The organism is Priestia sp. FSL W8-0524, assembly GCF_038005965.1.
Classification (GTDB): Bacteria; Bacillota; Bacilli; order Bacillales; family Bacillaceae_H; genus Priestia; species Priestia zanthoxyli.
Genome location: NZ_JBBOUG010000001.1, coordinates 1,614,799 through 1,672,469 on the forward strand (window position 1 = coordinate 1,614,799; position 57,671 = coordinate 1,672,469).

58 protein-coding genes (2 of these 58 only partly in view) are annotated in these 57,671 nt (G+C 38.2%); 44 read left to right on the top strand and 14 right to left on the bottom strand.

Going from position 1 to position 57,671, the window contains the following annotated elements; genetic code table 11:
• Together NST66_RS08050 and NST66_RS08055 are read right to left on the bottom strand one after the other, a co-directional pair.
• A protein-coding gene (locus tag NST66_RS08050; protein ID WP_025751972.1) for an AI-2E family transporter crosses the window boundary here: on the bottom strand, nt 1-600 show its 5' portion. Its footprint begins 492 nt before the window's first position; only the first 600 of its 1,092 coding nucleotides appear in the window; it begins with the start codon at nt 598-600; the stop codon falls past the left edge of the window.
• 110 nt (nt 601-710) lie between these two features.
• The gene (locus NST66_RS08055) at nt 711-905 is read right to left on the bottom strand and encodes a twin-arginine translocase TatA/TatE family subunit (protein WP_033578725.1); all 195 of its coding nucleotides are present in this window, start codon (nt 903-905) and stop codon (nt 711-713) included.
• A gap of 513 nt (nt 906-1,418) precedes the next feature.
• Here NST66_RS08055 and uxaC point away from each other — a divergent pair.
• The 17 genes from uxaC (at nt 1,419) to NST66_RS08140 (ending at nt 23,005) form a co-directional block, all read left to right on the top strand.
• Complete coding sequence (uxaC, locus tag NST66_RS08060; RefSeq protein ID WP_340843255.1) at nt 1,419-2,840, top strand: glucuronate isomerase; 1,422 nt, start codon at nt 1,419-1,421, stop codon at nt 2,838-2,840.
• Nucleotides 2,841-2,887: 47 nt separating this feature from the next.
• Nucleotides 2,888-4,270, top strand: coding sequence for a glycoside-pentoside-hexuronide (GPH):cation symporter (locus NST66_RS08065; RefSeq protein WP_028413697.1), 1,383 nt, complete (start codon nt 2,888-2,890; stop codon nt 4,268-4,270).
• A gap of 102 nt (nt 4,271-4,372) precedes the next feature.
• A complete protein-coding gene (locus tag NST66_RS08070) occupies nt 4,373-5,386 on the top strand; it encodes a LacI family DNA-binding transcriptional regulator (RefSeq protein WP_028413696.1) in 1,014 nt (337 codons plus the stop codon).
• Between the two features lie 117 nt (nt 5,387-5,503).
• A complete protein-coding gene (locus NST66_RS08075; protein ID WP_340843256.1) occupies nt 5,504-6,967 on the top strand; it encodes a tagaturonate reductase in 1,464 nt (487 codons plus the stop codon).
• 12 nt (nt 6,968-6,979) lie between these two features.
• Entirely contained in the window at nt 6,980-8,470 is a 1,491-nt protein-coding gene (locus NST66_RS08080; protein ID WP_034264545.1) for a UxaA family hydrolase, read from the top strand.
• 42 nt (nt 8,471-8,512) lie between these two features.
• Nucleotides 8,513-9,910 carry a glycoside hydrolase family 28 protein gene (locus NST66_RS08085; protein ID WP_328153053.1) on the top strand — a complete coding sequence of 466 codons (1,398 nt, stop codon included), beginning with the start codon at nt 8,513-8,515 and terminating at the stop codon, nt 9,908-9,910.
• A gap of 612 nt (nt 9,911-10,522) precedes the next feature.
• Entirely contained in the window at nt 10,523-12,472 is a 1,950-nt protein-coding gene (locus NST66_RS08090) for a beta-galactosidase (RefSeq protein ID WP_182028680.1), read from the top strand.
• A gap of 95 nt (nt 12,473-12,567) precedes the next feature.
• On the top strand, nt 12,568-13,932 hold the full coding sequence (locus tag NST66_RS08095; RefSeq protein ID WP_098112760.1) for a glycoside-pentoside-hexuronide (GPH):cation symporter: 1,365 nt from the start codon (nt 12,568-12,570) through the stop codon (nt 13,930-13,932).
• Nucleotides 13,933-14,049: 117 nt separating this feature from the next.
• Nucleotides 14,050-14,295, top strand: a complete 246-nt coding sequence (locus tag NST66_RS08100) for a DUF2164 domain-containing protein (RefSeq protein WP_098626754.1) — start codon at nt 14,050-14,052, stop codon at nt 14,293-14,295.
• 243 nt (nt 14,296-14,538) lie between these two features.
• Nucleotides 14,539-16,035, top strand: coding sequence for a CoA transferase (locus NST66_RS08105; protein ID WP_340843257.1), 1,497 nt, complete (start codon nt 14,539-14,541; stop codon nt 16,033-16,035).
• 344 nt (nt 16,036-16,379) lie between these two features.
• Nucleotides 16,380-16,577, top strand: a complete 198-nt coding sequence (locus NST66_RS08110) for an IDEAL domain-containing protein (RefSeq protein WP_013082792.1) — start codon at nt 16,380-16,382, stop codon at nt 16,575-16,577.
• A 226-nt stretch (nt 16,578-16,803) separates the two neighbouring features.
• Nucleotides 16,804-17,223, top strand: a complete 420-nt coding sequence (locus NST66_RS08115) for a universal stress protein (RefSeq protein ID WP_028413689.1) — start codon at nt 16,804-16,806, stop codon at nt 17,221-17,223.
• 547 nt (nt 17,224-17,770) lie between these two features.
• Nucleotides 17,771-19,147, top strand: coding sequence for a sensor histidine kinase (locus NST66_RS08120; RefSeq protein WP_251440561.1), 1,377 nt, complete (start codon nt 17,771-17,773; stop codon nt 19,145-19,147).
• 1 nt (nt 19,148) lies between these two features.
• Nucleotides 19,149-19,829 carry a response regulator transcription factor gene (locus tag NST66_RS08125; RefSeq protein WP_047751141.1) on the top strand — a complete coding sequence of 227 codons (681 nt, stop codon included), beginning with the start codon at nt 19,149-19,151 and terminating at the stop codon, nt 19,827-19,829.
• 119 nt (nt 19,830-19,948) lie between these two features.
• Nucleotides 19,949-20,281: a metal-sensitive transcriptional regulator gene (locus tag NST66_RS08130; protein WP_013056612.1), complete on the top strand. Its 333-nt coding sequence runs from the start codon at nt 19,949-19,951 to the stop codon at nt 20,279-20,281.
• Between the two features lie 14 nt (nt 20,282-20,295).
• Nucleotides 20,296-20,502, top strand: a complete 207-nt coding sequence (copZ, locus tag NST66_RS08135) for a copper chaperone CopZ (RefSeq protein WP_033578734.1) — start codon at nt 20,296-20,298, stop codon at nt 20,500-20,502.
• An 85-nt stretch (nt 20,503-20,587) separates the two neighbouring features.
• Entirely contained in the window at nt 20,588-23,005 is a 2,418-nt protein-coding gene (locus tag NST66_RS08140) for a heavy metal translocating P-type ATPase (protein WP_308221064.1), read from the top strand.
• A 138-nt stretch (nt 23,006-23,143) separates the two neighbouring features.
• Here NST66_RS08140 and NST66_RS08145 read toward each other — a convergent pair whose 3' ends face one another.
• Entirely contained in the window at nt 23,144-23,572 is a 429-nt protein-coding gene (locus NST66_RS08145) for a hypothetical protein (RefSeq protein ID WP_028413685.1), read from the bottom strand.
• A gap of 225 nt (nt 23,573-23,797) precedes the next feature.
• On the opposite strand from NST66_RS08145, the gene NST66_RS08150 reads away from it, so the two are divergent.
• From NST66_RS08150 to NST66_RS08160, 3 genes are all read left to right on the top strand, one after another.
• Nucleotides 23,798-24,355, top strand: a complete 558-nt coding sequence (locus tag NST66_RS08150) for a YdhK family protein (protein ID WP_033578737.1) — start codon at nt 23,798-23,800, stop codon at nt 24,353-24,355.
• A gap of 212 nt (nt 24,356-24,567) precedes the next feature.
• The gene (locus NST66_RS08155) at nt 24,568-25,875 is read left to right on the top strand and encodes an MFS transporter (protein ID WP_034264501.1); all 1,308 of its coding nucleotides are present in this window, start codon (nt 24,568-24,570) and stop codon (nt 25,873-25,875) included.
• A 596-nt stretch (nt 25,876-26,471) separates the two neighbouring features.
• Nucleotides 26,472-26,792: a 2Fe-2S iron-sulfur cluster-binding protein gene (locus tag NST66_RS08160; protein ID WP_048021341.1), complete on the top strand. Its 321-nt coding sequence runs from the start codon at nt 26,472-26,474 to the stop codon at nt 26,790-26,792.
• A gap of 224 nt (nt 26,793-27,016) precedes the next feature.
• Here NST66_RS08160 and NST66_RS08165 read toward each other — a convergent pair whose 3' ends face one another.
• A complete protein-coding gene (locus NST66_RS08165; RefSeq protein WP_340843258.1) occupies nt 27,017-27,583 on the bottom strand; it encodes a peptidoglycan-binding domain-containing protein in 567 nt (188 codons plus the stop codon).
• A 551-nt stretch (nt 27,584-28,134) separates the two neighbouring features.
• Between NST66_RS08165 and NST66_RS08170 the strand changes: the two genes are divergently transcribed.
• Together NST66_RS08170 and NST66_RS08175 are read left to right on the top strand one after the other, a co-directional pair.
• A complete protein-coding gene (locus NST66_RS08170; protein ID WP_033579521.1) occupies nt 28,135-29,127 on the top strand; it encodes a YibE/F family protein in 993 nt (330 codons plus the stop codon).
• A complete protein-coding gene (locus NST66_RS08175; protein ID WP_028413678.1) occupies nt 29,124-29,906 on the top strand; it encodes a YibE/F family protein in 783 nt (260 codons plus the stop codon). Before NST66_RS08170 ends, NST66_RS08175 begins: the two co-directional genes overlap by 4 nt.
• A 168-nt stretch (nt 29,907-30,074) precedes the next feature.
• Here NST66_RS08175 and NST66_RS08180 read toward each other — a convergent pair whose 3' ends face one another.
• Nucleotides 30,075-30,776 (bottom strand): hypothetical protein, encoded by a 702-nt coding sequence (locus NST66_RS08180; protein ID WP_033578742.1) that lies wholly within the window; start codon nt 30,774-30,776, stop codon nt 30,075-30,077.
• Nucleotides 30,777-30,848: 72 nt separating this feature from the next.
• Nucleotides 30,849-31,508: a hypothetical protein gene (locus tag NST66_RS08185; protein ID WP_340843259.1), complete on the bottom strand. Its 660-nt coding sequence runs from the start codon at nt 31,506-31,508 to the stop codon at nt 30,849-30,851.
• A gap of 201 nt (nt 31,509-31,709) precedes the next feature.
• Here NST66_RS08185 and NST66_RS08190 point away from each other — a divergent pair, with 201 nt between their 5' ends.
• The 4 genes from NST66_RS08190 (at nt 31,710) to NST66_RS08205 (ending at nt 36,309) form a co-directional block, all read left to right on the top strand.
• Nucleotides 31,710-32,060 (top strand): ArsR/SmtB family transcription factor, encoded by a 351-nt coding sequence (locus NST66_RS08190; protein ID WP_340843260.1) that lies wholly within the window; start codon nt 31,710-31,712, stop codon nt 32,058-32,060.
• Nucleotides 32,061-32,075: 15 nt separating this feature from the next.
• The gene (locus NST66_RS08195; protein ID WP_033578744.1) at nt 32,076-33,374 is read left to right on the top strand and encodes an arsenical efflux pump membrane protein ArsB; all 1,299 of its coding nucleotides are present in this window, start codon (nt 32,076-32,078) and stop codon (nt 33,372-33,374) included.
• Between the two features lie 265 nt (nt 33,375-33,639).
• Nucleotides 33,640-35,793 carry a DNA topoisomerase III gene (locus NST66_RS08200; RefSeq protein ID WP_340843261.1) on the top strand — a complete coding sequence of 718 codons (2,154 nt, stop codon included), beginning with the start codon at nt 33,640-33,642 and terminating at the stop codon, nt 35,791-35,793.
• A gap of 117 nt (nt 35,794-35,910) precedes the next feature.
• The gene (locus tag NST66_RS08205; RefSeq protein ID WP_098626762.1) at nt 35,911-36,309 is read left to right on the top strand and encodes a PaaI family thioesterase; all 399 of its coding nucleotides are present in this window, start codon (nt 35,911-35,913) and stop codon (nt 36,307-36,309) included.
• 4 nt (nt 36,310-36,313) lie between these two features.
• On the opposite strand, the gene NST66_RS08210 is transcribed toward NST66_RS08205, so the two are convergent.
• On the bottom strand, nt 36,314-36,943 hold the full coding sequence (locus tag NST66_RS08210; protein ID WP_033578747.1) for an NUDIX hydrolase: 630 nt from the start codon (nt 36,941-36,943) through the stop codon (nt 36,314-36,316).
• A 136-nt stretch (nt 36,944-37,079) separates the two neighbouring features.
• Here NST66_RS08210 and NST66_RS08215 point away from each other — a divergent pair, with 136 nt between their 5' ends.
• Nucleotides 37,080-37,769 carry a DUF421 domain-containing protein gene (locus tag NST66_RS08215; protein WP_228123063.1) on the top strand — a complete coding sequence of 230 codons (690 nt, stop codon included), beginning with the start codon at nt 37,080-37,082 and terminating at the stop codon, nt 37,767-37,769.
• Nucleotides 37,770-37,888: 119 nt separating this feature from the next.
• Nucleotides 37,889-38,149, top strand: a complete 261-nt coding sequence (locus tag NST66_RS08220; protein WP_155008185.1) for a hypothetical protein — start codon at nt 37,889-37,891, stop codon at nt 38,147-38,149.
• On the opposite strand, the gene NST66_RS08225 is transcribed toward NST66_RS08220, so the two are convergent.
• The gene (locus NST66_RS08225; protein WP_155008184.1) at nt 38,092-39,609 is read right to left on the bottom strand and encodes an alpha/beta hydrolase; all 1,518 of its coding nucleotides are present in this window, start codon (nt 39,607-39,609) and stop codon (nt 38,092-38,094) included. The genes NST66_RS08220 and NST66_RS08225 overlap by 58 nt on opposite strands.
• 256 nt (nt 39,610-39,865) lie before the next feature.
• Here NST66_RS08225 and NST66_RS08230 point away from each other — a divergent pair, with 256 nt between their 5' ends.
• From NST66_RS08230 to NST66_RS08245, 4 genes are all read left to right on the top strand, one after another.
• A complete protein-coding gene (locus tag NST66_RS08230; RefSeq protein WP_028413669.1) occupies nt 39,866-40,777 on the top strand; it encodes an AEC family transporter in 912 nt (303 codons plus the stop codon).
• 125 nt (nt 40,778-40,902) lie between these two features.
• Complete coding sequence (zwf, locus tag NST66_RS08235; RefSeq protein ID WP_176344177.1) at nt 40,903-42,402, top strand: glucose-6-phosphate dehydrogenase; 1,500 nt, start codon at nt 40,903-40,905, stop codon at nt 42,400-42,402.
• Between the two features lie 149 nt (nt 42,403-42,551).
• Nucleotides 42,552-43,607, top strand: coding sequence for a tartrate dehydrogenase (locus tag NST66_RS08240; RefSeq protein ID WP_033578751.1), 1,056 nt, complete (start codon nt 42,552-42,554; stop codon nt 43,605-43,607).
• A 273-nt stretch (nt 43,608-43,880) separates the two neighbouring features.
• A complete protein-coding gene (locus tag NST66_RS08245) occupies nt 43,881-45,092 on the top strand; it encodes an MFS transporter (RefSeq protein WP_028413667.1) in 1,212 nt (403 codons plus the stop codon).
• Between the two features lie 118 nt (nt 45,093-45,210).
• Here NST66_RS08245 and NST66_RS08250 read toward each other — a convergent pair whose 3' ends face one another.
• Nucleotides 45,211-45,534: a winged helix-turn-helix transcriptional regulator gene (locus tag NST66_RS08250; protein ID WP_014460492.1), complete on the bottom strand. Its 324-nt coding sequence runs from the start codon at nt 45,532-45,534 to the stop codon at nt 45,211-45,213.
• Between the two features lie 356 nt (nt 45,535-45,890).
• Here NST66_RS08250 and NST66_RS08255 point away from each other — a divergent pair, with 356 nt between their 5' ends.
• The 3 genes from NST66_RS08255 (at nt 45,891) to NST66_RS08265 (ending at nt 48,853) form a co-directional block, all read left to right on the top strand.
• The gene (locus NST66_RS08255; RefSeq protein ID WP_028413666.1) at nt 45,891-46,640 is read left to right on the top strand and encodes a GTP cyclohydrolase II; all 750 of its coding nucleotides are present in this window, start codon (nt 45,891-45,893) and stop codon (nt 46,638-46,640) included.
• On the top strand, nt 46,637-47,728 hold the full coding sequence (gene ribD / locus NST66_RS08260) for a bifunctional diaminohydroxyphosphoribosylaminopyrimidine deaminase/5-amino-6-(5-phosphoribosylamino)uracil reductase RibD (RefSeq protein WP_033578754.1): 1,092 nt from the start codon (nt 46,637-46,639) through the stop codon (nt 47,726-47,728). Before NST66_RS08255 ends, ribD begins: the two co-directional genes overlap by 4 nt.
• A 249-nt stretch (nt 47,729-47,977) precedes the next feature.
• A complete protein-coding gene (locus NST66_RS08265; RefSeq protein WP_014460489.1) occupies nt 47,978-48,853 on the top strand; it encodes a helix-turn-helix domain-containing protein in 876 nt (291 codons plus the stop codon).
• A 303-nt stretch (nt 48,854-49,156) separates the two neighbouring features.
• Here NST66_RS08265 and NST66_RS08270 read toward each other — a convergent pair whose 3' ends face one another.
• Together NST66_RS08270 and NST66_RS08275 are read right to left on the bottom strand one after the other, a co-directional pair.
• Nucleotides 49,157-49,303, bottom strand: a complete 147-nt coding sequence (locus NST66_RS08270) for a hypothetical protein (protein ID WP_013056671.1) — start codon at nt 49,301-49,303, stop codon at nt 49,157-49,159.
• A 12-nt stretch (nt 49,304-49,315) separates the two neighbouring features.
• The gene (locus NST66_RS08275) at nt 49,316-49,540 is read right to left on the bottom strand and encodes a DUF3892 domain-containing protein (RefSeq protein ID WP_013056672.1); all 225 of its coding nucleotides are present in this window, start codon (nt 49,538-49,540) and stop codon (nt 49,316-49,318) included.
• A gap of 104 nt (nt 49,541-49,644) precedes the next feature.
• On the opposite strand from NST66_RS08275, the gene NST66_RS08280 reads away from it, so the two are divergent.
• From NST66_RS08280 to NST66_RS08295, 4 genes are all read left to right on the top strand, one after another.
• Entirely contained in the window at nt 49,645-50,325 is a 681-nt protein-coding gene (locus NST66_RS08280; protein ID WP_340843262.1) for a class I SAM-dependent methyltransferase, read from the top strand.
• Nucleotides 50,326-50,390: 65 nt separating this feature from the next.
• Complete coding sequence (locus tag NST66_RS08285) at nt 50,391-50,519, top strand: YuzL family protein (protein ID WP_013056674.1); 129 nt, start codon at nt 50,391-50,393, stop codon at nt 50,517-50,519.
• Nucleotides 50,520-50,885: 366 nt separating this feature from the next.
• Nucleotides 50,886-51,164 (top strand): CD3324 family protein, encoded by a 279-nt coding sequence (locus NST66_RS08290; RefSeq protein ID WP_285852074.1) that lies wholly within the window; start codon nt 50,886-50,888, stop codon nt 51,162-51,164.
• Between the two features lie 135 nt (nt 51,165-51,299).
• Nucleotides 51,300-51,944: a FusB/FusC family EF-G-binding protein gene (locus tag NST66_RS08295; RefSeq protein ID WP_028413662.1), complete on the top strand. Its 645-nt coding sequence runs from the start codon at nt 51,300-51,302 to the stop codon at nt 51,942-51,944.
• A 75-nt stretch (nt 51,945-52,019) separates the two neighbouring features.
• Here NST66_RS08295 and NST66_RS08300 read toward each other — a convergent pair whose 3' ends face one another.
• On the bottom strand, nt 52,020-52,862 hold the full coding sequence (locus NST66_RS08300) for a sulfurtransferase (RefSeq protein WP_340843263.1): 843 nt from the start codon (nt 52,860-52,862) through the stop codon (nt 52,020-52,022).
• Nucleotides 52,863-53,107: 245 nt separating this feature from the next.
• Here NST66_RS08300 and NST66_RS08305 point away from each other — a divergent pair, with 245 nt between their 5' ends.
• Together NST66_RS08305 and NST66_RS08310 are read left to right on the top strand one after the other, a co-directional pair.
• Nucleotides 53,108-53,857, top strand: a complete 750-nt coding sequence (locus NST66_RS08305; RefSeq protein ID WP_028413660.1) for a Cof-type HAD-IIB family hydrolase — start codon at nt 53,108-53,110, stop codon at nt 53,855-53,857.
• 135 nt (nt 53,858-53,992) lie between these two features.
• Entirely contained in the window at nt 53,993-54,688 is a 696-nt protein-coding gene (locus NST66_RS08310) for a peptidoglycan-binding protein (RefSeq protein ID WP_033578757.1), read from the top strand.
• A 123-nt stretch (nt 54,689-54,811) separates the two neighbouring features.
• On the opposite strand, the gene NST66_RS08315 is transcribed toward NST66_RS08310, so the two are convergent.
• Nucleotides 54,812-54,976: a hypothetical protein gene (locus NST66_RS08315; RefSeq protein ID WP_013056680.1), complete on the bottom strand. Its 165-nt coding sequence runs from the start codon at nt 54,974-54,976 to the stop codon at nt 54,812-54,814.
• 461 nt (nt 54,977-55,437) lie between these two features.
• A complete protein-coding gene (locus NST66_RS08320) occupies nt 55,438-56,169 on the bottom strand; it encodes a polysaccharide deacetylase family protein (RefSeq protein WP_033578758.1) in 732 nt (243 codons plus the stop codon).
• 160 nt (nt 56,170-56,329) lie between these two features.
• On the opposite strand from NST66_RS08320, the gene NST66_RS08325 reads away from it, so the two are divergent.
• From NST66_RS08325 to NST66_RS08335, 3 genes are all read left to right on the top strand, one after another.
• Nucleotides 56,330-56,740, top strand: a complete 411-nt coding sequence (locus tag NST66_RS08325; RefSeq protein ID WP_028408813.1) for a hypothetical protein — start codon at nt 56,330-56,332, stop codon at nt 56,738-56,740.
• 84 nt (nt 56,741-56,824) lie between these two features.
• Complete coding sequence (locus NST66_RS08330; protein ID WP_014460480.1) at nt 56,825-57,013, top strand: hypothetical protein; 189 nt, start codon at nt 56,825-56,827, stop codon at nt 57,011-57,013.
• Nucleotides 57,014-57,651: 638 nt separating this feature from the next.
• Nucleotides 57,652-57,671, top strand: the start of a protein-coding gene (locus NST66_RS08335; protein WP_223260161.1) for a hypothetical protein. It continues 181 nt past the right edge of the window; only the first 20 of its 201 coding nucleotides appear in the window; its start codon is at nt 57,652-57,654; its stop codon lies off the right edge, out of view.

The window sequence follows — 57,671 nt, forward strand, 5'->3', positions numbered from 1 at the left end:
AGAAGCAGGAACCATACGCAGCGTATTTTTACGAAGTTTATGGCTGTCTTTGAGCATATAAAAAAGAATGAAAGGAACGGTTACAACCGTAAGTGTAATATTTGTTACGACGCTTAAAACAGATGAAATACTGTTTGTGAGATTCGTAGGTAAAGTAGACGCGTAGTTTAAAAGTGACTCTTCAATATGATCGAGCGACACATATTTTTGTTCAACGAGCCAGTTAAACCATCTTGAGTTAGATAAATCATTTATGTACTCTCTCGTTTCTACAATGTAAGACGGAATATTCTTAGCCAAATCAGTTAATTGTTTAGATAAGGTAGGTCCCACACCGCCCACAATAGAAGCAATTACGCCGATAAAAACAACGTATAATAGTAAAATGGCCAGTGTTTTTGGCACTTTTTTTCTTGTGAGAAATGACACAATTGGTTCGAATAAAAAGAAAAGAAAACCAGCTACAAGAATAGGGAAAAACAAAGTGGAGATAAACACACCGATTGGTAGAAAAACAAACGAAATATGTTTACAAATGTAAATCAGTAAAGCAATCATTAATAGTTCTAATGTCCAAAAATGCAGTTTCGATTTAAACAAAAAGTTACCCTCTTTCTTTACTATTTTTTACTATCATACATCAAAAAAGAAACCCACTGCACGTTAAAAGTGGGCTTTTTTAGTCTGTATAACTTTCATTTAAATAAAAATTAGGCTTTTTCCTCTTTATCTTCAGTAGTATCCTCTGGAGTTTTTTTGTCGTCATCCTGTATAATTCCTTCTGCTGCATTTTTAAATTCTCGCAGGGAATGTCCAAATGCTCGTCCTATGTCCGGCAATTTACTTGGTCCAAATACAATTAAGGCAGTAATCCCGATTACGACCATGCTTGTGGCTCCTGGCATGATATCCTCTCCTTTAAAAGCAATGAATATATGAAAATTAAAAAGAGATAGTAAATAAAGTGCATGTTTATACTATTCACTTTTCTCTTTAAAATTCCTTTATTTTAAATGATACGAAAACAAGGTGGAGCGGCTATGTATAATTTAAATGCTAGTAGTGATATTTTGCATATGAAATTTATTATAGCATTAAAGACAGCCGTTCGCCTTATTACTCTTGTATAAGCCCTATGTGAAAAAACTTGCTTTAATTCTTATGGAAACATGTCATAAATCCTGTTTTTTAAAATGAAGAATCAGTATATGAAAACAAGAAAAGAAAAAAAACGAAAAAATATAAAGATAAATTGTTGTAAAATTTAGAAATAAGTAATAGAATTAAATAAAATGTTAACGTTAACATTTTTGTTGTTGAAGATTATATCTTATTAAAATAGTTATCTATAAATAAGATTATTTATCCTCATATAAAATTTTGTTAACGTTAACAAAAAAGTAAAGGAGTAGGTAGAAATGAAACAGTTTATGGATGACCATTTTTTATTAACAAATGAAACAGCAGCACACTTGTATAATACTTACGCAAAAGATATGCCGATTATTGATTATCATTGCCACTTAAACCCGCAGGAAGTTTATGAGAATAAACAGTTTAAAACGTTAACTAACGTTTGGCTAGATGGAGATCACTATAAATGGAGACTGATGAGAGCGAACGGAATTGAAGAAGAAAAGATAACAGGATCAGCGAGTGACTATGAAAAATTTCTCGCGTGGGCTAAAACAGTTCCGATGACGATTGGGAATCCACTATATCATTGGACGCATCTAGAGTTAAAGCGTTTTTTTAATATTGATGAGATATTAAATGAACAGACGGCACCGTTTATTTGGGAAAAAGCAAACGAGAAATTACGCAGCGGTAAGTTTGGTGCAAGAGATCTTATTACACGTTCTAACGTAAAAGTTATCTGTACAACGGATGACCCAACAGATTCATTAGAGTATCATATGAAACTAAGAGATGTCCAAGGTTTTGAGACCCAAGTACTTCCAAGTTTTCGTCCGGATAAAGGGCTTGAAATCAACCAAGAAGGGTTTAAGAGCTGGATTGCAAAGTTGCAAGATTGTTCAAACCGCTCCATTCACACCTATGATGATTTGTTAAAAGCTCTTGAAAGTCGAGCTCGTTTTTTCCATTCCATGGGAGGGCGTTTATCTGATCACGCACTAAATAAAATGGTATATACGAAGACTTCGAAAGAAGAAGTTTCGGAGATTTTCTTAAAAGCCTTAAAAGGTGAAGGCGTAAGTACTGAAGAAGAAAGTAAATACAAGTCATATACGTTAATCCTTTTAGGGAAGCTGTATAATGAGCTAGGTTGGGCAATGCAATTTCACCTTCATGCTCTTAGAAACAATAACACCAAAATGTTTCGTCAGTTAGGTCCAGATACAGGGTATGACTCGATGTATGACGGACAAGTGGCAGAGCCTCTCGTACAGCTTCTTGATCAAATGGACGTACAAAATAGTTTGCCAAAGACGATTTTATATTCGTTAAATCCAAAAGATAATTATGTATTAGCAAGTATAATTGGCAGCTTTCAAGGAGACGGTATTCCTGGCAAGCTGCAGCTTGGTACGGCTTGGTGGTTTAATGATCAACGAGAAGGTATGTTAGAACAAATGAAAGCGTTATCAAATGTTGGGTTGTTTAGTCGGTTTATCGGTATGTTGACAGATTCTCGAAGTTTTCTTTCATATACAAGGCATGAATATTTCAGAAGACTAGTATGCAGCTTAATTGGTACGTGGGTGGAAGAAGGGGAAGTACCTAATGACCAGCAGCTGCTTGAGCAAATTGTAAAAGGAATATGTTATGAAAATGCTAAAGACTACTTTAGCTTCCCAGCCTATACGCTGCAAAAATAAAGGCGCAAAATAGTTTAAAGAATTGCAAGGGGAGAAGGGGGATTACCATGAGTGTTGTGGCAACAGAAAGAAAGGTTGAAATAAAAGTAGAAAAGAAAAATCTTAGTGTGAAAGAAAAAATATCTTATGGTATGGGTGATTTTGGTAACGGTTTCATGTTTGATTTAGGGCAGCTTTACTTGTTGAAGTTCTTTACAGATGTGGCAGGCATCCCTGCCGCGGCTGCGGGAGGGATTTTTCTAGTAAGTAAGTTATTTGCAGCAGTTTGTGATCCCATTGTTGGTTCGTCCATTGATTACCGAAAAAACATCGGAGCTAAAGGGAAATTCCGGCCGTATTTACTATTCGGAAGTATGGTGTTAGCCATTTTAACCGTACTCACGTTTATTTCGCCAAATCTTTCACCGGCGGGTAAATTAATTTATGCGTACGCTTCTTATATGATTTGGGGAATTGGCTATTCATTTGTCAATATTCCATACGGATCGCTAGGCGCATCCATGACTCAAAATACTTCTGATCGCACGTCTCTTGCTGCTTTTCGTCAAACAGGATCATTAGGTGCACTGTTTGTAACCAGCATTGCTGTTGTACCGCTCATTCTGTTATTTCCAAATGAAAAAATCGGTTATCCCGTTGTTATGGGAATTATGTCGGTCATTGGAATCATCGCTTTTTATGTATGCTATCGCAATTGCAAAGAACGCATTGTCGTAAAAGAGAGTCCAAAAGAAAAACTATCAGTCAAGTCTATTTTTAAAACGTTTGTAAGTAACAAACCTCTTTTAATTTTAGTGTTTATGACGGTATTTACCATTTCAGCTTACAATATTAAATCAGCTATGCTTATTTACTTTGCACAGTATAATTTAGGAAATGTTAAATTGATGGCTTACATGAACTTTATTATTATTGGTTCATCCTTTCTAGGAGTCATTATGCTGCCAAAGCTTGTTAGCCGATTTGGAAAAAAGCAAGCTGCAATGATTGGCTTAGGAATCAGTATTGCAGCGGACACAGTAAATTTCTTTATGCCTTCTAACGTCGTAATTTTTACGATTTTAGCAAGTATTGCTTTTATAGGTATCAGCATTCCTAACGGGATTACATGGGCATTTGTATCAGATATTATTGATTATGGTGAATGGAAAACAGGCGAAAGAAAAGAAGGCACAACGTATTCATTGTTCAACTTTTCTCGAAAGCTTGCTCAGTCGCTATCCGGCTTCTTATCAGGTATTGGTTTAGGGTTAGTTGGGTATATCCCAAACGTGGCACAAAAGGCAGGTACATTAGTGGGAATTAAAAGTTTGCTGTTACTATATCCTGCTATTGCTTTATCCATTGCTGCAGTGATTATTGGTTTTATGTATAAGCTAACGGATAAGAAACACGCGGAGATTGTCCAAGATATTCATGCTAGGTCTTAGTCAAAACTGTCATAACATTCACCATTTGCTTATTATTCCTACTAACTTGTGATATCCTTATAATAAAAATCGATACTGATTCATTAAAGGAAGGTAAATGAAATGGGTGTTACAATTAAGGATATTGCAAAACTAGCAAACGTATCACATACAACGGTTTCACGTGCATTAAACAATAGTCCGCTTATTAAAGAAAAAACAAAAAAGAAAATTTTAGAGATTGCAAATACGCTTAACTATATTCCTGATTATCATGCGAAAAATTTAGTGCTTCAAAAATCTCATACAATTGGATTGTTTTTTACGAGCATGGCAAACGGTACGTCACCAAGTTTTTTAGTAGATAGTATTAGAGGGGTAAGTAAAGTAATTGATGTTCAGTATAATTTATTTGTAAGAGGCATTGACGATTATGATGATTATACGTACATCAACAATAAACGCTTTGATGCGATTATTTTAATGAGTCAAAGCGACCGTGATAACACTTTTATATATAACGTAGTAGAAAAAGGCATCCCGTTGATTGTGCTCAACCGTCAAGTTGACGATTCATCGATTATTAATATTTTGTCAAATGACAAAGAAGGAGCCTACAAAGCCGGCGAATATTTGATTGAATTAGGTCACAGGCATATTGCAATCATAGAAGGAATAGAAGGTTTTAAATCAACTCAACAGCGTAAGGAAGGATTTCTTAACTCGTTAATTGATCACAATGTTTCCATTCGCCAAGAGTATATGATTCAAGGAAATTACGATATGCAAAGCGGATATGAAGGAATGAAAGCACTGTTAAGGTTAAAGCAGCCGCCTACTGCTGTTTTTTGTTCAAATGATGATATGGCAATCGGTGCTATGAACGCCGCATTCGAGTCTGGGCTAAACGTACCGAGTGATATCTCAATTATTGGATTTGATGATATTGAATTAGCCAAATACACCACTCCTTCACTCACAACCGTTAAAAGACCAATCGAGAAAATCAGCATGACCGGAGCAGAAGCAGTTTTATCATTAATGGACAAAGATGACAAAAAGATGCTGCAAAATAAAGTTTTAATTAATACCGAATTAATGGTTCGCCAGTCTGTAAAGTCACGCTCATCTATGTAGCCGGTTATTTAGTATAACCGGCCCAAAAATGTTAACGTTAACATTTTTAAGAAATAAAACAATATAAAAAGCTATAAAAATAACAATGTTAATGTGTGCAAAGAAGGAGATGCTAACATGAAGTTAAACCGTCAGATGCAAGCTAACACACGTATATACCCAGAAAAAGTACTGCAGTTTGGAGAAGGCGTATTTCTAAGAGGGTTTGCTGATTGGCAAATTCATCAAATGAACAAACACACTGCATTTAAAGGCAGTATAGTAGCTGTCAATCCGAGAATTACGGGAAATGCAGGTAAATTGAATGAGCAAGACGGTTTGTTTACGGTTTCTCTTCAAGGAATTCAAGACGGTAAAGCAGTCAAAGAACATGAAGTAATTGAATCTATTAGCCGCGGTCTAAATCCATATGAAGATTATGAGGCGTATATGCAATTAGCGGAGAAAGAAGAGCTAAGATTTCTTATTTCTAATACAACAGAAGCAGGTATCGCATTTTTAGAAGAAGACCGCTTGGAACATGCACCGCAAACGAGTTTTCCTGGTAAAGTTACGGCATTTCTATATAAGCGGTTTCAAGCTTTTCAAGGAGATCCAACAAAGGGACTTATTATCCTTCCTTGTGAATTAGTGGAGCGAAACGGGGATTTGTTAAAGAAAATGGTATTGCGCTATGCCGACAAATGGAATTTAGAGAAAAAGTTTACCGAATGGATACACGAAGCAAATGCTTTTTGCTGCACGCTTGTTGACCGAATTGTGCCAGGTTATCCAAACGATGAAAATCTGCTCAATGAACTGAGTTATGAAGATGAGTTTTTTGTGATCGCAGAGCCATTTTACTTATGGGTTATTGAGGGACCTGAGTGGGTAAAAGAAGAGTTTCCCGCGGAAGAAGCTGGTTTACATGTGAAATTTGTGGACGACATTGCACCATATGCGCTGCAGAAAGTCAGAATTTTAAATGGGATTCATACTGCTATGATGCCTGTTGCGTATTTAGCGGAACTAAATACGGTCAGAGAAGCAGTCGAAGATGATGTAATCGGAACGTTTATTCGAAAGTGTCTGTATGAAGAAATTATTCCTAGTTTACCAGTTTCGGAAGAAGAGTCTTTGCCAGTTGCTAAATCTGCATTAGAACGCTTTCAAAATCCGTTTATCCACCACGCATTAATGAGCATCTCTTTGAACAGCATGACAAAGTTTAAAACGCGAAACATCCCAACTCTTAAAGAGTACGTTGAAAAGCAAGGAGCGCTGCCGGCTTTGCTTACATTTTCTCTCAGTGCCCTCATTTCTTTTTATAAAGGAAAAAGAGAAGGAGAAAAAATTGAACTATCAGATGACCCTGCAGTTCTAGAAATGTATGAATCTCTTTGGAATACGTTTGACGGTACTGAAAAAAGCATTTCTTACATTGTAAAAGAAGTACTGGGATGTAAAGAGCATTGGGGAGAGAATTTAAATACGATTCCTAGCTTAACAGAAGCCGTAACAAATGGAGTCTTAGCCATTGAAACTCTCGGAATGAAACAGGCAATAAAAGAAATTCTCTATGTAACCGCAACTAAACAGTAAGAGGTGAAGCATATGAAAGAAGTAATTCGTATTCATGAGGAAGATAATGTAGCAGTAGCTTTACGAGATTTTTTAGCACAAGAGAACCTTATGGTTGATGGAAAAGAAATTTCTCTAAAAGAAGAAGTGAAACGGGGCCATAAAATAGCTCTTACGCCAATTTCAGCGGGCGGCAACATTATAAAATATGGTTTTCCAATCGGGCATGCGACGCACTCTATTTCACCTGGTGAATGGGTACATACGCATAACACAAAAACAAATTTAAATAATGTTAACGAATATGAATTTCATCAAAAGTTAGCAGCTCCTAAAGAAAAAAAACAATCGCTAACGTTTAAAGGATATCGCCGCAAAAACGGAGACATTGGAATTAGAAATGAGCTTTGGATTATTCCAACGGTAGGGTGCGTAAATGGTATAGCCGAACAAATGATTAAACAGTTTCAAAAAGAAATAGGTGATATCTCGCCTTTTGAACATGTAACCGTTTTAAAACACAATTACGGATGTTCTCAGCTCGGTGATGATCACCTTAATACAAGAACCATGCTTACGAGAATGGTACAGCATCCAAATGCTGGAGGCGTATTAGTATTAGGGCTTGGATGTGAGAATAATAGCTTAACAGAATTTAAACAAGCGCTAGGTACAATTGATGAAAGCAGAGTGAAGTTTTTACAATCTCAAGACGTCGAGGATGAAATTGAGGCAGGAGTCACTTTGTTAAAAGAAATTTATGCTGCTGCTAAAGATGATAAAAGAGAAGACGTTGATATTTCCAGGCTGAAAGTAGGTCTTAAATGCGGTGGGTCAGATGGATTATCTGGTATTACAGCAAATCCGCTGCTCGGTAAATTCTCTGACTGGCTCATTGCTCAAGGAGGCACAACAGTTTTAACAGAAGTACCTGAAATGTTTGGTGCAGAAACCCTGCTAATGGAAAGAGCTGTTGATGAACAAACATTTGATAAAATTGTTCATCTGGTTAATGACTTTAAAACGTATTTTCTCAATCATAAACAGCCGGTGTATGAAAATCCTTCTCCCGGCAATAAAGCAGGCGGCATTACAACGTTAGAAGATAAATCACTTGGCTGTACTCAAAAAGCAGGCACGGCCCCAGTCGTAGACGTGTTAAATTACGGAGATCGCTTACAAACTAACGGTTTAAATTTACTAAGTGCTCCTGGAAATGATTTAGTTGCCTCAACTGCTTTAGCGGCTTCAGGGTGTCATATTGTACTGTTTACAACGGGACGAGGAACGCCGTTTGGAACGTTTGTGCCCACCATAAAAATTTCTACAAACACCGCTCTTTATAACAAGAAGCCGCACTGGATTGATTTTAATGGAGGGGTACTGGTTGAAGGTGACACAGAAGAAGCTACGTTAGAAAGCTTTATTGAGTACATGATCGGGGTTTCTAGCGGAGAGCTTGTAAATAACGAAAAAAATGATTTTAAAGAAATGGCCATTTTTAAAACAGGCGTTACTTTATAAATAAGTCGGTTACTAGATTGTTAAACGAAAGGGGAAAAGCTAGTGAAAAAATATGTGCTTTCTTTGTTTGTGATGACTCTGATGCTTATTTTACCGTTTTCTGCCCAAGGAGAAGCTCTTTCAGCAAGTGAAAAAATAACAGCAGTTAAAGAACAAATTCAGCCTCCTTCATTTCCGAACCGTACGTTTAATATTAAGCGGTACGGAGCAGCAGGAGATGGAAAGTCTGATTCAACGGCTGCTTTTAAAAAAGCAATCGAAGCGGCTAACAAAGCAGGAGGAGGGCGCGTTGTTGTTCCACCAGGAACTTATGTTACCGGTGCGATTTATTTAAAAAGCAACGTAAATCTTCATGTAATGAAAAAAGCTACCATTAAGTTTAGTCAAAATCCTGACAAATACTTACCTGCTGTCTTAACAAGATGGGAAGGCGTGGAGCTATATAATTATTCACCGCTTATCTATGCTTATAACGAAAAAAATATTGCGATTACAGGAGAAGGTACGTTAGATGGACAGGGTGATAACGAACATTGGTGGCCCTGGAAAGGAAAAAAGGAGTTTGGATGGAAAGAAGGCGAGCCCAATCAACAGCAAGATCGCGATTTGCTGTTTAAAATGGCAGAAGAGAAAGTTCCTGTTAAAGAGCGCGTATTTGGCAAAGGGCACTATTTGCGACCTAGTTTTATTCAGCCTTATCACAGCAAAAATATCATGATAAAAGGTGTAACCATTTTAAATTCGCCCATGTGGCAAATCAACCCTGTCTTAAGCGAGAACATTTTAATTGATGATGTAAAAATTATAGGTCATGGTCCTAATAATGATGGAGTAGACCCTGAATCGAGTAAAAATGTGCTTATTAAAGATTCTTATTTTGACAATGGAGATGACTGTATTGCGATTAAGTCGGGGCGTAATGCAGATGGAAGAAGAATCAACGTACCAAGTGAAAATATTATTATTGAAGGAAACGAAATGAAAGATGGCCACGGGGGCGTTGTGATCGGCAGCGAAATATCAGGAAGCGTCCGGAACGTATTTGCTCAGCACAATGTTATGGACAGTCCCAATCTAGACCGGGCGCTGCGTATTAAAACAAATTCAGTTCGCGGCGGAACGATTGAAGATATCGACTTTAGCAGCAATACGGTCAAAAGCGTTGGCAGTGAAGTGATTCAAATAGACATGTACTATGAAGAAGGAGACACAGGGAGTTTTACGCCCGTCGTTCGTAATATCAACATAGAAAATTTGCAAAGCAATGGAGGGAAATACGGCTTATGGATTCGAGCCTATGAACGTTCTCCCGTTACAAACCTAACAATTCGTCATTCTAATTTCCAGCATGTTGCAACCCCATTGTTAATGGAGAATGTAAAGAACCCTGTGTTTGAAGAGTTTTGTATAAATGGAAGCTGCATGAATACAAATCCGTAAAAGGGCGTGTTCATAATCAGCTGCAAGTAAGAGGTAGAACAAACGTATTTTAGCCCAAGAAGTATCCGCACAATGAATCGAGATTATCGATTCATTGTGCGGTCTTTTTTTTTTGTTGTGATGGTGAACGTAGGATCAATGTGTTAATAATGGTAAAAACCTGCTCTGGAATTTTTACTATTTTATAGATAAGTCAAATGACTCTTACTAATTGATAGATAACATGTATGAAAGAAATGACTTTTGAAGATTGTTTTCTAAGCAATTTATTACCTAAATGTGGATGTGGGAAGTGTGAGGGAAGATATATAAAAGAATTATAAAAACATTTGTCTTTGTAAGCGTTTTATTCTTTATTTTAATAAAGAGCAAAAAAAGGATGTTTTTCTCTAAATTTTTACCATTGAATATTTTGAATAAAGTTCATAAAATAAACTTGTAAGCGTTTTAAAAGATTAGAAAGTATGTATCTTAAAAGTTGAATAGAGAATTATTTATGAAGATAGGAAATGTGATTTTTTTGCTTTTGATCACCGTTTCCAAGAATACCTTAACAAGTAACAGGAAAACGTTCATTTAATGAAATAAAGAAATAGATAGGAGTAGAGAAAAATGTACATCGGCGTCGATTATTACCCTGAACATTGGCCAGAGAATATGATAGAAGAAGATATCCAAGGTATTAAAGAGTTAGGATCAAATATGGTGAGAATAGGGGAGTTCGCTTGGCATCTTATGGAGCCTAAAGAAGGGCAATATGACTTTTCTTTTTTTGATAGCGTTATCAATAAGCTTAAAAAACAGAATATTGACGTTATGTTTGGTACCCCTACTGCCACTTTTCCGGCTTGGCTTGCGAAGCAGCATCCTTCTATTTTATCAAAAGATGAAAATGGGGCGGTCAGAGCATTTGGAGGAAGACGTCAATATTGTTTTAATTCTCCTCTTTACCGGCAGTATAGCGCTCAGATTACAGAACAACTAGTAAAGCACTACTGCTCAGAAGAAGCAATCGTAGCATGGCAAGTTGACAATGAATTTGGCCATGAAGGCAGTGATATGTGTTACTGCGAACAATGTCATAAAGAGTTTCAGCAGTTTTTGGAAAGAAAATATAAAGATATTAATGAGTTAAATGAAAAGTATGGCACTATTTTCTGGGGACAAACGTATAACGACTTTACCGAAGTGCCTATGCCTGTAAAAACAATTACGACACACAGCCCTTCGTTAAAGCTAGACTGGGCCCGCTTTCGCTCTTTTTCGTTAAACAGATACGCTCACGAACAAACAGCGATTGTGAAGAAATATAAAGGTGATCACCAGCTGTTGACCACGAACGTATCAGGAGGCTTTTTTGATAAATGGTTCGATCATGAAGAAAACCTAGAAGTAATGGACTTTGTATCCTATGATAATTATCCGGTATGGGGCGGTCAAACAGAGCCGATTACCCCGGCTCATATTGCACTAGGTCATGATTTTAATAGAGGCTTGTTACATAAAAATTTCTGGATTGTAGAGGAATTAATGGGTGCTCAAGGTCATGATATCATCGGTTATCTACCGCGACCTAATCAGGCAAAAATGTGGTCTTATCAAGCTTTTGCTCATGGATGCACGAATATGCTGTATTTTCGCTGGCGCGGAATGACAAGAGGAGCTGAGCAATACTGCTACGGAATTGTAGGTCACGATAATCACTATGGAAAACGTTACAAAGAAGTTCAGTCGTTATTTAGTGAAATCGTTCATTACGAACATGTGCTTGAGTCTGATATTAAATCGGAGATTGCCGTTTTATATGACTATGAAAATATATGGTCATGGCGTTTTCAGCAGCAAAGTGAAGGGTTTGACTTTACGCAAGAGCTTCTTAGAGGGTATACACCGTTTTATAAGTTGAATACACCTATTGATGTTATTCCTGCTACAAGAGATTTTTCAAGCTATAAAGTACTGGTTGTTCCGGCTTTGCAAATCATTGATAAAGAACTAGGTAAAAGATTTACTGAATTTACTGAAAACGGAGGCGTCATCGTTTTTACGTTTAGAACCGGCATTAAAGACAAACAAAATAATATTCACTTTAAACAGACGCTGCCCGGATATGTAAAAGAAATAACAGGGATTGAAATTCATGAAGTGGAAGCACTGTCTTCTACTCAAAAAGCAGCTATTAAAGGAAAAGGACCGTATGAAGGAGAACAAGCAAGTGCGTCCGTGTGGAGAGACATTATCACACCTGTAACAGCTGAAGTGCTGTATGAGTATGATGATCCATTCTATAATCAAGCGGCTGTAACAAAAAATCAGTTTGGTCGCGGGACGGTCTATTATGTAGGCTGTGGAATTGAAGGGCAAACGTTTGAAAAAATGGCGCTTGATATTGTAAAACAGCAGCAGATTGAGCATACGGAAAGTGAAGATGGAGTTGAAGTATATCCTCGCAAGCTTGGAGAGACAAGTTATTACTTCCTTATGAACCATACGCCAGAAGTAAAAGTATTTAAAGATATTGTTCTGCAGCCTTACGAAAGTCGAGTTGTAGAAAACATGTAGTAGCAACAGGACACTAGAATCTCATAAAGCAATGAGATTCTAGTCACTCATAATATGATATGAAAGCGTTTTATAGGAGAAGGGAGTTAGGTTACATGAGCATGGGGGTACAGTCAAAAGTTTCTCTCAAAACCGTATTATCATACGGAATGGGGAGTTTTGGAAACAATATTATTTATGCATTAACAAGTACATATTTAATGATTTTTTATACGGATAGTGTAGGATTAAATGCTGCAGCCGTAGGAACCTTATTTCTTATTGCAAGGATATGGGATGGAATTGCAGACATTATTATCGGAATGATTGTTGATAATACAGAAACGAGATTTGGTAAGTTTAGGCCCTATCTTTTAATAGGCGGATTTTTTGCAGCTGTTGCTACAGTCGCGTGTTTTATTAGTCCGGATCTTTCTCACACAGGAAAATTAATTTATGCTTATATCACTTATATCGCGTGGGGAACAAGCTTTGCTATCATGGATATTCCTTATTGGTCGCTTTCAGCAACGATTACACAAGATGTAAAAGAACGAAATAAAGTTGTAGCTTTTCCTAGAACAATTGCAGCAGTAGGGTCTTTATTTGCTAGTTTATTAACTCTTCCACTAGCTCATTATTTTGGAAACTGGTTTATGCTTAGTCTTATTTATGCGTGTATCTTAATGATTACAATGATCATCACATTTTCAGGAGTAAAAGAAAACTATACCGTAAAAAGACAGGAAAAGCAGACGCCAAAAGCAGTTTGGAACTTATTTATTCAAAATAGACCGTTGCGCTACCTGATTTTCTCAATGCTTTTAGTTGAAACAATTTTAACGATTCGAACTACGTTTTCTATTTACTATTTTAAATACAATTTAAATGCAGAGAACATCGCGTCTCTTTATTTAACCTTATTTTTTACAGCACAAATTGTAGGAGCGATCGCGTCTCCTTTCATTTCAAATAAATTTGGAAAGAAACGTGCAGCAATAGGGGGAATTGCCCTAAATGCTGTAGCCACTCTTACAATGTTTGCAACGGGTTTCCACGTTATGCCAGTGATGATTTTAAGCTTTTTAGCTTCTTTTGGCGGTGGGGTTAGTAACATTGCTCAAACATCTATGCTCGCTGACTGTGTAGAATACGGCGAATGGAAAACGGGGAACCGAGCAGAAGGAATGGTGTTTTCTACGAATATTTTCAAAACAAAGGTCGCTTCAGCAGTGGGTGGAGCAGTAGGTGGGTACATCCTTTCAGCAGTAGGGTACGTGCCAAATCAAATTCAGTCACACAGCACGCTCATTTGGATTGCTTTAATCTTTACGATTATTCCGGGTATTCTTTGCTTGTTATCACTTGTCCCACTCGTAAAATATGAGTTGACGGAAAAGAGATATTTAGAGATTTTACAGGATATGAAAAAACGCTCAAGCCGCATAAAAGAAAAACCGGCTATGAAAGTGTCTAGCTAATTCAAATCAACACAAGCATTGTACACAAAAATCACAAGAAAAAAAGACTGCATTTTCTCAGCTCCTCTTGCTATGATGTCAGGTAGACAGATATCAATGTAAAGAGGAGTTTTGTTTATGTTTATTAATTTTTCAAAAGAAGACAAAGATAAAATGCTGAATGAAATTCAAACGTTTTTTTATAACGAACGAGATGAAGAAATCAGTGAATTTGCAGCGGAAAATGTATTGGAGTTTATTAAAGAACATATAGGTCCTCACTTTTATAACCAAGCCATTAAAGATGCGGAAGATATTATGAACCAGGTCATGATTTCTGCAGAAGAAAATTTACATGCATTAAAAAAACCAATCGAAAAGTAGTTCGAAAAAGAAAATATGAAATAGGAAAAAAGCGTTTTATGTACAAAAACATAAAGCGCTTTTGTTTGTTTATGAAACAAATTATTTGTTCGCCCAAGTGATATATGATACATTCGTTTTAAGATAATATTAACGTTAACGTAAAGGTTATATTTAAAGTGTTTTGATTTAACTTGATGAGGGCATAACTTCAGCAAGCAGGGACATAATGAGGTAATTATATGAGGAAAGAAGGGACTACACATGAGCAACATTACGAAAGGTCAGCTAACAAAATCTATTGTGAAAGCAAATGAAAATCGTTTAACGGATAATAGTGATTTTGATATCTATCAAGAGCTGGAAAATGTGCTTCAAGGAGTCGGCTTATCAGCAAAAGACAGCGGAGGAAACATTACATTTTACGGAGAAGATCCGATTGTTCCTAGTACGCTGCGACTTGCCTCAGCAGCAGCTATTGCACTGGTTGCTAAGTCAGTAGCTGTCTCAAAAATTTGGAGAATACGCGGAGGAAAAGGTCAAGATATTCATATGGATTTACGAAAAGCGATCCGAAGATTATCACCTTTTTACGATAAAAAATGGGAAAAGCTTAATGGGTATGCCCCGAGTAAAGCAAATGATCCTTATAATCCATTAGGCTTTCGCTTTTATCAAACAAAAGACGGCAAATGGGTAATGCCGCTGAATCCGTATCCACGCTCTAAGCATGAAACGCTCAAGCTATTAAATTGTATAGAAGACCCTGATGCAGTGGCAAAAGCGATTCGCGGATGGAATGCAGAAGAATTGGAAAAAGCTGCAGCGGAGCGAGGAGTGATCATGCCTGTTGTGCGGACAATTAAAGAGTTTATGAAAGAAGCCGTGTATGAAGAAATAGCTCAGCTTCCTTTAATTGAAATTGAAAAGATTGGAGAAAGTGAGCGAATTCCTTTTTCCAAGAACCCTAAAACGCCGCTAGATGGTATTCGAGCATTAGGGCTTGGTCACGTTATTGCAGGAGCAGGATTCGGTAGAGCTCTCGCTTTACACGGTGCGGACGTCTTAAATATTTGGAAGCCAACGGATTGGGAGCATGATACGATTTACGCTACGTCTAATGTCGGTATGCGCTCTTCAACGCTGGATATCGGTGAAAAAGAAGGAAAAGAAAAAATGGTTGATCTTCTAAAAGAAGCCGATATCTTTTTTGGGAACCGTCGCTACGGATTTCTAGAGAGATACGGTCTAACAGCTGAAGAGTGTGCAAAATTAAAACCTGGAATCATCCACTGCACCGTTAACCTGCACGGGACGCAAGGAGAGTGGGCAAAAAGAAATGGATTTGACCAGACAGCGGGAAGCGTAACGGGAGTCATGGCGTTAGAAGGATCGCCAGAAAATCCTAAGCTGCCTCCTATTGTAGTTGTCAATGATTATGCAGTTTCTTGGCTGCTTGAAGTTGGTGCTTTAATGGCATTGGAAAGAAGAGCAAAAGAAGGAGGCAGCTACCGCGTGCGTGTATCATTAGATCGCGTATCTTTATGGATTTTATCAATGGGCATCTATGATAAAACATATGCTCATCAAACAGCTGGTTCGTCAGAGAAGCATGAGTACATTGCACCGGATCTCTTTACAGCCCAAACACCTTTAGGATTGTACCAAGGGCTTACAGAACAAATCGAAATGTCGGAAACTCCAGGGGAATATAAGACGGTTCTCGTTCCTCGAGGTTCTTCACGCCCAGAGTGGTTGTGATAACAAGAGGCTGAGACAAAATTATTTTAGTGGAAAGAAAATCCGAACGATGAATCGAGATTCTTGATAAAGGATCCAACTCGTTCGGATTTTTTTGTTATTGTGATGAACGTAGGTTTCGTTTATGTGGGTAGATGCTTCTAGCGCTTGCACGGAAATCAACAGCGGTGTCACAAGCGGTTCAGCTCATGTATCCAATTTGTTTGTCTTTAGATTGAATTGATTTCGCTATGTCTTAATCTCGGTTTTTGGGGGTCAAATTTAAAATGAAAAATAAGAAAAAATATTTGAATAATTATATGATTTCTTATATAATAGCGAAAAGGATGAGGAGTTGACTTGTAATGGAAAACTATACGTCCCGCAAAATGACACGAGAAGAAGTAAAAGTATCAGACGCGACAGCAGCTCAACTAGTGCTAAACAAATCTCTTCGTGACTTTAAAAAAGCACAGCTTTTACTGCAAATCGATCAGTCTTTAGAAAAAAGAGATAAAGAAACTTTTTTACGTTTAACTGAAGAGTTAAAAGAAGTTTGTTAAATAACCTACTAACATAAACAATCAGCCTTTGCTTCTAGTGAGCAAAGGCTTTTCATATGGAAAAAAACGGATAAATGTTTTGTTTTTTCTGAAAGCGGTAAAAGTATAGTATGGATGATAAAGCAAAAATCAAGAAGTCTCTTACTTTATTATTTTTTGCTTTATCATCTACAGCATCTAGATGGTAATACATCATGAAAGAACAAAAAGAGAGAGGGTTCTTGATATGTATAACAAAATCTTAGTCGCCTTTGATGGTTCCGCACCTTCTATTCGTGCTCTTCAACATGCAAGTAAACTAGCTGAAAGCGTAAATGCTAATAAGCTGACAATTGTACATATTAAGGAAAGAATTCACTTGCAGCAGCCTGTTTTTAGCGTTGACTTGGACGCACTGATAGAAGAAGAAAACCGCGATATTTTATCTGAAGCTCACAATCATTTAACTCAATCAGGTATTCCATATGAGGCATACGGTGTAGAAGGCACTGCTTCAAAGAAAATTATTGAATACGCACGTGACAATCAACAAGACGTCATTGTGATAGGAAGCCGAGGAAAGGGCTTTGTTAAAGAGACCTTTCTAGGAAGTGTAAGTCACGAAGTTGCTCAATCCGCAGAATGTCCTGTTATTATTGTTAAATAAAAAGAGGCTGGGGTAAAAGTAGTTTAGTTAAAGAAAAATCCGAACGATGAATCGAGATTCTTGATGAAGAATCCAACTCGTTTGGATTTTTTTATTGGTATGGTGAACGTAGGTTTCATGTATATAGTTGCTTCTAGCAGTTGATTGGAGGGTAAGACGAAGACTCCTGCGGGGAAAGCGGAACAGGTGAGACCCCGCAGGAGCGTAAGCACCGAGGAGGCTCAGCGGCCGCCCGCGGAAAGCGAAGTCTTGCACGGAAATCAACTGCGGTGTGACCAGTAATTTATACTAGCTCCCTTATCCAATTCGTTCGTCTTTAGATTAGAGTGATTTTGTTATGTCTCAATCTCTTTTTGCTTTCGGATTATGTATTGCTGCACGCTTCGTAAGTTCGAAATTTGCTGTATGATAAACTTACTTCATACGCTAAGCTGTCAGATACCCGTGGTAAAATGTCAAAGAATAATCGTTATTTAATTAGGTATGTTTTATTCTGCACAGTTTCTTCATTTATTACTTTTATAATGAAAGCAAGGGATGTGAATAAATGAATCGTATTTCTATTAAGCTTGGACTCTTGTTTTTAATGTTCATTTTACTAATTGAAGCCGCTCTCTTTTTCTATTTATATAGCGGTCTTGCCAATACACGAATTTCAGAGGAGCTGCAAAGCTTGCGTTTAAGAGGAAACAGTCACCGGGAAGTATTAGAGAAGCATCATGATTCTGCTACGCTTAACCATGTTGCACTGATGGAATCAGAAGCAGAAACTGATGTTATCATAACGGATAAAACAGGAAAAATTATCAGTTCGTCTAGGCCTTTAATTCAAGGTGCAAGAAAAGCAGTAGAGAAATGGAAAGGAAAGTCTCTTACATATAAAGGTGAAATTATGCAAGGCGACTGGAAAAGCAAACCTTATATCGCCACGGCATCACCTATTAAAGAAGGCCATCAACAGTTCGGAACGGTTTATATGTTCAAAAACACAAAGGATATTCACGAAATGATTGCGAGACTACAGCATCATTTTTACGTAGCGGGAGCTGTGTCCGTTTTATTTTCCATTGTGACTATTTTTGCTCTGTCTAAATTTATAACCGCTCCTTTAATCAAAATGAAAAAAGCAACTGAGAAGCTGAGTCAAGGAGATTTGTCTGTGAAACTTGGCGCTCATTCAAGAGATGAACTCGGACAATTAGGAATGTCCATTCAGTCGTTAGCGAATGAGCTGCAGCGGTTACGAAAAGAGCGAAATGAATTTTTAAGCAGCATTTCACATGAACTTCAAACGCCTTTGATGTATTTAAAGGGCTATGCAGACGTAGCAAGAAGGCCTTCTAATACACCGCAAGAACGTGATAAGTATCTTGCTATTGTGGAAGAAGAAGCAGGAAGAATTTCACAGTTAGTCAAAGATTTGTTTCAGCTGGCGCAGCTGGATCAGCATACATTTTTTATTCAAAAACAAAAAGTAGAGCTAGCTACGTATTTGCACACCGTATGCGCGCATTTTCATTTAGCTTTAAAAGAAAAGGAGATGGAGCTGGAGATAAGCTGCCCTCAAGGTCTTTACGTTTCACTAGATCCTGAAAGATTTCAGCAAGTGATTATCAATTTACTTGATAACGCAATGAACTATTCAAAAGAAGAGACCAAAATTGATTTAAGTGTAAAAAAATCAGCTGAATCATTGACAATAACTCTTAAAGATCAAGGAATAGGCATTCCAGAAAAAGATCTACGTTACGTATTTGACAAGCTGTATCGAGTGGAAAAATCCCGCTCGAGAAAAAGCGGAGGCTACGGATTAGGCTTATCAATTGTAAAGGAGATTGTAGAAGCTCATGGAGGAGAAATAACAATCACAAGCGAGACGGGAAAAGGTACGACTGTAGAGATTGTATTAAGAGAGGATGGATAGGATGGCAACTATTTTATTAGTAGATGATGAAGCAAGGATGCTGGATTTACTAGAACTTTATCTGCTGCCAAACGGATTTACATGTATAAAATTTGAAAAAGGCACAGAAGCGCTGCGCTATCTTTATGAAGGTAACAAAGCAGATTTGATGTTATTAGATATTATGATGCCAAGCGAAGATGGGTGGGAGATTTGTCAAAAAGTAAGAAAAATGTCTGATCTACCGGTCATTATGCTCACAGCCCGCAGCCAAACGTTAGATGTAGTAAAAGGATTAAATATAGGGGCAGACGACTATATTACCAAACCGTTTAGCGAAGAAGAATTGGTTGCACGCATCGGTGCGGTTCTTAGACGTTCGTTAAAGGAAAAACATGAAATCACCTACAAAGGGTTAGTATGGAGCAAGGAAAATCACGTATTACAATATAAAGATCAGCAGATTCAAGTAACGCCTAAAGAGTTTGAATTGGTGGGGTTACTTCTTCAGCATTTAAATCGTGTGTTCAGCCGAGACGACTTGCTTGTGTTAGTGTGGGGATATGAGGCGGAGATTGGAGACCGTACTATTGACTCTCATGTGCGAAATGTTCGGGATAAGCTTAGAAAAGCGGGCTTTCCCGTAGACGAATACTTGCAAACCGTATGGGGAATAGGCTATAAGTGGGTTGATGTTAGTTGAAAATGATATGAGCATAGCTACTGAAATTGGTGAAAAGATAAAGTAAGCAGAAGCCAGCTTTTCGCTTTACATAGGGTAGGGGGGTATAGTATCATGAAGTTATGAAGGGAGGATGTTAGATGGTCGAAGCGAATCACATGAATAGTGAAGAAAAATGTTGTACGATAAATAGTGAAAGAAAAAGTCACCATTCTCCAGAAGTGAAAAAAAACCTAACAAGCCGATTAAATCGAATTGAAGGACAAATTCGAGGAATTAAAGGATTAATTGAAAAAGATACGTATTGTGACGACGTGATTACTCAAATCGCAGCTGCGCAGTCTGCTTTGAATAGTGTAAGTAAAATTTTGCTTGAAGGTCACTTGAAGCATTGCATTGTAGAACGTGTGCAAGATGGTGATGAAGAAGTAGTGGATGAATTATTAACAACCATTAAACGATTAATGAAATAAAGGAGATGCTAGAAATGGAAAACGTAACATTATCAGTACAAGGAATGTCTTGCGGTCATTGTGTCAAAGCTGTTGAAGGCGGCGTAGGCGAACTTAATGGCGTTAAAAGCGTAGAAGTAAGCTTAGAAGATGCAAAAGTAACGGTTGCATTTGATCCAAGTCAAGTAACGGTCGAAGATATTAAAGAAGCTATTGATGACCAAGGTTATGAAGTAGCATAAACAGCATCGCGTGCGAATACCTTCGCACGCTTGATTTAAGAGAAAAATATACCCCTTGTAGGTATATAACAGGAGGCGAAACGCGGTGAGTGATAAACAAAAAGAAGCCACCTTGCAAGTTACGGGTATGACATGCGCAGCGTGTTCTAACCGGATTGAAAAAGGGTTAAAAAAAATAGAAGGTGTAAAAGAAGCAAACGTGAATTTGGCTTTGGAAAGATCTACTATCATATTTGATCCGTCTAAAACAAGTCCACAGGCCTTTGAAGAAAAAATCGAAAAGCTTGGGTACGGAGTTGTAAGTGAAAAAGCCGAATTTGCTATTACGGGCATGACGTGCGCCGCTTGTTCGACTCGGATTGAAAAAGGGTTAAACAAATTAGAAGGCGTGACAAAGGCAAGTGTTAACCTTGCTTTAGAAACGGCTTCTGTTGAATACAGCCCTTCTCAAATAGATCCGCAAGACATAACGCAGCGAGTTGAAAAGCTTGGATACGGAGCCAAGCTAAAGTCAGAAGAAAAAGAAGAAGAGCAAAGCTACAGAGAAAAAGAACTGAGTAAACAAAAAGGAAAGTTTTGGTTTTCATTTATTTTAAGCGTACCGTTATTATGGGCAATGGTTAGTCATTTTACGTTTACGTCGTTTATTCCTTTGCCTCATATGCTGATGAATCCATGGGTTCAGCTCGCTTTAGCTACGCCTGTTCAATTCGTCGTAGGGAAGCAATTTTATATAGGTGCATTTAAAGCTCTTCGTAACAAAAGTGCCAACATGGATGTTTTAGTAGCACTAGGTACAAGCGCAGCTTATTTCTATAGTTTATACTCTTCTCTTAAATCGCTTGGCTCATCTGCTCATACTACTCAGCTTTACTATGAAACGAGTGCTATATTAATTACGCTGATTCTTTTAGGGAAATTATTTGAAGCCAATGCCAAAGGCCGTTCTTCAGAAGCAATTAAAAAGATGATGGGTTTACAAGCTAAAACGGCCGTTGTAGTAAGAGACGGAGCGGAAATTGAAATTCCAGTGGAAGAAGTGCAAAAAGGCGAAGTTATTTTTATTAAACCCGGTGAAAAAGTACCTGTAGACGGAGAGATTATTGAAGGACAATCGGCTTTAGATGAGTCCATGCTGACAGGGGAAAGCGTACCGGTAGATAAAAGCATTGGAGATAAAGTAATTGGAGCCACACTCAATAAAAATGGTTTTCTAAAAATAAAAGCTACAAACGTTGGAAAAGAGACGGCGCTTGCGCAAATTATTAAAGTAGTAGAAGAAGCGCAGGGGTCTAAAGCCCCTATTCAGAGATTAGCTGATTATATTTCAGGTATATTCGTGCCAATTGTGGTTGGAATTGCTCTTCTTACGTTCTTTGTCTGGTACATTTGGATTGTGCCTGGCGAATTTGCACCGGCTTTAGAAAAGCTTATCGCCGTATTAGTGATCGCATGTCCATGCGCATTAGGTTTAGCTACTCCAACTTCCATTATGGCGGGGGCGGGCCGCGCAGCAGAATTTGGTATTTTGTTTAAAGGCGGCGAGCATTTAGAAGCGACGCATAAAATCGATACGATTCTTTTAGATAAAACGGGAACTGTTACAAATGGAACGCCTGAGCTAACCGATGTACGTATTGCACAGGGCTACGAAGAAAATGAGCTATTACAGTTAGTTGCATCAGCTGAGCGTTTATCGGAGCATCCTCTAGCTCAAGCACTCGTAGCAGGTATAAAAAATAAAGGTATAGAAATTCAAGATCCGTTATCTTTTGAAGCGATTCCAGGGCATGGAGTAAGGGCAACTGTACAAGAACGAGAGCTGTTAGTAGGAACAAGAAAGCTTATGAACCAACATAAAGTGAATATTGATGCAGCTTTAGAAGAAATGACAAATTTAGAACGAGAAGGAAAAACGGCCATGCTCGTTGCTCTTGACGGAAAATATGCCGGCATGCTTGCTGTTGCAGACACTATTAAAGAGACTTCTAAAGAAGCAGTTTCTAGGTTAAAAGAGATGGGCTTAGAAGTGATGATGATTACCGGAGATAATCGTCAAACAGCTCAGGCTATTGCGATGCAAGCGGGTATTGAGCACGTTATAGCAGAAGTGTTGCCAGAAGGCAAAGCAGAAGAAGTGAAAAAGCTTCAGCAGCAAGGTAAAAAAGTCGCAATGGTAGGAGACGGTATTAACGATGCTCCTGCACTTGCGTTAGCTGATATTGGAATGGCCATCGGAACAGGAACGGATGTAGCGATGGAAGCCGCTGATATTACGCTGATGCGAGGAGACTTGATGAGCATTGCAGATGCGATTGAAATGAGTAGAAAAACGATTTCTAATATCAAGCAAAATCTATTCTGGGCGATGGGTTATAACACGCTCGGTATTCCAATTGCAGCAGTTGGGCTGTTAGCTCCTTGGGTTGCTGGTGCCGCGATGGCTTTTAGTTCTGTATCGGTTGTATTAAATGCACTGCGATTGCAGAGAGTGAGGCTATAAGGTATGAAAAAGTGGATCATCTCAGCTATTTTGTACGTGCTTGCCGTTATAGCAGTATATGCTGTGTGGGAAATATAAACTAAAAAATATTGGAGTCATCGAGCCACTCTCGGTGAAAGTGATCCAAAAGCAAAGCTGCTAAAGAATATTCTTTAGCAGCTTTGTCAGGTGCAAGGAATTTTTTTGATTCAATTCATACCCTTTAAGATGAAGGTCTTCTGGATGCTTTTGCTGAGCAATTAACACATCACGTCCATCATCCATAATCCAAATGAAATAATGACGGCTAGAACCATCTCCATAGGTAATGGTCATTTTGCAATCGATGCTCCCAGCAGATTCTTCATCTAAGAGAAGTTTCATGCGCTCAGCCTTTTTTATACTATTGGTGAATGTATTCATATCTTGTTCATCGATAAACGTTTTGAGTGTTTTCATTTTAATGGACGTTACTTCTATCTTTTGTACGCTAGGTGAGAGCGTGGACTGTGCGGAAGCAAAGGGGGCTCCCATCACCAAGCTAACTACAAGTAAGAGTGAGGATAGAGCAAAGCGTATTTTTAGCATGTTTCTTTCCTCCTTTTATTTTTATACTTTTTCCTAGTGGTAAGTGTTTCATACGAAGGCCTTTTTTAGGCATAGGAAATTTTCGTACCTAATTACCTTCATCTTCACAAAATCTGCACAAAGTCTGGCTACAATAAAGAAAAGAAGAGTATGCAAAGATAAGTTGTTTCTAAGGATTAAAGGATTTTTATTTTTAAATTTATTAGGTGGAAAAGAGGGACTGTCATGAAAAAACAGCTATTTATTCTTGGTGCATCTGTCATTATTGGACTAAGCGGATGCGGAAACGATTCTAGTCATGAAAAACCTTCAGCTGACAAAAATGAATCCATGCACGATCACTCAGAGATGAATCACTCTAGTTCAGGAGAGGTTCCAAAAGGATTAAAGCAAGCTGAAAATCCAACATATAAAGTTGGAGATAAAGCCATTATGAAAGCTGATCATATGAAAGGCATGAACGGTGCTGAAGCAACGATTGTTGGTGCTTACGATACTACGGCCTATACCGTTTCGTATACGCCAAAGACTGGCGGGGAAAAAGTAAAAAATCATAAGTGGGTTATTCAAGAAGAAATAAAAGATGCGGGTAACGAGCAGTTAAAGCCAGGCAGCGAAGTGACGCTTGAAGCAGATCATATGAAAGGTATGAAAGGGGCAAAAGCAACGATTGATTCAGCCGAAAAAACAACGGTATATATGGTAGACTACACGCCGACTACAGGCGGAGAGAAAGTGAAAAATCATAAGTGGGTAACGGAAGATGAGCTTTCAGCAAAATAGACTGTTAGCGAGAAAAAAGGCTGGACAGAAGTATTTTGGGTGAAAGAAGATCCGAACAATGAATCAAGATTCTTGATTGAGAATCTCGATTCATCGTTCGGATTTTTTATGGGTAGGGTGAGCGTAGGTTTTATGTAGTGTCTTCTAGCTGCGGTATTAAGTAGAATGCTACGGTAATAAAACGAACAAACTACTGATGAAAGGAGCTAGCTATGAGTGAACATACAGTAAAGCGAACAGGACGCACACGATGGTTCATTTCATCTTTGTTAAGCAGTATGATTATTTTAAACTATTTTGATCGTGTAGCGGTGTCAGTGGCCGCTCCTGCAATACAAGATGCATTTCACTTAACGGGAACAGAGCTTGGAATTGTCTTTTCTATTTATACGTATTCTTATACGATCATGCAAATACCTGCGGGAAGCTTGCTTGATCGGTTCGGAGTAGCATGGGTGACAAGAGTCGGTATGGTGATTTGGAGTTTATTAACGATGTCGATGGCCTTTTTGCAAGGAAAACTTCTTCTCTATATTGTCCGATTTTTAATAGGAATAATGAGTGCTTCTGCATTTCCGGCAGCATCAAAAGCTACGTCGCTATGGTTTCCTCCAAATGAAAGAAGCTTACCAAATTCTTTGTTTGATTCAGCGGCCAAATTTTCGAATGTACTTGGCGCGCCTCTTGTAGCGTTTCTCATCACCAAATTTGATTGGCGCACAGCATTCTTATCTATTGGAATTATAAACGTACTGTTTACGCTGCTGTTTTGGTTTTATTACGAAAAGCCAGAAAAGCATAGACGCATATCAGATGATGAGCTGAAGTATATTCAAGAAAATAATTTAAATGCAAACGATGAGCAAACATCAAAATTTTTACATACCTTGAAAGTATTATTTACGAATCGAAAAGTTTGGGGGCTAATGATTGGGTTTACAGGCTATGGATATACGTTTAATTTACTGTTAACGTGGCTGCCAACTTTTTTAAAAGAAAAATACGGTATGGATATCATGTCATCGGGCCTGCTTACGGCAGTACCTTGGCTAATTGCTACATTTGCTGGCATTTTAGTAGGCGGGTGGCTTGTTGATTACCTCATAAAAAAAGGTTATGACAGTCAAAAAGTATATCGCACCATCATTGTTATAGGATTATGCTTAGGGTTTGTTTTTTTAGGCTCTATTTTCACTAATAGTGTCGTCTTAGCGATGATTTGTATCTCGATTGGACTGGCAGGTATATCTGCAACCGCACCAATCGGCTGGTCTATTTCTGCAGAAATTGCACCTGCAGGCTCTATTTCCCTTCTTAGTTCTATTGTTAATTTAGCTAATAATTTGTTTGGAGGAATTATAGCTACAGCTTTAACAGGGTACCTTTTAGATAAAACAGGTTCTTTTAACCTAAGCTTTATGGTAGCGGGAATTGTATTGTTGCTAGGCTTAATTTTTTATATTTATGTGCTAGGAGATATTAAACAAATTAAAATTCCAAAAAATCAACGTACGAAGTAAAACCCCATGACTCGTTATGGGGTTTTACTTTTGATTATAAATAACGACCTTGCTTGTGCGTTTAGCGATGTGAGAAACGCTATTAAGAAGGGAAATAAGGTAAATTTGTTTGTTTAAAACATATGATAGAGACTTATTTTAAAACAGAATTGTTAGTATAGCATGTTCTTAAAAAGGTTAAGATGGTTTTTATGAAGAAACCTTGTGTCTAGTTTTGTTATTTCAGCAGAAGTAGATACGAACCGCACTATAAAAAAATAGAAAGGCAGAGGAACATGAATCATAAAGAAAGTGAAAGCAATACTGAGTTAAATCAAAGTCATTTGTTAAAGGAGCCTCAGCGCATAGAATTATCTAAGTACCAAATTTTAAAGGCACTGATACCTGTTATTATACTTGGGCTTGTCGTTTTAGTGGCCGTATTACAAAACGATGGTCTTCTTAATTGGATCTAGGCATGTAAAAGGGGTCTGTAACGTACAAACAGACGTCGCAATCAGTAGAAATAATGGATTGCAACTTAGGCATGCAACAAAAAAACTGCATAGAGTGTAATTCAAATCGCTTGGATACAGTAGAGGGAAAGAGGGAGATATATGCCAAGAGTAACCGTTTTAGGATACGGCAGTTTTGAAGTGGCAAAAGGAAAAAAGCTTGTCTTGGCACTCGAAGACAACGGTATAAATATTCTTCATCGGTGCGGCGGGAAAGCTAAATGCACGACTTGCAGGGTAGAAGTGCTCGAAGGTGAATATTGTGATTTAACACACGCGGAGAAAAATGCATACTCAGAAAGTTCAATTGAAGATCATTTGCGCTTATCGTGCCAAATTCGTGTAAATGAAGATGTCACCGTTCGGCCAATACTAACGGTAGAAAGCTCAGGACGAGAAGCAGGACCTCGACCCACAGAGTAGTCATGTAATTGCAAAAAGCAGCGTGTGGAATGTTTACATGCTGCTTTTTGTATGTTTACTTAAAAAAATAACAAGAACAGCTAAGGGGAGTAGCAGCTGTTCTTGTTCAAGTAAAATACCTACGGAATGATTCCTTTAAATTTTAGCATTCTGTAAGGCGGGCAGTAAATCACTCAAAAGAGTGATTATAAAGGCTTTTTTCGAACGGTTATCTGCAAATAGATTTAATTGGATTCTTCAATCACATCTCCACTTTTGTAAATATGATACCAGCCTATGGTACCTGATCCCCCTTGATCCATCCAGTCTTTATTTTTTGCTACGAATCTATAGTAAGCTTTATCGTTGTTATCTTTCCGTAAGCGGTCGTCTGTACTGAAGACAATGTTGTCACCGAGTTCTTTTTTACCGAATGCAATAGCCGTGCTGACAGGAAATTGCTTTCTTTCTACCTTGTTCTCATCTAAAGCTGCCCATGTTAAGGGGCCAACAATACCATCTGGAGACAAGCGGTGATCGGTTTGAAATTCTTTTACTACATTTTGCGTTCGCGTACCGAAAATGCCATCAACTGATGTGTTATACTTCACATCCTTTAAGCTTTGCTGTAAGTCTCTTACGTAGCTAGAGTGGGAACCTTTACGAAGCGTAGGCCTCGTTTCTGCTTTAGCTTCAATTTTTTGTGAGTAGGCATCTTTAGCAGCAGCTTCAGTAGTTAGAGTGCTGAATGCTACGCATGTTGTTGCAAGCGTAAGAGTAGAAAGCATGACAAGTGTTTTTTTCGTTAACATGAAATAACCTCCTTGTTTTTAGCAACTATTTGTCGCTTTTCATGAGCTTTATAACTAATTAGTAGCTATAAAGTCAACTTATTATAGCGCAGCCAGTTTTCTATTTGTTTTTATATTCCTATGATTATATAAGATAGTCATAAAAAACTAGTGAAGTAGATAAATCGTTCTATGTTTTCACTATAATTTCATTTTTCTCTGATACAGTACGGAAGGGAAAAAACAGTAGGTTTAAGCGTCTTGTGTACTTGGAGTATGTCTTGCTCTATAACGCTCATAATAAACGAATGAAAAGACTGCAAAGGGAATTTGGATCTCTTTGCAGTCTCTTCATGTTCAAAAGCTCTGCGTTCAACTGATAACCAGAAAGGAAAGTATTTATGTCTACTTTGTATGCTCAGCACATAAGGAACCTTTTTTCGAAAATAAAGTCCAATAAATCATCACGGAAACAAATTTTTCTCTACATATTAGGGATTTGCTGTTTGTGTATAGCGCTCATTGTAACAAACCACAATTATTCTCTTTATAAAAAACCAATAGCTGAGGTAGTGAAGACGAATGTTGTAGAAAAAAACAAATCTGCTGATTTAAATCATAACAAAGATACCGTATACTCTCAGGAAATTGTTGCTAAAATAATGAACGGAAAATATAAAGGAAGGCTTATCCATTTAGAGAATACGTACTCATATTCAGGTGCTTATGATCAAAAGTATACTGTCGGAACAGATCTTTTTGTCTCCTTAGAAAAGAATTCACAGCATGCTCTAAATGGAACAATTGAAGGAGTGAAGCGGGACAAGCAGGTTACCGCTGTCGCTGGTTTATTTATATTAATTTTGCTGGCTATTGGAAGAAAACAAGGTTTTTATTCAATTATCAGCTTATTTATTAATATTGTTCTTTTAATCGGGGCCCTCAATGTATATTTAGCACTAGGAAATGTGAGCTTGCTAGCTGTATGTATGGTAGCTGTCGTTCTTTTTACGGTTATTTCTTTGTTATTAGTAAGCGGTAATAAAGAAAAAACGCATGTAGCGATTATTTCAACTTTAATAGGTACATTTGTTTCTCTTTTAATCGCGTATGGTGTCATGCAACTGACAGATTCTAATGGCCTTCATTATGAAGGAATGGAGTTTGTAACGATTCCTCCTCAAAAAATATTTATGAGTGAGGTATTAATAGGATCTTTAGGAGCTGTTATGGATGTAGCGATTACGATTACTTCTTCTGTCTATGAACTATATGAAAAAAATAAAGAGATCGCGCGCAAAGATTTACTGAAATCAGGCAAAGAAATTGGCGGAGACATCATGGGAGCTATGACGAATATTTTATTTTTTTCATATATAAGCGGAACAATCCCAATGGTTCTTCTTTATTTAAAGAATGGCTCTCCTCTAGGATATACATTTTCGATGAATTTCTCCTTGGAGTTAATCCGTGCTCTTACTGGCAGCATTGGCATTGTTTTAACGATTCCCATTACACTCTATCTTTCGATTCTTTTTATTTTTAGAAAGGGGAACAGAAAGTGAACGTTTTACTATTGCTTGCTCTTATTTTATTTATTCTGATGAGTATTGTGGGCGGAAAAAAAGGAATCCGGTCTTTCCTTGCGCTGTTCTTGAATTTTGGCGTTATTTTTCTCACCATTCTCTTTATGCTGTCTATAAAAAATACGATTGTTGTTACGTTGATCGCTTGTACAATCATTAGCTGCATTAATTTATTTTATATTAATAAATTCAATCATAAAACGCTTGCTGCGTTTGTTTCAACAATTATTACCTTAGCTGTTTTAGTACTCTTTATTTTTATTATTGAACATCATGCAATGATTCAAGGATTTGGAGAAGAACAGGAAGAAGAAATTAACGCTTTTTCACTTTATGTTGGAATTGACTTTGCTAAAATAGCCATTTGTACAATTATTATGGGTGCCATAGGAGCGATCATTGATATTTCGCTATCTATTTCGTCTTCTATGAATGAATTATTTGTTCATGATCCGTCCGTAACTAAAAAGAATCTCTTCAATTCTGGTTTGAAAATCGGAAGAGATATTTTGGGCACCACAACCAATACACTGTATTTTGCCTTTGTAGGCGGATATTTGACGTTAATTATCTGGTTTAAGAGATTGTCGTATTCGTTTGGAGACATTATCAATTCAAAAACCTTTTGTGCAGAAGTCATTTCTATTTTAAGCGGGGGCATTGGTGTAGCCATTATTATTCCGATTACCTCTTGGATTAGTGCCTCTATTTTCTTACAAAAAAGAGAAAAAGGGAAGCAGTACAAGGAAATAAAGTAGAGAAGCGTATGGACAAATAAAAACAGAAAGTCATAAGAAACTGCCCCTCCAATGGTTAACCATTGGAGGGGCAGTTCAAATTAACCTCGGCCTATTTGTGGGATTTTGAGAGGAAACTAGGTGGAGGATGGGAGTTGTAATAGCATTAAGGATTACAATCTGTTTTTCTTACTGATAGATAATACGAAAAGGCCAAGAAGCAGAATTTACAGGAGAAGCAGCTTTTACAAGGACCGTCTCACCATTAGCTGGAAGCAGATTCTTAAAAGCATAAATTCTACGTTCACCTCTTGGGGATCCACGTCCTCGAGAGGTCTTTTGAGGTATAATATTTCGTTCATTTTTTGGGTCAAGTATCCAGTGTACGTACCAAATCTGACGTAAAAATTGTCTGTTTGTACTTTGTGGACGTTCATCAAATATACAGTGATTCACTTGGCCTGTCCAATATAGATATCGCCCGTTTCCTATATGCCATTCATCTTCTGACCGATATCTGATTCCTACACATTCACCGGGATAGATAATATCAGGGATGTTGTAATGACTTTCTCTTTGACAGCTAGGGTCACTATATTGTGTATAAGGTGTGACTTCTACCTTTTCCAATTGATTTTTTCTAAAATACAAATATTGCTGCGTGACTTGCCCTGTCGTTCGATTTACGGCTCGGTGACTTAGAAGAATACCATTATAGGTCTGTAACTTTGTGTTATCGATGCTTCTTGTAACCGTTAAGGTACCGGCATTTGAGCTTATGACGCCGCCTACTAATCTTCCATTATGAACACAGTACCCGTTTCTGCATGATGCACCGGCATTAGCTCGATATAGAACTCCTACGCATGTCCCACTAGTAATTAGAGTCAATTATATTCACCTCACATTTCAACGTTGTTTATAGAAATAGCTTTCGAAAGTACTCTTCGTTTGAAGTGATTTCTATAGATCATCCGGGCCATATTGATAGGAAGGCTGTGTTTGAATAAAATAGCCATTTCGTACTTGAGCTACCCAGTTTTGAAATATTTCTCTCCATTCAACACGGTTAAAAAACTCATCAAGCGGCTTTGAAGAATCCCATTCAATGATAAAGAACGGAACTACTGATGGATTCCATACGCCTATACTATTGACACCTGCTTCTTTGATAAGAAGTAAAGGCAGGCCTCGTTGGTAACCCATGCTTGGCTCTATTTGTAAAAATGGAGCACCTTCCCATGATGGTGGCGGAGGTGTACCGCCGGGAATATTCGTCATGGTATAATTGGCGAAGACTTGCTGCATATTCACCGCAATCAATCCATAGCTAGAGAGGATCATTCGGCGAACGCTTGTAATCGTTTTATTAGGATATTGCTCCGTATCAGGCAGTGTACGAGGGAAAAGAAGAGCACGTTCAATTTCATCAATTAAACGATTAAGAAATCTTGTTTGAGTAGCATTAAGCATAGAAGGGTGGCTGAGGAATACAGGAATTTTATAAGCTCTGTCGGCTGTATTTTTTAAAGGCATTTTAGGGGCAGCAGAGGGGGATACTTTATTGTCGCTAAGAGAGTATATTTGTCCAAGGACATTAGTAGCATTTTTACGAGAAAACATACCTGTATTATCGTATGCTAGATTTGACTTAAATTAGTATGGAAAAATAATTTCTTTAAATCAAATCCTTAAACAACTACTAAATCACTTTTCGTTCACTAAAAAATTGTAAATCAGTTAGAAATCAATTATAGTAATGAAGCATTAATACATAAGCCCTTTATTATACATCAGCTGAAGGGGAGTAGGAGGTGTTCATTAATGAGTACAAAATCTATAGATAGTATTGAAAAGGCAGCCCACATCCTAAAATTGTTGGGGGATAAAACAAGGCTTTCGATGGTGAAATTAATAGAGAACAATGAATGCTGTGTGTGTGAGTTCGTGGATATCTATCAAGCTAGCCAACCTTCAATTAGTCAGCATTTGCGAAAATTAAGAGATGCTGAGCTTGTGAAGGAAAGAAGAAAAGGGCAATGGGTTTTTTATTCTCTTAATAAAGAAAGCCAGTACTATGAGTTTGTTCTAGGTATACTTGAATCTGTACCAAGTCAGGACGAACGTTTACAAGAGCTAGAAAAACAAGGACTGCGTATTAGTTGTTGTGAATAATTGGAGGTTTAAAAAGTGGCATCAGTTGTACTAGCATCATTGATTTTTTTAGTAACACTAATTTTTGTCATTTGGCAGCCGAAGAATTTGTCAATCGGCTGGTCGGCTTGCGGGGGAGCTATCCTTGCTTTACTGGCAGGCGTTGTTGATTTTCAAGACGTCCTTGAGGTAACCAGCATTGTGTGGAATGCGACTCTTACGTTTATTGCTATTATTATTATTTCTTTAATTTTAGATGAAATTGGTTTCTTTGAATGGGCAGCGCTTCATATGGCTAGAGCTGCAGGAGGGAACGGCGTGCGTATGTTTGTCTACGTGTCTCTTCTTGGAGCCGTTGTAGCAGCGCTATTTGCTAATGACGGAGCAGCTTTGATTTTAACACCCATTGTTTTAGCCATGGTTCGGGCATTAAAGTTCGACGATAAAATGGTTTTTCCGTTTATTATCGCAAGTGGATTTATTGCGGATACAACTTCGCTGCCGCTTGTTGTTAGTAACTTAGTGAATATCGTATCAGCCGACTTCTTTGGCATTAGCTTTTCTGAATTTGCATCACGCATGATTGTTCCAGATTTAGTTTCTCTGTTTGCAAGTATTATGGTCTTGTATCTGTATTTCCGCAAAAGAATTCCTAAGAAATACAATGTAGCAGATTTGCAGAAGCCAGTGGATGCCATCAAAGATGAAAAGATGTTCCGGCTATCTGGAATTGTCTTAGTTTTGCTAGTGCTAGGCTATTTAATTGGAGAATTCTTTAGCGTCCCCGTTTCGATCATCGCAGGTATTATTGCTATTCTGTTTTTGATGATGGCAAAAAAAAGTCGAGCGGTTCATACAAAAAAAGTGCTAAAGGGAGCTCCATGGGCGATTGTCTTTTTCTCTATCGGCATGTATGTCGTTGTATACGGCTTGCGTAATGCTGGTTTAACAGAAATTCTGGCTGATGTGATCCAAGCAACGGCTAGTCATGGACTGTTTGCGGCAACAATTGGCATGGGATTCACTGCCGCTATTCTTTCATCAATTATGAACAATATGCCAACCGTTATGATTGATGCACTAGCAATCGATGCAACACACGCAGCTGGCACAATCAAGGAAGCGCTCGTTTATGCAAACGTCATTGGATCGGATTTAGGTCCGAAAATTACCCCGATTGGTTCTTTAGCAACGCTTTTATGGCTTCATGTTCTCTCAACAAAAGGCGTGAAAATTTCCTGGGGAACGTATCTTAAAACGGGTATTATTTTAACGATTCCGACATTGTTTATTACGCTTGTTGGTTTGTATATTTGGCTATTAATTATTTCATAACATGTCCTAAAAGAGATGTGTTTCAGTCAATAGGATAATCGCTGTTATTAGAAAATTTTAGATGTGTATCGAAGCTGTAGAAAATAATCTACAGCTTTTTTATTGAAAAAGTATAACGGACACTGACACGCTTTTAAAATGGGCTATGTATTTCTCATTGAAACTACTTTTCTCTCCATTCATACTCCAACAGCTCTTTCTATGATAAAATAATAAAACTGACTAAGTTTCACATGGAAATTTGAAATGTAAGGTGATTAAATACATGAAGTTAATTATTGCAGAAAAGCCGGATCAAGGATCGACGCTCGCTTCACAGTTCAAGCCGAAGCGTCACGACGGCTATTTAGAGATTCCACCGAATGAAGTGTTTACAGACGGAGCATATGTAACGTGGGCAGTGGGGCATTTATGTCAGCTTGTGAGCCCGGAAGATTATAAGCCGGAGTGGAAAAAGTGGTCAATTGACACGCTGCCGATGATTCCAGACCGTTTTCAATATGAAGTGACGCGCTCAAAAGCAAAGCAGTTTCAAGTGGTAAAAAAATTGCTTAAAAAGCCGACGGTCACAGAAATTATACATGCGGGAGATGCGGGACGCGAAGGAGAATTAATCGTCCGCAATATCATTCAGCTGTCAGGTGTGCATAAGCCGATGAAACGATTGTGGATTTCTTCGTTAACGCCAAAAGCCATTTATGATGGGTTTCAACAGTTAAAAGACGAAAGCGACACGCGCAACCTTTATTATGAAGCCTATACAAGAGCATGCGCGGATTGGGTCGTTGGGATAAATGCTTCACGCGTGTATAGCATCTTATTGAAAAAGCATGGGATGTCAGATGTTTTTTCAGCAGGACGCGTGCAGACACCAACGCTTGCTTTAATTGTAAAGCGTGAAAAGGAAATTGATAACTTTAAATCAGAGCCTTTTTGGGAAGTGCTTGCTAAGTTTGATATTGAAGGAAAAAAATATGAAGGCAAATGGCATCAAGACGGAGAGTCGCGTCTTAAAGAAAAAGAAATGGCGTATAAAATTGCTCAGTTTTGCGAAGGAAAAGACGCACAAGTTCATGAACTCGTAACGGAGCGAAAAGAGTTCCAGCCGCCTTTATTATTTAACTTATCATCACTTCAAGCAACGGCGAATAAAGCGTTTAAGTTTTCACCTAAAAAGACGCTTGATGTGCTGCAAGGGCTGTACCAGAAAGGAATTGTTTCTTATCCACGATCAGACTCAAACTACGTAACAGAAGGCGAAGCGGAAACGTTTCCTGAGATTTTAGAAAAGCTGAGTACTTTTTCTGAATATGAGCATTTATTTCCGCTTCCTTACCCTTCAATTTTAGGAAATAAACGCTACGTAAATGCAAAAAAAGTGAGCGATCACTATGCGATCATTCCAACGGAACAAGTGAAGGACCCTAGCAAACTATCAGGAGACGAACAGAAAATTTATGACTTAGTCGTAAGACGGTTAATTGCGGCACACTACGAAAAAGCGATTTTCGACTACACAACGATTACGACACTTGTGGCAAAGCGAGCAGCTTTTATTTCAAAAGGAAAGCAGCAAATTCAAGAAGGCTGGCGCAAGGTAATTTTTCAAAATGAGAAAGACGACGATGTCATTCTTCCGAATGTTCAAGAAGGCGAAGAAGGTAAAGTTATTAAGGTAGACGTAAAAGAAGGCAAAACACAGCCTCCAAAACGCTACACCGAAGGTCAGTTGATTACATTGATGAAGACAGCAGGTAAGCATTTAGATAATGATGAGCTGGAGAAAATTTTAGCAAAATCAGAAGGGTTAGGGACGGAAGCTACGCGCGCTGGAATCATTACAATGCTTAAAGATCGTAAATATATTGATGTGAAAAAAAACCAAGTGTTTGCGACTGATAAAGGAAAGGTATTGATTGACGCGATTGGAGATAAAATTTTAGCTTCACCAGAAATGACGGCTAAGTGGGAGCAGCGTCTAGCTGAAATTGGAGAAGGAGCAGCATCGGCCGCTACTTTTATGGAACAAACAAAGAAACTTTCAGCTAAAATTATCGAAGACGCTGTCGAAGCAGAAAGCAAGTGGAATTTCAGCGGATACGACACTGAATCCATTCAGCGAAAAGGCAAGGGAAAAGGTAAAAGTTTTTCTTCTAAATCGTTTGGTCCATGTAAGCTTTGCGACGGAAAAGTAGTCGATAAAGGTTCATTTTACGGATGCTCAAACTATGCAAAAACAAAATGCACGTTTACCGTATCAAAAAAGATTTTAGGTAAAACAGTTACTCAAGCTAATTTAAAAAAGCTGTTAAGCGAAGGACAGACAGATTTGATTGAAGGTTTTAAAAAAGGCGACAAGACTTTTAACGCTAAGTTAGAATGGAAAGAAAACAAAGTGCAGTTTTTATTTGAAAAGTAGAGGGATAAAAAGCGCTTGCTAAAGATAAAGAGCAGGCGCTTTTTGTATGTAAAAACAGGAGTTTTCCAGCCTTTCTAGAATTTCCTACATAGCTTATTTATGTAAAGGATGAGATTAATGAAACGAACGAGTAAAGGGATGATTCCGTTTTGGGATTATATTGGCATTGAAGAAACGCTGCTTGAAAAAGGATATGCAGAGTTGAAAATTACGATTCAACCGCAGCTTCTGCAAGGAAGAGGAACGGTTCATGGAGGCGTTATTGCCACGCTTATCGACGCGGCTGTTGGTTCGGCTGTACGTTCTTCTCTTTCTGAGGAGGAAAGTGCCAGTACAGTTGAGTTAAAAGTAAATTACACAAGGCCGGGTATAGGCGAATATTTAGTTGCAAAGTCTACATTGTCTCACCGCGGCAAAACGCTTGCTGTTGGAGAAGTGAAAATTGAAGACAGCAGCGGCAAGCTTGTTGCGCTTGGCAGTGCAACATATATGATTTTTTCAGCAAAAAAAGCTTAGGATTCTAAGCTTTTTCTGCTGAATTCAGCTGCTGACTAATACATGCAATAATTGTTTTATAGTAAGCTTTGGGATGGGGAGCAAATTCACTTTTATGTGCTGTACGGTGAATTGGCTCTTTTTCATTTGTTATCCCTTCAATGATCAGTTCTGTTTGATTTCCAAGCCACAGTTCGCAAAAGTGAGAAAACGGAGCTTTTACAAGGCCTGATACTTCTTCTTGCTGCAACGTAAACGCACTAAGAGGGTGAGAGCTGTAGTATAAAAATACATGTGCAAATTCTTTATCAACATAGTGCGGCTGAGATACTTCGTATTTAAAGACATCTAAAGGAAGCAATTCATCAAATGAAATGTTGACGCCGAGCTCTTCGTGAATTTCTCTTACACCGTCCTCAGCGGTTTCTGTATGAAGCAAATGTCCGGCAGCTGTGATATCGAGTGCACCGGGGTAATCTTGCTTTTGCTCGCTGCGAATTTGGAAATAAATATAGTCTATATCATTTTCGCGGCTGACAAACCAGCAGTGAAACGCTTCGTGCCAATAGCCTTTTTCATGAACTTCTTTGCGAGACGCTGTTCCTATGCGCTGCTGTTGGTTGTTAAATATGGTTAACACTTCATCGTTCATCATAAGTCCCCCAATTTGTTTCCTACTTCTTTCTACTCTAACCTGCCGTGAAAGGTATGTAAATAATGGAAGATGAAAATCTGCTTTGATACATACAAATATGCACAAAATAAAAGATACATCAATTTTAGTAAAGAAGGTGCATGCGTTGAATCATTGGATGGAAGTAGTACTTCGTTCGGTGCTGATTTTACTTGGCTTGTTTTTTATTACAAAGCTGTTAGGAAAAAAACAGTTATCCAAACTTTCTTTTTTTGAATATATCGTTGGCATTACGATTGGAGATATTGCGGGAACCATTTCAATGGACGTAGATTTACAGGCAAGTCATGGGGTAGTCGCGATTTTAGTGTGGGCATCGTTTCTTATTTTTGTCTCAAACGTATCGTTAAAAAGTATTAGCTTTCGAAAAGCGGTGGAAGGGACGACGACGATCCTCATTAAAGAAGGAAAAATTCTTGAGGAAAATGTAAAAAAAGAAAAATATACCGTAGATGAGCTCATGGAACAGCTTCGGAAAAAAGACATCTTTTATGTGGAAGACGTAGCTTTTGCCATGCTCGAAACAAACGGCGAATTAAGCGTGCTGTTAAAAAAAGAAAAGCAGAACGTTACGCGTGAAGATTTAGTACTGAAAGAAGAACATACAAGATTACCTCAAACGATTATCATGGATGGAAATATAATGAAAGAAGCGGTTCATGAGCTGGGGTATAGCGTAGCGTGGGTTAAAGAACAGCTCAAAGAGAAAGGTGCTGCAGTCGACAAAGTATTTTTAGGGCAAGCAGACTCAGCGGGTCATCTCTATCTTGATTATTATGAAGACTGAGGCTAGGACAAACGTATTTTAGCCCAAGTGAAAAACGAACCACTAATCAACATGTTGAATAGTGGTTCGTTTTTTTGTGATGGTACATATCGTTTTATCTGTTTCGTTCCCTCTAGCAGTTGATTGGAGGGCAAGGTAAAGGCTCCTGCGGAAAAAGCGGATCAGGTGAGACTCCGCAGGAGCGCAAGCGACGAGGAGGCTCAGCGGCCGCCCGCGGAAAGCGAAGCCTTACACGGAAATCAACTGCGGTGTCACAAGAAGTCCAGCTCATGTATCTCATTTGTTCGTCTTTAGGCTGGATTCACTTCGTTATATCTCAACCTCAGCGAGGATCTACTTCTTCCCCGGATTTTATGTCGATTACTTTAAGGTTATTTTGAGGTGCTTTAATATCTTTACTTGCAGGCGCTGCTTTTTTATTTTCTACCCAGTCTACTAACAAATCAAAAGATTGATGAGCATATGGGAGCAGGGGCTGAAGCTCTTGATTTGGATCCGTTTGTTTATTCCACACTAAGCTATCAACGTGATTTCCGTTTTTCACAGTATAAAGGCGATGAAGATTTGCCTTGCCAGCTTTTTTAACGAGTTTTTCATAGCCTTCGGCGTGAATAGACGGGAAGATAAGTGAATCGAGAGAGCCAGTCATACTGATAAGAGGCACATCGATATCGCCCGTATTTTCTACTTTTGCTACATTTTCTTTTACGCTTTTTGGACGGGTTTGATAGCGATAATTTTCAAAGATATAGTCCCATGAACGGTCGCGCAGGCCTGATGAAGTAAAGTTTAAATAGTTGTGCCAGTTTGTTCTTCCTGGAGCTGTCGGATCAAAATGGTCACGGTAAATGTTTAAAGTAACCGCCCAGTACACTTGATCATGGTAATTCCACAGTTTTTCTGATCCTTTGGGAAGGCCGGCTTTATACATTTGTTTAATAGCTTTTTTCTGCTCTTTTCCCGTTCCGTACAGCGCTTCTTCCGCGTTGTTTACAACCGGTGTTAGTGAGCTGATTAAATTTGGCGCTTTTGCACTCCACAATACGCCTTCCCAATCGACGCCTCCATCAAATAAACGAGGCTCTTTGGTTTGTTTTGGATCGTCGTGTTCAAGTGCGTATCTGACAACGTATCCGCCGTTTGAAATGCCAATTGCATACGTGGGTACTTTATGATCGTTTCGAATCAAATCGCTTGCAGGGTTTTTTCGATTAGCCGGATTGATTAGTTTGTCTGAGTAATGAGTAGTCAAGTATTGCTGAGCTGCTTTTGTCATTTGACGATAGCGCATATTCCATTCTGCTACGCTGTCGTCATCGTTAGCAAGCGCATTTTTTACTTTAGCAAAAGGATCGGTAGGGTCACTTTCTCCTTGCGTTCCTTTATCAATCGCGGCAAACGCATAGCCTTTTTTAAGAACGTAATCGCTGAATAATAAATCGGTGGACGTTTCGTTGCGCGTAGCAGGAATGCCGGCTACCACAAGTTTTCCATTCCAGTTATCAGGAACCCGGATGACGAACTGAGCGTCTTCAAAAATTCCATTTACTTGCGTTCCTTTAACCGCAGCGGGCTGATTGATTCGATACCAGCCTGATTCATCTTCAGCTTTTCCCCAGTTATAAGGAGTAAGCCCGATGTTTCCATAGAGCGTAGCCAGCTGATATTGAGCGGGGTTTTTAGTCGTCAGCCAGTTCCCGTTCGCTCCGTCAAAATAGGTTTCTGCTGATTGATCAGCATTTGGAATGACATCTGTTTTGTTAGCAGCTTCAGCAAGAGATCCTGAAGCGGAAAAACAAAGAGCAGCAGAAAAAGTAAGCGCTATCATTTTTCGTTTCACGTTTCTTCCTCCTCATGAAAATACTCATACCTTTTAAGTAAATTCCATAAAAAAGAAAAATGTCCTGTTTTAAAATCAATTTAGAAAAAAGTTTTTGCGTTTGTTTCTAAGCTGTTTTTGTCTGACAAATAGGTAAACTGCATCCAATTCTCTAGTTTCTTTTTAGGCTGCTTATATTATAATGAAACAAGGATTAAAAAAGACAGGGTAAAACAATCGATTAAATAAGTATAAAAGAAGGTAAGGGAGTAGGTCTATGAGTAGCTTTAACAGTCAGTTTTTGTATTCCATTACAATTATTCTATTAGGATACATACTAAAACGAACAAACCTCCTTCAGCAAAAAGACGGGGAAGCTTTAGCAAGAATTATTTTTAATATTACAATGCCTTGCTTGATTATTGTTACATTCAGCAGTATTAAAATTGATGGATCGCTTATTTTACTATTAGTTATTGGGATTGTCTATGGCTTGCTGTTAGCTGCAGTCGGAATTTTTGTTTTTCGAAAAGATGAGCGAAAGGTGAAAGGCATGCTGACGATGATGATTCCAGGGTTTAATATTGGAATGTTTGCCTATCCGTTAGTAGAAGGCATTTGGGGAAAAGAAGGGCTTAAATACTTTGGTATGTTTGATGTCGGAAATGCTTTTGTTATTTTTGTTTTATGCTACGTAATTGGCAGCTACTACTCAGGGGATGATATTGACATTGAATTTAAAAAGATTTTATACAAAGTATTAAAATCGATGCCGCTTCTGACCTATGTAATCATTTGTCTTCTTGCGATTATAGGCCTTCATTTACCAGCATATGTATTAGACGTCTCAGGTATTATCTCTAAAGCGAATATGCCGCTTTCTCTTTTGCTTTTAGGCGTATATTTAAATTTTTCGTTCCAAAAAAGCTACTTAAAAAAAATTATCATGTTTTTAAGCATTCGCTACGTGATCGGACTTGGCGTAGGAATTGCGCTGTTTTTCTTGCTTCCATTTGAAGATATGTTCCGGTATACAATTTTAGTTTGTTTCATTCTACCCGTAGCGGGATCCGTTTTACCTTACGCAGTAGAATTCAAATACGATCAGAAATTTGTCGGGACCGTTTCAAATATGACCATTTTGCTGAGCTTTTTGCTGCTGTGGGGAATGACAAATATTTTAATGTGAATAACAAAGGACGCTCGCACTTGTGAGCGTCCTTTTTGATGAAAAAAGGATATTCCCAAATAAACAGAGGTAAGCTAGGAGAAGAGAAAATCCATCATACATACAACCTGACGGGAGGAAAAAACGTGGAGTCCTTAACTTTTGTTTTATTTGGCGCAACGGGTGATTTAGCAAAAAGAAAAATCTTTCCTGCTCTTTATAATTTATTTACAGACAAAAAGCTCCCTGATGCTATTTCTATTATTGGATCAGGGTACGAGCAGCTATCTCATGAGGATTTTAAAGAGCGTGTAAAGCAATCTATAAACGATTTTTCGAGACGGAAAATGGAAAGTAACGAGGAAGATTTTTTGTCGCTGTTTCATTACCAAGCAGTAGACGCAAGCAAAACAGAAGATTACAAACAGCTGCTAAATCTTGTGAATGAGCAAGAAACAACTCATAGAAGTAAAGGAAATCGTTTGTTTTATTTGTCTGTAGCACCAGAATACTTCGATGTAATTGCGCTGCATATAAAAAAAAGCGGCTTGGATCAAACCGGAGGCTGGAAGCGTCTTATGATTGAGAAGCCGTTTGGACATGATCTTGCTTCAGCAAGAAAGCTTAATGAAAAGCTAAGCAGTACGTTTAAAGAAGAAGAAATTTATCGAATTGATCATTATTTAGGTAAACCGATGGTACAAAATTTAGAAGCGCTTGAATTTACGAACCCTGTACTGCAATCATTGTGGAATAACAAACACATTGCGAATGTCCAAATTACAGCAAGTGAAACAGTCGGTGTTGAAAATCGTGCAGGGTATTATGATCATACGGGAGCCATACGCGACATGATTCAAAATCATATGCTGCAGGTTCTCATGATGACAGCCATGCATCTTCCAAAACGAATTTGCTCAGAAAACATTTTAGAAGAAAAGCAAAAAGTAATGGAGTCACTGAGGAAAATTCCAGCGCAAGAAGTAGCTCGCGATGTTGTACGAGGACAATACGGAAGCGGAGAAATTGATCACAAATCTGTTAAAGGATACAAAGAAGAGCCCGGCGTAGAAGCAAACTCTAAAAATGACACGTTTGTAGCCGCTCGCTTATGGATTGATAATCCATTTTGGAAAGGTGTTCCTTTTTATATTCGAACGGGTAAACGAATGAAAGAAAAATCAACTCGTATCGTCATTGAATTTAAAGATTCGTTAAAAGGTCTGTATGAAACTCCTTATGATAAAGTAGCGCCAAACTTATTTATTATTGAAATTAGCCCAAGCGAAAACGTCGCTTTGCAGCTTAATAGCAAAAATCCATTAAAAAATGGCGTTATTGAGCCGGTTCGTATTACGTTTTCAAGAGAAGAAGAAAGTGTGCCGGAGGCATATGAACGAATTATTTACGACGCATTAATCGGCGACTCCACATTTTTTGCCCATTGGAAAGAAGTAGAGCTATCTTGGCAGTGGGTACAGCCAGTATTAGATGCATTTGAAGCTGATATGCTGCCACTTTATGAATATCCATCTGGTTCACAAGGCCCTGAAGAAGCACAAAAATTAGTTGCACAGGAAGGCTTTAAATGGTGGCTCGATGACGATGAGCATGGGGAAGCACCTGGAGTGTTTTTGCCGATTTGAAAAAGACATCTCTTTGAGGGATGTCTTTTTCACGGTTTGTATATTCTGAATTTTCTTGAGATGATTATTTTCCCTGCGTATAATCAAAAGAGTATAATCCATGAGGTATTGTGTATAGATCTATATAAAAAGACGCAGGGGGACTTTTGATGAAAACGTTAAAAATAGCGAATATACCAGGAGATGGAGTAGGGAAAGAAGTTGTTCCAGAGGCAGTTAGAGTTCTTCATACGATTGCAGAGCTTCACGGGGGATTAAAATTTGAATTTACAGAATTTCCTTGGAGCTGTGATTATTATTTGAAGTACGGACAAATGATGCCGGAAGATGGGTTACAGCAGCTTCAAGACTTTGACGGAATTTTTTTAGGAGCCGTAGGAAATTTAAATCTTGTGCCAGACCACGTGTCGCTATGGGGTCTGCTTATTAAGATTCGTCGAGAATTTCAGCAGGTAATTAATATTCGTCCGGCCAAGAGGCTAAAAGGCATCGCATCTCCACTAACGAACCCAAAAGACTTTGATTTAATTGTTGTTCGTGAAAATAGTGAAGGGGAATACAGTGAAGTAGGAGGCCGGATATATCAAGGAGAAGATCAAATTTCGATTCAAAATGCGGTTTTTTCTCGAAAGGGAACAGAACGAGCGATGCGCTATGCCTTTGAATTAGCTTCTAAAAGAAAAGCCAAAGTTACAAGCGCCACGAAGTCAAACGGAATTGTTCATTCCATGCCGTTTTGGGACGAAGTGTTTCAAGATGTTGCAAAGAGTTATCCTCATATTGAAACAGATTCCCAGCACATCGATGCGCTGGCGGCTTTCTTCGTAACAAATCCAAGTCGTTTTGATGTCATTGTGGCAAGCAATTTATTTGGAGATATTTTAACAGATATAGGAGCTGCTATTATGGGGAGTATTGGCGTTGCTCCTGCTGCAAATATTAATGTGAACGGAAAATATCCTTCGATGTTTGAACCGGTGCACGGGTCTGCTCCTGATATTGTCGGAAAAGGAATTGCAAATCCAATCGGACAGATTTGGACGGCTAAAATGATGTTGGATCATTTCGGTGAACAAGAATTAGGCAGTCATTTGTTAGAGGTTATTGAGCAAGTGACGGAATCGGGTATCATTACACCAGATGTTGGAGGCAGCGCAACTACTAGTGAAGTAACGGATCAAATTATTTCTCATTTAAAAAAGTGACGCTTCTAAAAGAGGCTGGGATAAAAGTAATGTAGTTGAAGGGAAACCCGAACGATTAATCGTTCGGATTTTTTCATTGTGATGGTGAATGTAGGTTTCATTTATTGATTTGTTTCTATAGAAAAATGAAATCGATAAATACATGTTGACACTTACATATATGAACCCTATAATAGTTTGAGTTGAGATAATTCGTATACATATTATTTATGGACTATGCTTTAGTTTGTTTTAATAAATAGGTACGAATGAAAAGATAAAAGGAGGAAAATCATGCAGAAATCGAAATTATGGACAAAAGATTTTTTAGCGGTCTCACTGACTAGCTTTTTTGTTTTTGTCATTTTTTATATGTTAACTGTCACATTGCCGCTGTTTGCAACGGATGAACTTCATGCAAGTAAGCAAAGCTTAGGGTTAATTGTGACAATTTTTTTAGTCTCCGGCATTGTGTTCAGACCGCTAGCCGGTAAGTGGATGACAACATTAGGACAAAAGAAAGTCCTATTAATAGGTGTCTTCATCTTTTTAATTGGTTCTATTTTATATATGAATATCCACTCATTATCAGCGCTGCTGCTGCTGCGTGTGCTTCATGGTATTGGTTTTGGAATGAGCACAACTGCTACAGGAGCAATTGTTGCAAATGTAATCCCTGAACAGAGAAAAGGAGAAGGGATGGGATACTATGCGACGTTCATGAATTTAGCGATGGTAGTGGGTCCGTTTGTAGGCTTAACGTTAACAAATACTTTGGGTCATACAGCGGTCTTTACCGTTGCGATTGTATCTTCTGTTTTAGCAGCATTATGCAGTTTAGTACTTCGTGTACCTGAGGTGGAGCCAGCTTCTTCTGCAACAAATAAAATACAGCCAGCTAAAGGTCTTGCGGCGTTTTTTGAATACCGTTCGCTGCCTATTTCTGTTGCTGGCCTTGTGGTAGCTTTTTCATATGCAAGTGTTATTTCGTTTGTGTCTATGTATGCAAAAGAAATGGGCTTTACGCAAGCTTCAAGCTTTTTCTTTGTTGTATACGCGGTGTGCTTATTAGCTTCTAGACCTTTTACTGGAAAATGGTTTGATCAATACGGAGAAAACAGCGTGGTATATCCGTCCATTTTATCTCTAGCTATCGGTATCTTTTTGCTTAGCCAAGCGACAACAAGCTGGGTGTTTTTATTAGCTGGAGCATTGATTGGATTAGGATTTGGAACGATTACATCAAGTTTTCAATCCATTGCTGTAAAAAAAGCTTCTCCTCATCGCCGAGGTGTCGCCACGGCTACGTTTTTTGTGTTTTTTGACTCTGGAATGGGGTTAGGGTCCTTTTTATTAGGTATTTTATCTACAGCAGCCGGATATAAAGGAATGTATGTATTCTGTTCCATTGTTGCTCTTTTAGCTATAGCAGTATACCTTGTATTGCACGGCCGAAAAAGCCAGAAACAGCGTATTATTTCTCAAAATGAATCATTAGGAAAATAATATAAATAAAAAAAGGCGTGCTCAAGGGGAGCATGCCTTTTTTATTTATGGAGCTCTAAAGAAAACGGTTGTGAGCACATCGATATTGAAGCCTTCCTGATTTCTTTAGAGATTTCTTTTATTCCACTTCTTCTTTTGTAATCCACTCACTGGACCATGTCTGAATTTCCTGAATTACCGGCGCCAGTGCTAATCCTTTGTCGGATAGCGAATACTCGATTCGAACAGGAGTTTCCGGAATAACCGTACGAATGACGATTCCTTCATGCTCTAATTCTTTTAAGCGCTCGGATAAGAGCCTTCCGCTTACTGGAAGTGCTTCTTGCATTTGAGAAAACCGCTGTGAGCCGGAAAGTAGCTGAAAAATGATCAAACTCGTCCAACGTTTCGTTAGTATAGTAACAGCCTTTTCAAAACGCGGGCAGAGTGCTAAACCGTCCATGTTATTACCTCCATTCTCTTCCTATATTATAAAACAAAGTCAGCATTTTATCTAGTGTTGTGTAATTTAATTACTTAAAGAACATAAATTACTTTACGTTTTTATATTTTAATTATATAATTTATATAATTAAAGAAGTTAATTACTAAAAGTAACAAAGAGAACATAAAAGCTTTACAAGATAAATGTATCGTCATATAATACTTTAAGCAAGTAAAGTTACTTACTTTTAGTAAGCTAATACATCAATTAAAAAAGATAAATGTAGTGAAGTGCTAGAAAAAATATTTGTTCATGTGAGAGATTGAGCACAATGTGAAAAGAGTAGATAAGTGAAAGACACATAAGAGGAGGAAATGACTGTGATTAACGAAAAAGTTGTTTCAATTTTAAAAGATAAAATTAATGTAGTAAAAAATGATGATCATTTTATTTATATAGTAGGACCTATCACGCTTCCGGTGAATCTAGATGGAGAGACTCAAGTATTTAGTTGGTATTCATGGTTGCGTTCTGATAATGTAAAAGAAGGATCTTTAAGTACGGAAGAGCTTATTGAAAAAATGCAAGGAGCTAATTTAGCTGACATGCAGCAATCGAGTGTTCTTGTGTACGGAGATTTTCAAGAATCGCATGAGGCACTCATTCGTATGCACAGTATCTGCCATACGGGAGACATATTCGGAAGCAAACGCTGCGACTGTGGTTTTCAATTAAAACAATCGATGAAAATGATTGTCGAAAATGGAAGCGGAGCGCTATTTTATTTAGCAAATCATGAAGGACGCGGCATTGGCCTATTCAGCAAAGCAATGGCATACGTTCTTCAAGAAAACGGATTTGATACGGTAGAGGCGAATGAAGGGTTAGGATTTGAAGATGATACTCGCAGCTATAGCGAGGCCATCAGTGTGTTAAAAGTGCTGCGTCAAAAACCTGTTACGCTGATTACGAATAATCCGAAAAAGCTAATCGCACTTGAGAAAAACGGCGCACTTTTATCAGGGCGCGTTCCACTTTGGGGAGATGTATCTCAGTTTAATGAAAAGTATCTAGACACCAAAGTTAAACGTTCAGGACACTTAAAAGAGGAGGTTCTTCTTTGATCAATCACGAATTTTATATGAATATAGCTTTACAAAACGCAAAAGCAACAAAAGGACAAACAGATCCAAATCCGCTTGTAGGATCTGTCATTGTAAACGATAATCGAATCGTTGGAATCGGTACGCATTTAAAAGCGGGAGAGCCTCACGCTGAAATTCATGCGCTGCGAATGGCTGGCGAACAAGCACAAGGAGCGACTGCTTATGTAACGCTAGAGCCTTGTTCACACCACGGACGTACAGGTCCTTGTGCTGAAGCGCTGGTTGAAGCCGGTGTAAAGAAAGTGGTCATAGCAACTTTAGACCCCAACCCTTTAGTAGCAGGTAATGGAGTTGAAATTTTAGAAAAAGCAGGCATTGAGGTCATAACAGGTGTATGTGAAGAAGAGTCACGTCAAATGAACGAAGTCTTCAATAAGTATATTGTAACGAAGAAGCCGTTTGTTTCGTTAAAGTCAGCGATTACGTTAGACGGTAAAATAGCTACTGCTTTTTCTCACAGCAAGTGGATTACGTCTGAGGCAGCTCGTTTGGATGTACATCAGCTTCGTCATGAAACGGCGGGTATCTTAGTAGGGGTGAACACGGTCATTAAGGACAACCCCGAGCTGACAACTCGCATCGAAGGCGGCCGAAGCCCGATTCGTATTGTGATGGATTCGAAGTTGCGTATGCCCCTTGATTCCAAGCTAGCAACGGATTCTTTAGCCCCAACATGGGTATTTACAAGTCAGGGCTATTCAAAAGAAAAAAAAGAACAGCTTGAGAAACAAGGCGTCGAAGTATTTGTCACAAGCGGTGAGGACAAAGTAAATCTTGAAGATATGCTTTCTATACTAGGTGAGAAATTTGTGTCGTCTCTTTTAATTGAAGGAGGCGGCGAAGTGAATGCCGCATTTCTAGAAAATCGTTTAATTGATAAATTGGTGCTGTATATGGCTCCAAAGCTTTCAGGAGGAAAAGAAGCTCCTACTTTTCTAGAAGGAAAAGGCGTAGAAAAGATGTGGGATGCAGTGGACGTGGAGCGTCTTTCTGTTACTTCAATTGGTAAAGACTTTAAATTTGTTGGATATCCTGTTTATAAATGAAAAATGTAAATGAGGCTGGAACAAAAATATGTTAGTTGAAGGAAAATCCGAACGATTTATCGTTCGGATTTTTTAGAGAAGAAAAATAATACACTATTTTACTCTTATAGATTAATTTGCTATTATAGGGAATGGTCAATTTCGAAACATTGCATAAATTTTTAACGTGTTTACAGTTGACTATCTAAATAAAAGCACTATATGTTTATAGAGAGAATATATTATGTGAAAGTAAGGGTGAGAAAAGAGATGAGAGAGTATAGAATTGGGAGTGTTATGAGAGACCTTCGCAAAATGGCAGGGTTGACACAACAAGAATTATCAAGAGACATTTGTACACAAGCGCAAATCAGCAAAATTGAAAATGGTGAAGAATATCCATCAAGCATTACCCTCTATAAAATTTCTAAGCGCCTTGGCGTAGATGTTAACTACTTTTTTGATAGTGTAGAATCACCTCGACTTGATTACGTAGATGCGGTTCAATCGTTAATTCGTCAATATATTCGTCAGAGAGATTATGATGCTATTCATAATATCATTGTAAAAGAAAAAGAAAGTCCCCTGTTTCAAAATCCGCTGAACAAGCAGTTTTTAATGTGGCACGAAGGTATTTGCGTGTATTACATTCATCATAATAAAGAAGATGCGCTGTCTAAAATGTACCAAGCGATCGAGCTTACTAAGCAATCGGCAACGTTTTATAAAGAAAGAGAAATTGAAATTTTAAATAGCATTGGGATTATTCTTTATGAAGAGAAAGAGTATGAACAGGCTCTAGATACATATCAAACAGCACTCAAAAGCTTAAATGAGCTGCCCCAAACAAAAGACGAAAATATAAAAATTAGAATTTTAAATGCACTTGCCAAAACGCTTGGAGATATGAGTAACTATGATGAATCATTGATATACAGCAACCGAGGAATCGATTTGTGCATTAGTAATGAATCAATGTATTTATTTGGAGAACTTCATTACCAAGCAGGAGAGAGCTTAATCAAATTAGGTAAAATTGAACAAGGTAAAGAATATATGGAAAAGTCTATGACCATTTTCACCTTGCAGCGAAACGAGCGATTCGTCAAGCTAGTAGAAAAAGAACTTGAAGCTCTATTTGTTTAAAATATTCCTATCATTATAATTTTTGAGAAATTTCTATCAAAATGGAGGAAATCCATGGTTTTAAGGTGATAAATGCTGATAGAAAGGAATTCATCTACTTTTATCCTGTGATACACTAGAGTCAAATCAAAGAAAGAGGAGGAAATAATTATGAAAAAAGTATTAGTCGGTATGGCATTAGCGTTTACATTAGTAGCAGGTGTTGCTTCAGTTGGAACAAGCGTAGCAACAGGAGATTTTTCAACATTAGGTCTTCCAAGCCAACATTAATAAAAAAAGCCGTGCTAAAAAGCACGGCTTTTTTTATTGTGTTTTACTAGACTGATCTTTGTTGCGTTTGTTTCCCTTTGAATTATCCCCGCTTGAAATTTCTTCACCCATTTCAACAAGGTGGTGCTGCGTTTTTGGATTACTTTGATTAGCGCTTCCTTTGTTATTCTTTTTTGTCATATCCATTCTCCTTTAAAACGATGGCAATGCATCGAGATTATTTGTTTTGTCATGGTCAGGAATGCTGCGAATATACGTACCGCCGTCTTTCCCTACAAAGGTACTCACATGCTCAACGTCCCCAGCTTCTACTTTCTTTAACGCTTCTTCATAGGTTAAAACGTCTCCTGAAGCCGTTTGGAATTCTAAGAGGTCACCGTCTGCATTTTTACGTACTGCAACGAAACGTTCTTTCATACAAATAAACACCTTCCTTTACATCTATATGGTTGCTGAAATAGTCGTTTTTATTCATTATAAAAAGTGATAAGGTAAAGAAAAGAGTGCAAAGGGGATAAAAAATGACAACATTTAATTGGCATGATCAAGCTCAAGACGAGTGGAACCAAAAAGTATCATTTTGGAATAGCCGAAGTGAAGAAATGTGGAAAAACGGAAGTCGGAAAACAGTGATTCCATTTGTTCAAAAACATCTTAAATCAGGTGGTATAGTGGCAGACGTGGGCTGCGGTGATGGGTTTGGAACGTCTCTTCTAGCTGCTTCTGGATACAAAGCAATCGGTCTTGATTTATCGGAAGAAATGATTCAAAAAGCATCGCAGCTGCATAAAAGTGAAAATTTGTCGTTCGCTCAAGCTGATATTATGAAGCTCCCGCTGTCTTCTGAATCAGTAGAAGGGGTTATGGTAATCAATGCGTTAGAATGGACTGAGCACCCGCGGTTAGCTTTGAAGGAATTGTACCGAGTTGTAAAACCAGGAGGATATGCATGCGTAGGTATTCTTGGGCCAACTGCTCAGCCTCGTACCAACAGTTATCAAAGACTATATGGGGAAGACGTTATTTGCAATACGATGATGCCGTGGGAGTTTGAACAGCTTGCAAAAGAAAATGGATGGGAAGTAATCGATGGCGAAGGTGTATATAAGCGAAATGTTACTGATAAGCTGATTGGACAGCTCCCAAATGAATTAAAGCAAGCCTTAACGTTTCTATGGCTATTTATGCTCAAGAAACAATAAAAACAGCACGCGTCTCCTTATATGTAGCTGTACAAAGGGTACACTACAAACTGGAGGTGAGTGACATGAGTAAAATTAAAAAAGACCGCTCAAAATCAGAGCTAGGTTCACCAAATGTAGAAGGACAAGGGACGACCACTTCTGAACAAGGTGTTCAAAGCAGTTCAGCTAACAAAAAGCAGAAGCGTTCATAACAAAAATAAAACGAACTTGCAGGGAGAACAACGAGCTCACTGCAAGTTCGTTTTATTTACGGTGTCATCTTTATAAGTAAGAAGGTATTGTCTGCAAGATTGCAGATAGCTTATAATAAAATCTGAGCCAATAATTGTAATTTTCTACAAGCTTGGTTTACATTCGATGTAAAGCGGAGGTGTAATAAATGGTGAATAAAAGATATTTACCGGATACTGCAGCGTCTCATGCAAAGCCTGATATTAGAGAGGCGATACTTTGCATGGGGTGGACGGTTTAGTAATAGACATCGCCTAACCGAGCATATCTCATTTCTAATATATACGGCTTTGCCCCTTATTGTATAAGCAAAATCACATAAGGAGCTGGCAGAAATGACGTATGTAAAAGCAACAAATATTTTACCTGAAGAGCTGATTAGTGAAATTCAAAAATATATTCAAGGAGAAACCATTTATATTCCGAAGCCGCAGAAGGCAAGGAAGAAATGGGGCACTTGCTCTGGTGGAAGAAAGTTGATTGACGAGCGAAACGAACAGATTAAGACGTTGTTCAAAAAAGGAGCTTCAATCGAGGAGCTAGCCCGTGAATACTTCTTATCAACCGAAACCATCAAAAAAATTGTATATAAAAAGCAACGGTAAAAATCAAGCGCGGGCGACTGAATGCCCGCGCTTTTTTAGGTATAGTTTATTTCTGATTTATTTTTTACATTTCGTAAAAGGAATCCATACGGTAAAGTAAAAAGTAGCTGATTACCTGAAAAAGGAGTGAAGAACGTGGAAGCGTTTATAAGAAATGATCAATATAACTTTATCAAAAGCCAAACGCAAATTCTTATCAATGGGTATGGAACAGTGAACAATTCCGATGTGCTGCAGGCTTTAAAAGCTCTTGCAAAAGAAAAAGTATTAAACGCGTTTGAAGTTCTTACTGAGGAACAGGAAGAGTTATTGCTACCGGTTGCTGAAGTTAAAAATAAAGAACAAGCAGAGGTGTTTTTAGAAACGATAAAGCCTTACGTGATTCCATTTAAATCGTTTACAGAAGCTGGCGTGAAAAAATTGTTTCCGAAAGTGAAAAAGTTAAAGATTCCTTCAGTTGATACCATTGATCTAGGGAGCATTTCATATGTTAGCTGGGTCGATAAAGGCTCAAACAAAAAGTTTATCGTAGCGCAGGATCTCTATACTCAGAAGCTAAAAGGTATTCAAGGAACGTTTAAACCTATCAACCAGAAGGGAATATGCACGCTTTGTCACAGCTACGAAGAAGTCGGTATGTTCACTGCTGAAATCAAAGGAACTGTTCAAGGAACATTTACTCAACGAGGAAATTATATTTGTCAAGATAGCGAAGCGTGTAATCAAAACTTGCTTACCTTAGAGCGGCTTCATGATTTTATGTTAAGGCTTAGTAAATAACATGAGGCTAATAAGAAAAATACAAAAAAAGAAGGTTCAGTCCCTATACTTTTGGTGAGACTGAGCCTTCTTTATCTATCTGTTTTTCTCGATTGGATTGTCACGATAGCTAATCCAATCGCTCCAGCTGCCGGCATATAATTTCACATTTGGAAAACCGGCTGATTTTAAAGCCAAAACGTTAGGGCAAGCAGATACACCCGATCCGCAGTATACAATGATTTCAGCGTGAGAATCAATAGCTGAAAACATCTCCTTCCACTCTTTATCTGTTTTCCATAAACCTTCTGAAGTTAACACATCTTGCCAAAAAGAATGAATGGCGCCTGGGATATGTCCTGCTACAAAATCAATGGGTTCTTCTAAGCCGAGATATCTCTTTTTTTCACGAGAGTCGACAAGAACAACATTAGGATTATGAAGATTCTCTTTTACGTATTCAACTCCTGCAACTCCCCAATCTTGTTGAATGAAAGGTACAAAAGTTTGAGGAGAAGATGCTGGAACGCTCTTAGTTGTTTCATATCCCGATTGTTTCCAGTTAGTAAAACCTCCATTTAAAATTTGTACGTATTCAATTCCTATATATCGCAGTAGCCACCATGCTCTTGAAGCCATCATTCCGTTTTGTTCATCATAAACGACGACTCTGGAATCAGCATTAATTGCTAAGTTGCCGAGCTTCTGAGCGAGCTTTTGAACATCGGGCAGCGGGTGTCTGCCTCCGTGAGAAGTAGCCACAGAGGACAAATCTTTTTCTAAATCCAAATAATGAGCATCCGGGAGGTGCTCATTTTGATAAGCATCTGCTCCTGCCTCAGGCTTTCCAAGGGTAAATCGGCAGTCAAGCAACACAATGGAGTGTTGGGGTTGCTGTAATGCAGTATGTAAGTCAGCCGGTGAAATAATAGTGTTCATAACATTCACATCCTTTTACCAAAATTCTAGTTGAAATAAATAAAAATGAAAAGCTTTAAATATAAATTACGGCAAAGGTATGCTGCTTTCCTTCAATTATTCCCCATAGAATAATTGACCATTTTAGCGCTTATCTGATGCAGAGTGAAATGCTCTTGTGCTACAGTTATAGTAAGAGTTACATAGTATAAGCCAAATGCTCACCGTAAGGTCATACTTACTATTGATGAGAAGGAGAGAGAAAGATGCAAACAAATGAAAAGAAAGAATTTAAACTGATTGCACTAGATATGGATGGAACCCTGCTGAACGATCAGCAAGAAATTTCTGAAGAAAATCGTGCGGCCATTGCTAAAGCTCAAGAACAAGGTGTTCATGTGGTATTAAGCACGGGGCGATCTCTTTTAACATGCCGTGAATACGCGCAGTCTCTTCAGCTGTCTTCTTACCTTATTACAGTAAACGGAAGTGAAATTTGGGATGAATCTGGACAGCTTGTAGAACGAAAGTTAATTGATGCTTCACACATTGAGAAAATGTGGAATCTAACGCAAGAGCATAAGCTTAACTTCTGGGCTGTGACGACGGATAAAGTATGGAGAGATGAATTTCCAGAAGATATTGCTTCACAGGAATGGCTGAAGTTTGGCTACGATATTCCAGATGATGCTTTACGAGAAGAAGTGCTGAAACAAATAGCAGGCATTTCAGATTTTGAAATCAGCAATTCTAGTTTAACGAATCTAGAAATTAATGCACTTGGTATTAACAAAGCAAAAGGGATCATGACTGTATGTGAACGTTTGGGCATTTCAATGGATGAAGTCATTGCAATGGGAGACAGCTTAAATGATATGGCTATGATTGAAGCGGCAGGTTGTGGAATCGCCATGGGAAATGCTCAGGAAGCTGTAAAAGAAGCAGCGGACTGGGTGACAGATACAAATGTCAATAACGGAGTAGCGAAGGCTATCAGCCACTGGGTACTGAAATAACAGCAACTCTACACAGCAGGCGTCACTGTTGCACCACTTAACTACTTTCCGCATAAACTGATACTGGATGCCTCCCTTAGAGTTCGTCTTATACGTATATATAAGGAGAAGCCATCTAGTTAAGGAGTGGGGAGTATGAGCGATTTATCATTAGACAAGCTGTTAAAAAAAGCAGAAAATAAGCTGCAGAATGTACATGAAATAGTGCAAGAAAAAGCGTACGAACTCATTAGGCAAGCATATAAAGAAAGTATATTTATTGTGATCACTGAAGGATTTAGATCGATAGAGCAGCAGCACAAACTATATTCACAAGGCCGAACAACACCAGGAAGTATCGTGACTAATGCCAAAGGCGGCTATTCTTATCATAATTATGGACTAGCTATTGATATTGCGCTGCTTGATAACAACGGAGAAGTTGACTGGACCATTGATCGAAGATGGAACAAAGCGGGAGAGGTAGGAAAAAGGATCGGGTTGGAATGGGGAGGAGATTGGAAAAGCTTAAAAGATTATCCTCATTTTCAATATACATTCGGTTTATCTTTGTCGGAGCTTCGAAGTGGAAAAAAACCTGAGAAACAGACGGAAAAGGTTTCAGGAGTGCTAATTGAATACGGAGATCGAGGAAATCAAGTACAGTTAATTCAACGTATGCTTATTCACTTAGGCTATTCTCTTTTTGGAGGAGCAGACGGTATATTCGGGTCTTCCACTCTCAAAGCGGTAAAAGCTTTTCAACAAGCACTTTATTTGCAGGTAGATGGAATAGTTGGACCGAAGACACTCGAAAAACTCTATGTAAATTTTAATAAAACTATGTTCTAAATAACTATAAAAATATGAGAACGAGAAAAGGAAGAAAAGAGATGGATGGAAATCGTCTCCTTTCTTCCTTTTCTGTAGTTATGGTAGAAAAACTGAAATTTATAAAGAAATAAAAAGGATTTTCTAAGCGTAAGAAACGTTCACGTGATCTAACTGGATAACATTGCTCAACAACACGATATCTTTATATATTTCACTTTTTACAGAGGCGTTTGAACAGTTTTGATAGTCTTTCAACAAGCGGCCAAGTTCTTTAATAAATAACAACGTCTCTTGTTCATTAATCATAGTCAAAACTCCTTGTTTAGAAATGAATCCAGGTCATTATATAGGAATTCTATCATATCTATACGCACCTGTTGACAAAAAAAGTTCGTCAATTTTTTTGTGAGAAGAAGAAATTTAGGGATATGTGGAATGCGTTCGACTCTCTCATTTTATACATATGCAGCTTGTCTAAAAATATGAGAGTAGTTATAGTAATATTTACTCCTAATTATGCAACTTAAAACCTATTTTAGAGGTTATCCGTAAATTCCCTCTATTGTAGAGTGATGGAACAAAAAAAGAATGCCTCTTTTTGTATCTTTAGTATGATAACGTTTTGAAGGAATAAGGCATATTTTGGAGTTTTAAGATGGATTTGTATTAGATCTTTTGACACGCTCTTTTTGTAGGGGGACATTTACTTTCTATTAAAGAAAATTGTAAAGCTCCAACGAGTTTCTAAATCAGAAACTCGTTGGAGCTTAATTTTTTGGATAAGGGATGTGCAAAAGTTCTGGGACGGTCACAAAATGATATCCTTCTTGTTTAAGTCTAGGAATGATGGTGTCCAGCGACTTTGGGGTGTTGGAAAGATCCATGGTCCAATGGCCGCCGTCGTGCATCAAAACAATTGTTCCAGCGTGCATGTTCTTAAATACATTCTTGGTGATTTCCGCTTCTGGGATTTGCTTCCAGTCTAATGAATCAGAAGACCAGTTAATCGCATAGACATTTTCATTTGGCAGCTCGCTGATCATTTCTTGCGTTAAATTTCCATAGGGAGGACGAAACAGCTGTGTTTCAAACCCGGTAATGTTTTTAATAATAGCCTGAGTTTTGGCAATTTCCCAGTGAAACTTTTCAGTCGATTCTTTTAGTAAGTTGGGGTGCCAATAGGTATGAATCCCAACAGCATGACCTTCAGCTACCATTCTCTTCACCAGCTCAGGATGTTCATGAGCTTTTGCCCCAATAAGAAAAAAGGTTGCTTTAATACCATGCTTTTTCAATTGATCCAATACATGTGGAGTAAAGCGCGGATCCGGTCCATCATCAAATGTTAGGGCGGTTTGCTTTAGATGGTTATTACCTTGATAAAGCAAACGGTCACGCACAGCTACATTTTTTACTTGTTCCGCTTTACATAGTGCAGGAAGGGCTCCATTAAATAAGAAGCACAGTGTGAACAGCAGTATACTAATTCTTCGTATCATGTACATGCACGCTCCTTTCTAGGGCAAGGTATAACGTTATGATACCCGATTAAAAATTTTGTATGAAGCTGAAATGCCCTTTTGTGTCAAAACGTATGATATGCATGAAACAGCGCACTATAATAAACAGTTACTATTAGGTGAAGAAAGGAAAAAGCAGATGAAAAAAATAATGATTGCCGTAGCATTGATTTTTTCGCTAAGTTTATCTCCCTTAGCTGAATATATTTCCTATCACGACGACTATAACGTAAGTGCAAGGTCGTATCGTTCGGGGAAGCGGTCGTTTAATAGACAGCCAAGCGTTAGACAAAATGAGCCGAGATCTAATTTTTCAAATCGCAGAAATGGAACTGTAAATCGAGGCGTTACCCGTTCAAAACGAGGAGGATTCGCTCGTGGACTGCTGTACGGCGGTCTGGCAGGGATGTTATTTGGCGGTTTGCTTGGTCATATGGGTGCACTGGGCGGGATTTTTGGGTTATTAATTAACATTTTGGCTATTGTGCTTATAATTAATTTAATTCTGCGGTTATTCCGCCCTTCTCGTCGCGACAATAATTGGAGGTAGACCGTAATTGCTGTCATAAACTAATAAGAAAGCTCCATATAAATAAGAAAACGCTTTCTATAGTTAATCGAAAGGATGAAACGTATGTCAGCAAACAGACAGCGCAGCAAATACCTGGCGTTTTGCACAGAATGCGGTCTCCCAAACAGGTTAACATTGTTTCTTTTAAGACAGTACGTTGCGACAGACGAATATAGCGGATTTTATTGTGGGAATTGCGGAATTCGAAACGAATTTCCAGATTCGGTCATTGAATATATTAAAGAACTTTAAAGAGGCTGAGACAAACGTATATTAGTTGAAGAAAAATCCGAACGGTGAATCGTTCGGTTTTTTTCATGGATAGGCTGAACGTAGACCTTATGTATGTAGCTGATTCTAGCGATTGGTTGAAGGACAAGGTCTAGAAAAGCTAAATAGATAAGAACTCGCCGCAGGAGCGCAAACGGCGAGGAAGCTCAACATCATCCTATAAAAAGTAAGGTATTGCACCGAAATCAACAGCAGTGTCATAGGCGATTCATACTCGATTTTTTATCCCGTTCGTTTCTTCTGGGATTGGATTGATCTCGTGATGTCTCAATCTCTTTTCTTTATTTGATAAAACTATGTTCTAAATACAAACTACAAGACATGGCCGCTTACAAAGAAGAAGTGATGCCTGAATGCTTCACCTTATTCAGGGCGATTAAAAAACTCCCGTTTTAAACTTACTAGGTAGGGGAGTACAAAGGGTTTACGAGAAGAACATATATGAATTTAGTGGCGATAGATTTAACGAACATGTTAATTGCAGAAAATCAATTGAACCATACTTTAAACGGACGCATATACTACATTAAAATTTTAGAAAGCGGAGGAATGGACTAATGCCTGTTTCCGTCATTTTCAACCAAATAAACGTGGTAAGTATGGTGTCCAATTCAGTAAT

Bases quoted from the DNA above. Each gene is read 5' to 3' on its own strand.
- NST66_RS08150 (WP_033578737.1), top strand. From the start codon at position 23,798: ATGAAAAAACAGCTATTTATTCTTGGTGCATCTGTCATTATTGGACTA.
- NST66_RS08310 (WP_033578757.1), top strand. From the start codon at position 53,993: ATGAGCGATTTATCATTAGACAAGCTGTTAAAAAAAGCAGAAAATAAG.
- NST66_RS08185 (WP_340843259.1), bottom strand. From the start codon at position 31,508: ATGTTTTCTCGTAAAAATGCTACTAATGTCCTTGGACAAATATACTCT.
- NST66_RS08320 (WP_033578758.1), bottom strand. From the start codon at position 56,169: ATGATACGAAGAATTAGTATACTGCTGTTCACACTGTGCTTCTTATTT.
- NST66_RS08330 (WP_014460480.1), top strand. From the start codon at position 56,825: ATGTCAGCAAACAGACAGCGCAGCAAATACCTGGCGTTTTGCACAGAA.
- NST66_RS08105 (WP_340843257.1), top strand. From the start codon at position 14,539: ATGAGCAACATTACGAAAGGTCAGCTAACAAAATCTATTGTGAAAGCA.
- NST66_RS08155 (WP_034264501.1), top strand. From the start codon at position 24,568: ATGAGTGAACATACAGTAAAGCGAACAGGACGCACACGATGGTTCATT.
- NST66_RS08100 (WP_098626754.1), top strand. From the start codon at position 14,050: ATGTTTATTAATTTTTCAAAAGAAGACAAAGATAAAATGCTGAATGAA.
- NST66_RS08270 (WP_013056671.1), bottom strand. From the start codon at position 49,303: ATGACAAAAAAGAATAACAAAGGAAGCGCTAATCAAAGTAATCCAAAA.
- NST66_RS08070 (WP_028413696.1), top strand. From the start codon at position 4,373: ATGGGTGTTACAATTAAGGATATTGCAAAACTAGCAAACGTATCACAT.
- NST66_RS08145 (WP_028413685.1), bottom strand. From the start codon at position 23,572: ATGCTAAAAATACGCTTTGCTCTATCCTCACTCTTACTTGTAGTTAGC.
- NST66_RS08240 (WP_033578751.1), top strand. From the start codon at position 42,552: ATGAAAACGTTAAAAATAGCGAATATACCAGGAGATGGAGTAGGGAAA.
- NST66_RS08130 (WP_013056612.1), top strand. From the start codon at position 19,949: ATGGTCGAAGCGAATCACATGAATAGTGAAGAAAAATGTTGTACGATA.
- NST66_RS08120 (WP_251440561.1), top strand. From the start codon at position 17,771: ATGAATCGTATTTCTATTAAGCTTGGACTCTTGTTTTTAATGTTCATT.
- NST66_RS08230 (WP_028413669.1), top strand. From the start codon at position 39,866: ATGAGTAGCTTTAACAGTCAGTTTTTGTATTCCATTACAATTATTCTA.
- NST66_RS08205 (WP_098626762.1), top strand. From the start codon at position 35,911: ATGAAACGAACGAGTAAAGGGATGATTCCGTTTTGGGATTATATTGGC.
- NST66_RS08115 (WP_028413689.1), top strand. From the start codon at position 16,804: ATGTATAACAAAATCTTAGTCGCCTTTGATGGTTCCGCACCTTCTATT.
- NST66_RS08245 (WP_028413667.1), top strand. From the start codon at position 43,881: ATGCAGAAATCGAAATTATGGACAAAAGATTTTTTAGCGGTCTCACTG.
- NST66_RS08160 (WP_048021341.1), top strand. From the start codon at position 26,472: ATGCCAAGAGTAACCGTTTTAGGATACGGCAGTTTTGAAGTGGCAAAA.
- NST66_RS08095 (WP_098112760.1), top strand. From the start codon at position 12,568: ATGAGCATGGGGGTACAGTCAAAAGTTTCTCTCAAAACCGTATTATCA.
- NST66_RS08200 (WP_340843261.1), top strand. From the start codon at position 33,640: ATGAAGTTAATTATTGCAGAAAAGCCGGATCAAGGATCGACGCTCGCT.
- NST66_RS08210 (WP_033578747.1), bottom strand. From the start codon at position 36,943: ATGATGAACGATGAAGTGTTAACCATATTTAACAACCAACAGCAGCGC.
- NST66_RS08305 (WP_028413660.1), top strand. From the start codon at position 53,108: ATGCAAACAAATGAAAAGAAAGAATTTAAACTGATTGCACTAGATATG.
- NST66_RS08165 (WP_340843258.1), bottom strand. From the start codon at position 27,583: ATGTTAACGAAAAAAACACTTGTCATGCTTTCTACTCTTACGCTTGCA.
- NST66_RS08280 (WP_340843262.1), top strand. From the start codon at position 49,645: ATGACAACATTTAATTGGCATGATCAAGCTCAAGACGAGTGGAACCAA.
- NST66_RS08090 (WP_182028680.1), top strand. From the start codon at position 10,523: ATGTACATCGGCGTCGATTATTACCCTGAACATTGGCCAGAGAATATG.
- NST66_RS08300 (WP_340843263.1), bottom strand. From the start codon at position 52,862: ATGAACACTATTATTTCACCGGCTGACTTACATACTGCATTACAGCAA.
- NST66_RS08055 (WP_033578725.1), bottom strand. From the start codon at position 905: ATGCCAGGAGCCACAAGCATGGTCGTAATCGGGATTACTGCCTTAATT.
- NST66_RS08265 (WP_014460489.1), top strand. From the start codon at position 47,978: ATGAGAGAGTATAGAATTGGGAGTGTTATGAGAGACCTTCGCAAAATG.
- NST66_RS08250 (WP_014460492.1), bottom strand. From the start codon at position 45,534: ATGGACGGTTTAGCACTCTGCCCGCGTTTTGAAAAGGCTGTTACTATA.
- NST66_RS08315 (WP_013056680.1), bottom strand. From the start codon at position 54,976: ATGATTAATGAACAAGAGACGTTGTTATTTATTAAAGAACTTGGCCGC.
- NST66_RS08325 (WP_028408813.1), top strand. From the start codon at position 56,330: ATGAAAAAAATAATGATTGCCGTAGCATTGATTTTTTCGCTAAGTTTA.
- copZ (WP_033578734.1), top strand. From the start codon at position 20,296: ATGGAAAACGTAACATTATCAGTACAAGGAATGTCTTGCGGTCATTGT.
- NST66_RS08065 (WP_028413697.1), top strand. From the start codon at position 2,888: ATGAGTGTTGTGGCAACAGAAAGAAAGGTTGAAATAAAAGTAGAAAAG.
- NST66_RS08125 (WP_047751141.1), top strand. From the start codon at position 19,149: ATGGCAACTATTTTATTAGTAGATGATGAAGCAAGGATGCTGGATTTA.
- NST66_RS08075 (WP_340843256.1), top strand. From the start codon at position 5,504: ATGAAGTTAAACCGTCAGATGCAAGCTAACACACGTATATACCCAGAA.
- uxaC (WP_340843255.1), top strand. From the start codon at position 1,419: ATGAAACAGTTTATGGATGACCATTTTTTATTAACAAATGAAACAGCA.
- NST66_RS08080 (WP_034264545.1), top strand. From the start codon at position 6,980: ATGAAAGAAGTAATTCGTATTCATGAGGAAGATAATGTAGCAGTAGCT.
- NST66_RS08110 (WP_013082792.1), top strand. From the start codon at position 16,380: ATGGAAAACTATACGTCCCGCAAAATGACACGAGAAGAAGTAAAAGTA.
- NST66_RS08285 (WP_013056674.1), top strand. From the start codon at position 50,391: ATGAGTAAAATTAAAAAAGACCGCTCAAAATCAGAGCTAGGTTCACCA.
- NST66_RS08275 (WP_013056672.1), bottom strand. From the start codon at position 49,540: ATGAAAGAACGTTTCGTTGCAGTACGTAAAAATGCAGACGGTGACCTC.
- NST66_RS08255 (WP_028413666.1), top strand. From the start codon at position 45,891: ATGACTGTGATTAACGAAAAAGTTGTTTCAATTTTAAAAGATAAAATT.
- NST66_RS08190 (WP_340843260.1), top strand. From the start codon at position 31,710: ATGAGTACAAAATCTATAGATAGTATTGAAAAGGCAGCCCACATCCTA.